The sequence below is a fragment of the Wenjunlia tyrosinilytica genome (genome assembly GCF_014646055.1).
GTDB lineage: Bacteria > Actinomycetota > Actinomycetes > Streptomycetales > Streptomycetaceae > Wenjunlia > Wenjunlia tyrosinilytica.
Map to the genome: position 1 here is coordinate 115,344 of NZ_BMMS01000011.1, position 57,160 is coordinate 172,503.

The window sequence follows — 57,160 nt, forward strand, 5'->3', positions numbered from 1 at the left end:
TAGGCCTTGGTCACCTGACGCCCTCGGGCCGCGACCGCAGTAGGTCCACCGCCACTGCCGCCGGCCCTGGGTTCGGCAACTGCCGTCGTCACTGTTGTCTCCTGGTATCTCGTCGCTCACCCGGATTCCGTCTCGGTCGATCCGGTCCAGGCAAGCATGCTGGGTGTAGGGCGGGGGCTGCGATGGGGAAAGGCCCCGTCTTGGGCGGGGGCCGGCCCCACCGCGGATGGTGGAGCCAGGCCCACCGCCTGCGGCGAACACCCCCGTTGCTCTGTCCGTTCGCCGCAGGCGGAGTCTCTCCTGACCTGCGAGCACAAGGTTATGAGCCGGTCCGCGTGATTCCGTCATGCCCCAGGACGAACCCGTGGGTCGGAGGTTGTACGCGGGTACCCCTAGGGGCTGCTACTTCGGTACCGCTCCGCCGATCGCCTCAGCCTCGAGGATGACTGTGCATCCTCACACCACGTGAGGTGCAAGCCCGCCCCACGTAAGGTGCGAGCCCGCCCCGGCCTGCGCCGACGCGGGGTGTCGCGGCGGCGCTCCGCATGGAAAGGTGTGGATGACACGTATCTGTGGCGCGTGTCCCGGGAGGAGGACCACGTGGGAGCGTCGGCGGAGTCCGCGGGGTCCCGATCCGCGGGGGCGGGGTTCGAATCCGCCGGAGCGGGGTCCGCGAAGTCCGGATCCGCGAAGTCCGGATCCGCGAAGTCGGGGTCGGTGAACGCGCAGTCGACGAACGCGCAGTCGACGAACATGAAGTCGGCGGTGGCGGCAGAGGGGGCAGAAGGGGCAGAGGTACGGCTCGAGAAGGGGAACGACGGGCGCGCGGGGAGAAGTTCCCCGGCGGAGACTTCCCCGGCCACGACTTCCCCGGCCAGGTCCCCGGCCAGGACTTCCCCGCCCCAAGCTCCCCCACCCAGGCGCGGCCTGCTCGTCCTCGCGCTCATGCTCACCATGGCGCTCGCCGCCGTGGACACCACCATCGTCTCCACCGCGGTTCCCCAGATCGTCTCCGACCTCGGCGGCTTCACCGTCTTCAGCTGGGTCTTCAGCGCCTACCTGCTGGCGCAGACCGTCACCATCCCCGTCTACGGCAAGCTCGCCGACCTCTACGGCCGCAAGCCGGTCCTCGTCGCCGGAACCCTGATCTTCCTGCTCGGCTCGGCGCTGTGCGCCGCCGCGTGGGACATGCCGAGCCTCATCGTCTTCCGTGCGGTGCAGGGGCTCGGAGCGGGCTCGATCCAGGCCACCGTGCTGACCGTCGCCGCCGACCTGTACCCGCTCAAGGAACGCGGCCGCATCCAGGCGGCGCTGTCCACGGTGTGGGGAGTGGCGGCGGTCGGCGGCCCCTCGGTGGGCGGCGCGTTCGCGGCCTACGCCACCTGGCGGTGGATCTTCCTCATCAACCTTCCCCTCGGGGCGGTCGCGCTCGCCCTCATCGCCCGCCATCTGCACGAACGGGTGGACCGCGGCAGAATCCGTATCGACTGGCTGGGCGCGGGGCTCATGCTCGGCGCGGGCGTCACCCTCATCCTCGCCCTGGTGCAGGGCGGCACCGCCTGGCCCTGGCTCTCCCTGCCCAGCATGGGACTTCTGGGAGCGGCGGTCCTGCTCACCGCCGCCACCGTGGCGGTGGAACGGCGGGCGCCCGAGCCGGTCATGCCACCGTGGATATGGACCCGCCGGGTGCTGGCAGGGGTCAACCTCTCCGGGCTGTGCATCGGCGTCATCATGATCGGCCCCAGTGTCTTCCTGCCGGTGTACGCGCAGGAGGTGCTGGGCCTGGGGCCGATCGCCGCCGGACTGGTGATGGCCACGATGACCATGTCCTGGCCGGTGGCCGCGGCCTTCTGCAACCGGGCCTATCTGCGCATCGGCTTCCGCGACACCGGGCTCGTCGGCGCCGCCGTGGCCTGCGCCGCCGTCGTCTGGGTGCTCCTGCTGCCCTACCGGCCGCCGCTGTGGCACGTGGTGGGGGCGACCCTGCTGCTCGGCGCCGGCATGGGGCTGTTCTCGCCCAGCATGGTCATCGGTGCGCAGCAGACGGTCGGCCAGTGGCAGCGCGGCACGGTCACCGCGGCCGTGGTGTTCTCCCGCTACCTCGGCCAGAGCGTCGGCGCGGCGCTGCTGGGCGCGATCTCCAACGCCGCTCTGCGCGGACGGCTCGACGACGCCCCGGCGGCGCTGCGCGGGCAGCTGCCCGACCGCATCGACGACATCGGACGCGGGCTCGGACCCGAATCGCACCTCAGCCCGGCCGCCGCCGACTACCTGCGGCACGCCCTCGACACGGCCACCCACCATGTCTACCTGGGCGTGGCCGCCGGTTGCGGCGCGGCGGTGCTGCTGCTCGCCCTGGTGCTGCCGAGGAAGTTCCCCACGCCTGCGCCAAACGAGACCGGCGCGGTGCCCGACTGACCTACGCTGACTGGTGTTCGCGGCTTCTGGGGAGAGCGCCGCGGACGACCTTTTCGGCTGGGGTTCCCCCGCTGGGGGAAAGGGGGGTGGGACGCGCATGCGCGTGGTCATCGCTGGTCAGGGTTACGTCGGATTACCGCTCGCCGTACGCGCCGCGGAGGCGGGGCACGACGTCGTCGGCTACGACGTGGACGACAGACGGATCAAACGGCTCGCCGTCGGCGAGTCCTATGTGGAGGACATCCCGGCCGAACGGCTGGCGCCGGTCCTCACCTGCGGGGCGTACCGGCCGAGCATCGAGGCGAGGGACTGCGCGGGCTTCGACATCGCGGTGATCACCGTGCCGACGCCGCTGCGCGACGGAGTGCCCGACCTGTCGTTCATCGAGTCGTCCGCCCGCCTGCTCGCGCGCTATCTGCGCCCGGGCGCCACCGTGGTGCTGGAGTCCACCACCTATCCGGGCACCACGCAGGAGCTCCTGGGGCCGCTGCTGGAGGAGGGTTCGGGCCTGGTGCCCGGCCGGGACTTCCACCTGGGTTACAGCCCCGAGCGCATCGACCCGGGCAACCCGACCTGGCGCCTGGAGAACACGCCGAAGGTCGTCTCCGGCATCGACGGCCCGTCCCTGGAGGCGGTCCGCGACTTCTACGCCTCGCTCGTGGAGACGGTCGTGCCCGTCTCCACCTGCAAGGAGGCCGAGCTGACCAAGCTGCTGGAGAACACCTTCCGGCATGTGAACATCGCGCTCGTCAATGAACTGGCCATGTTCGCCCACGACCTGGACATCGATGTGTGGGAGGCCATCGACGCGGCCTCCACCAAGCCGTTCGGGTACATGCGGTTCACGCCGGGTCCCGGGGTGGGCGGGCACTGCCTGCCCATCGACCCGTCGTACCTGTCGTGGCGGGTCGAGCGGACGCTGGGCCGCAGCTTCCGCTTCGTGGAGCTGGCCAACGACGTCAACAGCCATATGCCCGACTACGTCGTCAGGCGGCTCGCCGAGAGCTTCAACGAGAGGCGCAGGTCCGTCAACGGCTCCCGGGTGCTCCTGCTGGGCCTGGCCTACAAGGCGAACACCGGCGACGCCAGGGAGACCCCGGCCGCGCGGATCGCATCGCTTCTCGCCCGGATGGGCGCCGAGGTACGGGCCGCGGACCCTCATGTGGTGGCCGGGGTGCACTCGGGCGAAGGCGGGGCGCTCGCGGAGGTGGTCCGTGTCGAGGCGACCAAGGAGGAACTGACGGCCGCGGACGCGGTGGTGCTGCTGGCCGACCACAGCGAGTTCGACTACGAGGCGGTGGTGGCGCACTCCTCGTTCGTCCTGGACTGCCGAAGGAGGCTGAGCGGGGCCAACGTCGAGGTGCTGTAGTCGGCGCCCGGCCCCCGCGCCGGGCTCGTCGCCGCGCCGCTGGGCGCCGGGATCGGGGCCGGGCTCGCCGGCGGCTCAGCCGTCGGCGGCCTGCCCGCCGGCGGCCCGACCGTCCCGCCGGCCCTCTTCGGCGTCGTCCGGCCCGAGGCCGCCGTCGTCGTAGTCGCCGCAGTCGTAGTCGTCGTAGTCGCCGTCGTAGTCGTCGTAGTCGTCGTAGTCGTCGTAGTCGTCGATGACGGACGAACCGGTCACGGCGGCCAGGCTGCTGCGGACGTGGGCCAGATGCGCCCTGATCTGCTCGCGGCGCTCGTCCTGGTCGCGCTTGTTCCGCTGGGCGTCCTGGTGGATTCTGTCCGCCTCGGCGTTGGCCTCGGCGAGGAGCGCCCGCGCGCGGGCGCTCGCCTGCTCGGCGGACTGCCGGCTCGACCGCTCCGCGCGTTCGCGTGCCTGCTGGGCCTCCTCCAACGTGGCGTTGGCGTGGTCGAGCAGGCCGTTCACGCGGCGCCGCACCCGGCCCTCCCGCTCGGACAGCTCCTGCTCGAAGGCCTGCTCGCGCTGTTTGCGGGCCGCCTCCAGCTCGGCCAGGGTGACGGCTATGCGCTCCCGTATCGCCGCCGCGTCCCGCTCGGCCTTCCCGCGCGCCTCGGCCGCCTCCGCCATGGCCTCCTCGCGCAGCGCCCGCCCCTGCCCGTTGGCCGCGTCGAGCATCTGGCGCGCCCGCTCCTCGGCGGCCTCCCGTGCCCGCTGGGCCTCGGCCGCGGCCTCGGCGTAGAGGCGTCTGCCCTCCCGTTCGGCCCCGTCCCGCTCGGCCTCACCGGCGGCGACGGCGGCATCGCGCACCTGCCGCGCCTCCTCCTCGACCAGGCCCAGGAGGGTACGGGCGCGCTCACCGAGCTCGCCGAAGGTGGGCGGGGCATGCGACTCGGCCTTGCGGCGCAGCGCCTCCAGCTCGGCCTCCGCCTCGTCGGCCAGCGCGGTCAGCCGCGCCAACCGCTCCCGCGCCGACTCCCGTTCGCCCGCGAGCACCTCCAGCACCCGGTGCACCTGCTCTGGGCGGTAGCCGCGGCCGCGGACGGTGCCGAACTCGTCCCGCGATGAGGCCGTCGAACCCATGCTCATGTCCCCTTGTCGTCGCCCCCTTCCTCCTACCCAGGCCGGGCGGCCCGCCCACCCCGGAGCCGGGGGCGCGTTCAGGCCAAGCGGGGCGGAAGCCGCCGGTCGCCGCGCATCGCGTCGAACAGCGCCTCCGCCCGCGCCCTGTCCCACAGCACGACATCGCCGACGCCCGCCGCTGTGGCCGCCGCGTTGCCCACGGGGACCGTACGGGCACCCCCGCCGACCGCTCCGCGCAGGCCGAGCACCAGCCGGGAGACATCCATGGCGCCGCTGCCCTCGTCCACGGTGGCGGCCTCCAGGACCGAGCCGACCAGGGGGTAGAGGAGGAAAGGATTGAACACCAGCGACGGCTGCGCCGCGGTGTCGGCCAGTCCGGAGAGCAGCCGCCGCTGCCGTCCGACCCGGCCGAGATCGCCCTCGGGGTCGAAATAGCGCGCCCGTACGAACGCCAGGGCCTGCCCGCCGTCGAGCGTGCGGCAGCCCTTGGCCAGACGGGCTCCCGACCGGCTGTCGTGGATCGCCTCGCTCAGGCAGGTACGGACGCCTCCCACGGCGTCCACCACGGAGACGAACCCGGAGAAGTCGATCTCGGCGTAGTGGTGGAGCCGCAGGCCGGTCGCCTCCTCCACCGTCCGGGTGAGCAGGAGGGGGCCGCCGAGCGCGAAGGCGGCGTTGGCCTTGTTGTACTGGACGGGGTGGCGGCGCCCCGTGCGGTCGGTGAAGGCCGGGATCCGCACATAGGAGTCGCGCGGCAGGCTGACCAGCTCAGGTCCGGAGTCGCCGTCGTGGAGCAGCATGATCGTGTCGGTGCGGCCGCCGTCGGCCGCGTGGCCCACATGGAGCCGCCTGCGCTGCTCGGCGGACAGGTCGGTGCGGCTGTCGGACCCGACGATCAGCCAGTTGACGCCCGCGCCGGAGGGAGGGCGGCCCGCGTACTCGGCCAGGGCGGGGACCCTGTGCAGCCGCCCGTCCGCCCAGTCCCGGCCCATGACGCAGACCACCGAGGCGAGCAGGACCAGTCCCGACGCCCCGGCCGCGATCCGGCGCGCCCACGGCGAACGCGGCCGCCGCCGGCGGGACGGCGGCCGGACGGTGCTCAGGGGCCGCGCCCCCGCCCCCGGCTGCTCCTTCGCTTCACTCATGGACTGACCCGTGGACTGATCCATGGTCAGAAATTGAACAGAGGGCGGCGGGCCGTCATGGTCGACGACCCGCCGCCCTTCGAGGGAAACGGAAGGACTGGACGCTCCTCGGACCGCCCCCGGACTCTCCCCGGACGGTCCGGGGCTCTGCTCGGGCCCCTAGAGCAGCCCGTCCCACATCTGTTCGAGCAGGACCGCCCACCAGTTGTCCGGCGAGGACAGCGAAGGGGGATCGAGCGCGGCCAGCTGCGCCTGGAAGTCGACCGTCCAGCGGCCCGCCTGGTCCGGTGTCAGGCCCACCCTCAGCCGCCACATACGGCCGAGCAGGGCAAGGCAGCGCACGAACTCCGGCAGTCCGCTGTTGACGAACTGCGGCACGGCGGGGTGCCCGCCAGGGTCCGCCTCCAGGGGCACGGCGACTATCGCCGCCGTCCCGTACTGGACGCACAGCTGGCGGCCGAAGTCATTGCCCATGACCAGGTAGGAGGCGGCGTCCGGGCCCGGCTGGAGACCGCGCTCCACCGCCAGCTCGGCGAGCGTCGGCACCGGGCGGCCCGGCTGCGCCTGCGCCCAGAAGAACGGGCCGAAGTCGACCGGCAGCCCGGCCCACACCAGCGTGGTGGCGACCGCCTCCGGCACTCCGGCACGTGAGACCGCGCGCTGGTCGAACCGGAACACCCCTTGCGGGCCGAATGCCTGAGCGAGCTCATGCGCGATGCCGTCGGGGGCGATCGGGGGGATCTGCTGCACCTGGTGGGGGTGCGGCAGCGGGACCCGCTGCGGACGGGGACGGGCGGGACCGCCCGCCACCTGGTGCAGCTCGCCCTGGTGCTCCATCAGATGGTTGACGCCCTGCTGGCGCGAGGCGTGGTCACGGCCGTACGGCGCGGTGTGGCTGATCCGCACCGACGGCCAGGACTCATGGATCATGCGCGAGCAGTAGCCGCCGGGCAGATCGCACGACTCGAGCTCGGTGTGCAGCTCCAGCACCTGCTGCGGAGGAACGTTCAGCGCACGCAGCTCATGCAGGATCTGCCACTCCGGGTGCGGGGTGCCGGGCGCGCTGCGCCGGATGATCTGCTGTTCCGAGCCGTCGGGCGCGCGGTAGCGCAGCACGGCCATGTAACCCGGCCCCACGGTGGGCACCCCCGGCTGCACGGGATGCGGTTGAGGAGCCATCGGCCGACCGGGGACGGGCTGGCCGGGCACCGGCCGACCCGGAATGTGCTGGCCCGGTACCTGCTGGCCGGGCACCGGCTGGCCGGGAAAGTGCTGTCCCGGCACCTGCTGGCCGACCGGCGGCGCGGGCGGCTGCCCGCCGTGCGCGAACGCGCCCGGTGGAGGAGGCGGCGGAGGCGGTGCGCCCTGGCCCGCCGGTGGATGCGCGAGCACCGTCGGGGCCGCGTGGCCGCCGGAGGGGTCGCCCGGTCCCGGTCCCGGTGGCGCGGGTGCCGGTCCGGGCGGGGGCGGGACGTGGCCCCCTTCGCCCGGACCGACCGGAGGCATGAGCCGCGTCGGGACATAGCCGCCCGCACCGGCGCCGGGAGGAGCCGACGGATCCGGCACGGCAGTGCCGTGCCCGGGTGTGCGGGACGCCTTGGCCGTCTCCTCGTCGGCGACGGAGGAGGGGTTCTGCCAGCCGTGCGGGGCGGGCGGAGGCGGAGGAGGCGCGCCGTGGCCGGAGGGCGGAGGCGTCTGCCCGGACGGCGGGGCGAACATCGTCGGCGCCGCGTGAGCGTCCGCGGCGTCACCCGCGCCGGGCTGCGGGCCCGGCTGCGGGTAGGCGTAGCCGCCACCGCCCTGCGACGGCTGGGGCTGTCCCTGCGGGTACGGCTGTCCCTGCGGATACGGCCGGCCCTGCGGCTGCGGCTCCTCCTGGGCCGCCCGCTTCTTGCGCCTGCCGAGCAGACCGCGCTTGGGCGCGGGCTCCGGGGCGGGGGGCGGCGTCCGGCCCTGGCCCGGGATCGCGAACCCGTCGTCGCCCGGCGGGGCGAACAGCGTCGGCGCCGCAGCGGGGGCATCGCCGTCCGAGGGCTGCGCCGACTGCCAGGGCCGGCCGGACTGCGGCTGCGCGCCCTGCGGCTGCGCGCCCTGCGGCTGCGCGCCCTGCGGCGGACCGTCCTGCGGGTCCTCGCCACCGGTGGGCAGCGGAGAGGTGATCTTCAGGGGCGGCGGGCCGTCGGGGTCCCTGCTGCCGGCGGGCAGCAGTTCCGTGCGGGCCTCCGAGCCGGGTGGGGCGTCCTCGGGCTCCGCGGGGGTGGAGTCCCGCACGTCCTCCGGAACGATCGGCGGAGCGAACACGGTCGGCGGCGGCGCCACGGAACCGGCTCCGACGCTGTCGTTGGTGTCCGCGCCGTCCCAGGGCGTCGCGGACGAGGGCCCGGCCGACGGCTCCGGCGAGGGCGAGGGCCCGGGCGCGGGCCCGGCCTCGGGTGCCGCCGTGGGCACGGCCGCGTCGTCGACCGGCGCCGATGCGGAGGAGGACGGCGGCGTGGACGTCGGCCGCGTGGAGGCCGCCTGGGGCGTGGACGCCGGAGGAGCGGACGTGCCGAACCCGGCCCGCCCCGCGGACTCCGACTGCTCCTGCGGCTCGGAGGAGGAGGAGGAGGACTTGGTGCCGTTGGGGATCCCCGCCGCGTCCGCCGCGTCCTGGAGCCACTGCGGCGGGCTCAGCAGGAAGGACGTCGCCTCCAGGTCGGTGCGCTTGGGCCGCTCGGGGGCTGGCGCGGCGGAGGCGGCGGTGCCGTACTCCTCCTCGTACCGGCGCACGACCTCACCGATCGGCAGCCCCGGCCACAGCGTGGCCTCGCCGCTGTCGCGGGCGATCACCAGGCGCACCTGGCCGTCGTCGGACTGCGGCCCGTCCTGGCGGTCCACTGCCCAGCACACGAAGCCGAGGTCGAACTCGCGCACCCGCACCTCGCGGCGCTGGTACGACGGCACCTCACCGTTGACCCACTGCTCGGCGCGCTCCTGCGCCTGCGCGAACGTCACCAAAGCAGTACTCCTTTGTTCGCGTGTGTGTCGCTCACGGGGTTCACTCCCCCACCTGGACGGCGTACGCGAAGCCGCCGTCCACCATCAGATTGGCCACGGTCTCCAGCTCAGGGGGGTTCCCGGCCAGCCGCAGCAGGAAGGCGTCCAGGTCGTCGCCGCACGGCAGCAGCAGTTCCTCCGTCCGCTGCTGGACGGAGCGCCCGTCGTGGTCGCGTGCGTCGTCGTGGGCGCAGAACCACACCGTGCCCTTGCCCTCGCCCTTCACCTTGACGGCGAGGATCCCGCCCTGGACGTAGCCGATGGCCAGGTAGTCCTTGGTCAGATGGTCACGCAGGCACTTGTTGGCGTACACGAGGTCGTTGACGGCGGCCTCGTCGCGGACGGTGAAGAACGGCTGGTCGAGCAGGAGGCCGAGCTCCGGGTCGAGCGCCACCCCGACGGGGGCGCAGCCGCCCGCCGCCTTGAGGAAGGTCCGGTAGGCGCCGGGCAGCCGGTAGCCGAGGTCCTCCTCGACGCCGAGGACCTGCTCCTCGGTCACCGCCACCGGGTCCTTGGGCAGGGCGAAGTGGACGGGGCGCTGGTCCTGGAGCGGGCGGGTGCCGCGCTTGGCGTGGTCGGCGGTCGAGGTGGCCAGGCCGCCGTGGTGGCGCAGCAGGCTCTTGACCTCGACGGGGATGAGCTCCAGGCCGCGGGTGTTGGCGACGTGGTGCCAGGTCCAGCCGTGCGGGGTGGCGACCTCCGGGAGGTTCCGCCACAGTTCGTGGCCGGAGCGGGCGAGGGCGACATTGGCGGACACGTAGTCGGTCAGGCGCATCTCGTCGACGCCGAAGCCCTCGGGCGGCTCGGCGATCTCGGCGGCCGCCCGGGCGTAGGGCGAGAAGTCCGGGATGCCGTCCTCGTCCACCTGCACCCCTTGGGGGTGGCGGGCTGCGCGGACCGGGTCCGGGAAGTGCACGACCTGCCCGGCGTAGGCCGCGTTGGGCGGCGTCCCTTCTCCGGGCAACGGTCCTCCGGGCGTGGCCGGAGCACCGGGCCGACCTGTCGTCATTGCGGTTGCCCCCTGCTGGATGACACTGTTGGGCCACAGCCTATGGGGTCGCGCGACGGTCGGACGCCCTGCGTCCGGGTCGGTCCGGGCTCACGCCCGTCAGCTCATGTCACCGCCTGTCGGCTCGTGCCGCCGCGCCCGGTTGGCCTCGGGCGGTTCTCCACCCGCCCGGTGACGGTGTCCACTGACGAGGTCCACCGGTTCGCCGTGAACACCACCGGCTCCTCACCGGCGGACGGAGCGGGGACGCTCCGGCGCAGGGTCGAGCATTCCGCTCGCCCGGCGTGAAGCAAAGGGACTCGACAGGGACATGGCGCAGGGACGTGACGCAGTGACATGGCGGCGGCCGGACAGGCCCGGCCACGGACAGGCTCAGATCATGACCGCCTTTCCCAGCGCCTCCGCCACCCGCAGCTGCTGCGCCTCGGTGATCTGCGGGAACAACGGCAGCGTCAGCAGCTCGCCCGCGGCGCGCTCGGTGACCGGGTAGCGGCCCCGCGCGGTCGAGGGCCCTGCGAACGCGGGCTGCCGGTGCACCGGCACCGGATAGTGCACGCCCGCGCCGATCCCCGCCGCGTGGAGCGCTGTCAGCACCTCGTCACGGCGTTCCACCCGCACGGCGTACAGGTGCCAGACGTGCTCATTGCCCGGAAGAGTGCTCGGCGGGCGTATCCCCTCGGCACCGCGGAGCAGGGCGTCGTAGCGGGCGGCGGCGGCCCGGCGGGCGGCGTTCCAGGCCGGGAGGCGGCGCAGCTTGGCCCTCAGCACCACCGCCTGGAGCGCGTCCAGGCGGGAGTTGAAACCGAACCGCTCGTGCACGTACTTCTGCCGCGAACCGTGGTCGCCCATCATGCGCACGGCCCGCTCCACCGCCTCGTCGCCGGTGAGGACCGCCCCCGCGTCGCCGTAGGCGCCGAGGTTCTTGCCCGGGTAGAAGCTCGTGGCCGCCGCCCGGCCCCAGCTCCCGGCGGCGCGCCCCTCCTGACGGGCGCCCTGGGCCTGGGCCGCGTCCTCCACCACCGGCAGCCCGTGGGCCTGCGCCAGCTCCAGCAGCGGCCCCATGGGGGCGAGTTGCCCATTGAGGTGCACGGGCAGCACGGCGGCCACGCCCGGGTCCTCCTCCAGGGCCGCGCGCACGGCCTCGGGGTCCATCAGCAGACACTCGTCGTCGACGTCGACCAGCACCGGCCGCAGCCCTGCCCGCACCACGGCCTCGACCGTGGCGACGAAGGTGTTCGCCGGGCAGACGACCCCGCCGCCGGCCGGCAGGTCCAGGGCGCGCAGGGCCAACTCCAGGGCGTCCGTGCCATTGCCCGCGCCCACGCAGGCCCGCACCCCGCAGAACCGAGCGAACTCCCGCTCGAAGGCGTCGACTTCGGGGCCCTTGAGGAACCCCGTGGAGTCCACCACCCGCGCCCAGCCCTCGCGCACCTCGTCGGCGACCTCGGCGTGCGCCGCCGCCAGGTCCACCAGCGGGATCCGGTCGTCCTCAGGCATCGCCGCCCCCCGACCCCTCCACGGTGCCCGCGGTCTCGAACAGCGCCTCGACCACGCGGTCCTGCTGCTCGGCGGTGAGCGAGTGGAACAGCGGCAGCGTCAGCGAGTGCCCGGTCAGCCGCTCGGTGTGCGGCAACGGGACCCGCTCGCTCCCGGCGTAGGGCGGCTCCAGATGGGCGGCCATGATGCCGCGCCGCGCGGAGATCCCCCGCGCCGCCAGATGAGCCAGCACCCCGTTGCGCGGCATCGGGTGGCCGCGGCCCAACAGCAGCCAGCACGACTGGTAGTTGGTCGTGCCGTGCGCCGGATCCCCGACCAGTCGGGCCCCGGGGAGCCCCTTGAGGAGCTCGCGGTACCGCTCCGCCAGTTCCCTGCGCCTGGCCACCATCGCGGGCAGTTTGCGCAATTGCACCAGCCCCACCGCGGCCTGGATGTCGGTCATCCGGTAGTTGAAGCCCACCTCGCCGTAGCTCTCCGGCACCGCGCTGCCGGAGGCGTGCCGCTCGGCGGCGCCGACGCTCATCCCGTGCTCGCGCAGCCGCCGCAGCCGCGCCGCGACCGCCCCGTCGTCGCACGTGACCATGCCGCCCTCGCCGGTGGTGAGCACCTTGCGCGGGTGGAACGAGAACGCGGCCAGCCGCGCCCCCGCCCCCACCGGCCCGCCCCGGTAGGTGCTTCCGGCCCCGCAGGCGGCGTCCTCCACGACGGCGATGCCGCGCGGCTCGCACAGCGCCCGCACCCCGTCGAGGTCGACGGGCACCCCGCCCTGGTCGACGACGATCACCGCCCGGGTGCGGGCGGTCAGCAGCGGCTCGACGGAACCGGCCGTCAGATTGCCGCTCTCCTCGTCCACGTCGGCGAAGACCGGCACCGCGCCGACGTACCGCACCGCGTTGGCGGTGGCGATGAACGACAGGGAGGGCACCACGACCTCGTCGCCCTCACCGACCCCCGCCGCGACCAGGCACAGGTGCAGGGCGGCGGTGCAGGACGAGACCGCCACCGCGTGCCGCACCCCCAGCGCCTGCGCGAAGGCCCGTTCGAACCGCTCCACCCGGGGGCCCTGGGCCACCCACCCGGAGCGCACGGCCTCCGCCGCGGCCTCGGCCTCCTCCTGGCCGAGCCACGGCACCATGACGGGGATCACCGCGCCTCCCGCCACCAGGCCACGAGCCGGCGCAGCCCCTCGTCGAGGCCGATCTCGGGCTTCCAGGCCAGCTCCGCCTCGGCCCGGGAGATGTCGGCCAGGCGGCGTGTCACGCCGTTGACCGCGCGCTCCGGGCCGTGCTCGACCGGCAGATCGCAGTCCATCGCCCTCAGCAGCGCCTCGGCCAGACCCAGCAGCGACACCTCCGTACCGGTGGCGATGTTGTAGACGGTGTCCGTCACCGGGGCCCCGGCCGCCGCCAGATTGGCGCGGGCGATGTCCTCGGTGTACACGAAGTCCATCGTCTGGCTGCCGTCACCGAAGACCAGCGGCGGCTTCCCCTGCTCGATCCGCTCCATCCAGCGGATCAGCACCTCGGTGTAGAGGCCGTGCACATCCATCCTCGGCCCGTACACGTTGAAGTAGCGCAGTGCCACGTAGTCCAGGCCGTACATGGCGTGGAAGCTGCGCAGCAGGCCCTCGTTGAAGGTCTTGGCCGCGCCGTACAGCGTGTCGTTGGCCCACGGCGACTGCGTCTCGGGGGTGGGGAAGGTGTCCGCCAGCCCGTACACCGACGCGGAGGACGAGGCCACGACCTTGCCGACTCCCGCCTCCACCGCCGCCTCCAGCACGTCGAAGGTGCCGTCCACCAGCACTTCCAGCGCCAGCCTCGGCTCCTCGGCGCACTGGGTGATGCGGATGGCCGCGAGATGGAAGACCACGTCGGTGCCGTCCATCAGGCCCCGCAGCAGCCCCCGGTCGCGGATGTCGCCCTTGACCGTGCGCAGCCGTGCCCCGGCCGAGCCCTTTGCCTCCGAGCGCTTCGCCTCCGACAGATTCCGCAGGCGCCCGCGCACGAAGCTGTCGAGGACGACGACCTCGCGGGCGCCCGCGTCGAGCAGCTGGTCCACCACCGTGGAGCCGATCGTCCCGGCGCCCCCGGTGACCAGGCACCGGCTCCCCGACAGGCTCACGCTCCTCACAGCGCACCACCTCCGGCCGAAGCGGCACGGCCGGCCGCAACGGCGGGAGAGGCGGGACCAGCGGTCCCGGCAACCGCGGCCGCGCCGACCGCCGGGGCCGCCAACGGGGCCCCGCCGGGGACCCGCGGGAGCCGGCCGCCCGTGACCGGCACGGTCAGCCCGCCCTCCTCCAGGCTGCGGGTCGCCGCGTGCAGCAGCGACAGCACCCGCGCCCCGGCCCGCCCGTCGGTCAGCGGCGTCCTGCCCCGCAGGATCGAGGCCGCGAACTCCTGCGTCATCGCCAGCAGCGCCTCGTGCTCCGGCAGCGCGGGAGCCACCATGTCGCCGACGCGGTAGGCCACCAGCGCCCGGTGCCTGATGTCCTCGGTCATCCGGTCGGGCGGGGTCAGATCCACCCCGCGGTCGTAGACGGTCAGCCTCTGCTGGGGATTGAGGTCGTCCCACAGCACCGTGCGCCGCGAGCCGCCGATGATCGTGGTGCGCACCTTCGTCGGCGACAGCCAGTTGACATGGCAGTGCGCCAGCGCGCCGCTGGACAGATGCACCGTCAGATAGGCCACGCAGGAGCGGCCCGCGCCGATCGGATCGGCCGCCTGCGCGCTGACCCCGACCGGCTCCACCCCGTCCGGCAGCACGAAGTCCAGGATGGACAGGTCGTGCGGCGCCAGGTCCCACAGCACATCGACGTCCGGCTGCACCAGCCCGAGGTTGATCCGCACCGAGTCGAAGAACTGGACGTCCCCCAGGTCCCCCGACCTGATCAGCTCCCTGATCCGGCGCACCACCGGCGTGTAGCAGAACGTGTGGTCGCACATGAGCACAAGGCCGCGGTCGTCGGCCACGCGCACCAGCTCGAGCGCGTCCTCGATCCGCGTGGTGATCGGCTTCTCCACCAGGACGTGCTTACCGGCCTCCAGGGCCGCCCTGGCCAGCCGGTAATGGCTGCCCGCCGGCGTCGCGATCAGCACCGCGCGCACCGCCGGATCGTCCAGCACTTCGTCGAACGACTCCGTCGCCCTCACCGTGCTGTACGGGCCGAGCACCCGTGCGGCCCTGTCCAGGTCCAGATCGCACAGCCAGCGGACCGAGAACTCCGGCACCGCTTGGGCGTTCCTGATCAGGTTCGGACCCCAGTAGCCCGCGCCGATGACGGCGATCCCCACGGGCTCCGCGGATCCAGGTCCATGACTGTCCAATAATGGCATGGCTGACATCGCTCACTACCCCCCAGCCCTCATCCCTCCCCGGCCGGACGAGGCCGGCACGGCAGGAGGGGAACCCACGGCCGGACTCCCCTTCCGGTCCGCGGGCATGTCGAGTTCCTGAGAAAGAACGCTAGCGGGCACCGCCGACAACCGAGGGAGAATCACACAAACACGCGCTGTCACACAGAGCGGGGAAGACCTGTGACGCGCCGCTCAATCCACCCTGCGGGAGCACCCCGGTCTTCCGTTGCCCCGTCAGGTTTTGGCAGGCTGAGGCCCGCACGCCGGGGGAGCGTGCCGGAAAGGGACCATGATCGTGAACGTGCACGCAGAGCCACGACCACCCGCGGCCACCGCCGCGAACCAGGCAGACCCCAGGCTCGACTGGCAGGCCACCGCCACACCCCGAGCACCCGGCCGCGCCCCCGCCCTGCGCCACCACCGCGACGGGATACTCCCGGCGGCCGCCGCCGCCCTCTCCGTCAGGGGCTCGACCTACACCTGCGCCGGCAGCAAGCCCGAGCAGGCCCCCGCCCTGCACCCGCTCGTGCGGGACTTCCTCGACGCCCTGCCCGTCCCCCAGCGCGAACGGTTCACCGGGCGCTGTCCCGAGGCCGTGCTGCTGTCGCAGTACCTGACCACCGTGGACGACGGGCGCAGCAAACGCGCCTCCCGCAAGGCGCTCAGCCTCAGCGAGGCCAAACGCGCCCTGAAGCACGCCAAGCTCACCACCCGCCGCATACGCGAGGACGGCGACCCCGAGCACGGCAGCTTCGCCCCGCCGTGCCGCTCCTGCGCCCCGATGCTCGACCACTTCGGTGTCCGGACGGTGGATGGAGCATGATCGGCGCATGACCACCGCTCGTTTCCCCGCCATCGTCGACTCCGCCCTGCGCGAGGCGGGCTGGCAGCCGGGCCGCTGGGACATGCCACAGGCCGAGGCATGGGCGGACCGGCTGCGGGCCCACACCTCACCGGGCGGGCACCAGCACAGCCTGTCCCCCGCGGCGGTCGAGGCATGGGCGGAGTTCGGGGGGCTGAGGGTCGAGGTGAGCGGCGCGGGACGGCAGATCGCCCGCACCCCCTTCACCCTCGACCCGCTGCGCGGCCTGCACCTGGCGCGCACCTTCTCCGACCTCGGGCGGGCGCTGGAGACCGAGGTGAGCCCGCTGGGCGAGGAGGCCGGCGGGCGGGCGGCCCTGGCCATCGACACCCAGGGCCGCGTCTACAGCCTCGACCACACCGGCGACTGGTTCCTCGGCCCCGACCTCGACCAGGCCCTGACCACACTGATCTCCGGCATCCAGCCGGAGCGCCTCACCGTGGAAACGGCCCCATAGGCCGGGCATCCCCTCCCACCGGCGTCGCCGGACAGCGACGCCCCGGCCCCGGTGCCCACCCGTCCATGCCCGCCCGTGAATGCCCGCCCGTCAATGCCCGCCCGTCAATGCCCGCCGTCCGGCAGCATCGCCGAGACCCGGAAGCCTCCCCCCTGCCGGGGGCCGGCCGCGAAACCGCCGCCGAGCGCCACCACCCGCTCCCGCATGCCCACCAGCCCGTTCCCGCCGCTGGGCAGGGCCGCCGAGGGCCGCCCGTCGGAAGGACCGTTCTCCACCAGGACCGCGATCTCCGCCTCCCGGTAGGCCACCCTGACCCGCGCCTTCGCACCCGGGGCGTGCTTGTGCACATTCGTCAGCGCCTCCTGCACCACCCGGTACGCCGTGCGCTCGGCCTCCGCCGCCAGCGGGCGCCGCTCCCCCTCGACCGACAGGTCCACCGCCATCCCGGCCGCCCTCGACTCCTCCACCAGCTTGCCGACATCGCCCAGTGCCGGACCGTCCTGACCGCCCTCGGCGACCTCGGCGACCTCGGCGACCTCGGCGACCTCCCCGGGAGCGTCCGCCCCGGCCCGGGCGTCCGCCTCCAACGCCACCGCCGCCAGCGCCGCCGCCTGGGCCGCGACCACCGACGCCACCGACGCCACCACCGTCCCGGGCGCCACCTCCGTCCCCGGCGCCACCACCGTCCCCGGCGCCGCCGACGGCATCTGCGGCACCGGCCCGGACTCCCCCGGCTCGTTCGCCCGCAGCACCCCCAGCATCTGCCGCAACTCGTCCAGCGCCTGCCGGCCCATGTCACCGAGCAGCTCGGCGTTGCGCGCCGCCCGCTCCGGATCCTTCACCGCCACCGCCTGCAACGCCCCCGCGTGCACCACCATCAGACTCACCCGGTGCGCCACCACATCGTGCATCTCCCGCGCGATCCGCGTCCGCTCCTCTATCCGCGCCAGCCGCGCCCGCTCCGACGCCTTCTCCGCCAGCAGCGCCAGCTCCCGCTCCAGGCCGTCCGCCCGGTCCACCAGGCTCTCCACCAGCCGCCGCCGCGCCCCGATGTACAGGCCCAGCAGCAGCGGCGCGACCGTCACACCCACCGCCACCAGCGACGACGTCAGGATCTGCCCCGACAGCGGCATCGTGTACCCGCCCTCGCGGACATGCGCCTGATCACGGTGCACATCCAGCAGGGTCACCACGAACGTGCCCAACGTGTTCAGCGCCGAAAGCGAGAAAGTGATCCGGCGCACCACCGCGGACGCCGCCAGCGTGTACAGGCCGACCAGGCTCAGCAGGATGCCGACCTGCATAGGAGTGACCGCCACACTGACCAGCACCACCGCCACCGGCCACCGGCGGCGCAGCAGCAACGACGCCCCCGCCACCAGCCCGACCAGCACGAACGGCGGCGACGGCACCCCCACCTTGTGGGCGAACGAGGCGCCCTCCACCGCACACTCCACCGCCGAGAGCACCGCCAGGACAACATCCAGCACCACACCGCGCCGACGCGCCCACCACCACACTCCCGCGGCCACCGAGCCCCCCTCGACCAAGGAGGAAGCACGGCCCTTGCCCCCAGCCCCACCCTCGGTACCCACAGCCCCCGTCGCACTCATACCCGCCAGCCTAAGCGCCAACCCGGCGACCCTCCCGGTGGTCTTTACCAATCCACCCCTTACACGCCCCCTGTCCGCCACACGGATACCCGACGCCCCGCCCGCCGCCTGCAACTATTCTGGTCAGGTCGGACAGCGCGGTCCGCACCCCGCCGTTGCCAGTCACGCCCTGAGGAGCCGCACCCCGTGAGCAACGCCGACACCGCAAACGCAGCCCTGCGCGCGGACATCCGCCGCCTCGGCGACCTGCTCGGCGAGACCCTCGTCCGCCAAGAGGGCAAGGAACTGCTCGACCTCGTGGAGAAGGTGCGCGCCCTGACCCGCACCGACGGCGAGGCCGCAGCCGAGCTCCTCGGCGACACCGACCTGCAGACCGCCGCCAAGCTCGTACGGGCCTTCTCCACCTACTTCCACCTGGCCAACATCACCGAGCAGGTCCACCGCGGCCGCGAACTGCGCAACCGGCGCGCCGAACAGGGAAGCCTGCTCGCCCGCACCGCCGACCTCATGGCCGACTCCGGCGCCGACCCCGACCACCTGCGCGAATCGGTCAAGAACCTCGAGGTGCGGCCCGTCTTCACCGCCCACCCCACCGAGGCCGCCCGCCGCAGCGTCCTGAACAAGCTGCGCCGCATCGCCGAACTCCTCGACCTGCCCCAGAGCGGCTACGAGCGCCGCCGCGTCGACCTGCGGCTCGCCGAGAACATCGACCTCATCTGGCAGACCGACGAGCTGCGCGTCGTCCGCCCCGAACCCGCCGACGAAGCACGCAACGCCATCTACTACCTCGACGAACTGCACAAGGGCGCCGTCGGCGACGTACTCGAAGACCTCGCCGCCGAACTCGCCCGCATCGGCGTCGACCTGCCCGCCGACAGCCGCCCCCTGACCTTCGGCACCTGGATCGGCGGCGACCGCGACGGCAACCCCAATGTCACCCCCGACGTCACCCTCGACGTCCTCATCCTCCAGCACGAGCACGGCATCACCGAGGCCCTCGAAGCCATCGACTCCCTGCGCGGCGCCCTGTCGAACTCCATCCGCAACAGCGGCGCCGGCGAAGAACTCCTCGCCGGCCTCGAGCAGGACCTCGCCGTACTCCCCGAGATCAGCCCCCGCTACAAGCGGCTCAACGCCGAGGAGCCCTACCGGCTCAAGGCCACCTGCATCCGACAAAAACTCGTCAACACCCGCGAGCGCCTCGCCAAAGGCACCCCCCACGCCCCCGGCCGCGACTACCTCGGCACCCGCGAACTCATCGCCGACCTCCTGGTCATCCAGGAATCCCTGCGCACCCACCGCGGCGAACTCATCGCCGACGGCCGCCTCGCCCGCACCATCCGCGTCCTGTCCGCCTTCGGCCTCCAACTCGCCACCATGGACGTACGCGAGCACGCCGAAGCCCACCACCACGCCCTCGGCCAGCTCTTCGACCGCCTCGGCGAAGAAGCCTGGCGCTACGCCGACATGCCCCGCGAATACCGCGCCAAGCTCCTGTCCAAGGAACTGAGGTCACGGCGGCCCCTGTCCCCCACCCCGCCCCCGCTCGACCCCGCCGGAGCCAAGACCTTCGGCGTCTTCCGCACCATCGGCGAGTCCTTCGAGCGCTTCGGCGAGGACATCGTCGAGAGCTACATCATCTCCATGTGCCTCGGCGCCGACGACGTCTTCGCCGCCGCCGTCCTCGCCCGCGAAGCCGGCCTCGTCGACCTGCACGGCGCAGTCGCCAAGATCGGCATCGTGCCGCTGCTGGAGACCACCGACGAACTCAAGGAAGCCGACCGGCTCCTCGACGAAATGCTCTCCGACCCCTCCTACCGCCGCCTGGTCTCCCTGCGCGGCGACGTCCAGGAGGTCATGCTCGGATACTCCGACTCCTCCAAATTCGGCGGCATCACCACCTCCCAGTGGGAGATCCACCGCGCCCAGCGCAGACTCCGCGACGTCGCCCACCGCCACGGCGTACGCCTGCGGCTCTTCCACGGCCGCGGCGGCACCGTCGGCCGCGGCGGCGGCCCCTCCCACGACGCCATCCTCGCCCAGCCCTGGGGCACCCTCGAAGGCGCCATCAAGGTCACCGAACAGGGCGAGGTCATCTCCGACAAATACCTCATCCCCTCCCTGGCCAGGGAAAACCTCGAACTCACCGTCTCCGCCACCCTCCAGGCCAGCGCCCTGCACACCTCACCGCGCCAGTCCCCCGAAGCACTCGCCCGCTGGGACTCCTGCATGGACACCGTCTCCGACGCCGCGTACACCGCCTACCGCAAACTCGTCGACGACCCCGACCTGCCCGCCTACTTCTTCGCCTCCACCCCCGTCGACCAACTCGCCTCCCTCCACCTCGGCTCCCGCCCCTCCCGCCGCCCCGACAGCGGCGCCGGCCTCGACGGGCTGCGCGCCATCCCCTGGGTCTTCGGCTGGACACAGTCCCGCCAGATCGTCCCCGGCTGGTTCGGCGTCGGCTCCGGCCTCGCCGCCGCCCGCCAGGCAGGACTCGACAACGCACTCGCCGAAATGCACGAGAACTGGCACTTCTTCCGCAACTTCCTGTCCAACGTCGAAATGACACTGGCCAAGACCGACCTGCGGATCGCCCGCCACTACGTCGAAACCCTCGTCCCCCAAGAACTACGGCACATCTTCGCCCTCATCGAGGCCGAGCACGCCCTCACCGTCAAGGAAGTCCTCGCCATCACCGGCGAACACGACCTCCTCGACGCCACCCCGGCGCTGCGCCAGACCTTCGCCATCCGCGACGCCTACCTCGACCCGATCTCCTACCTCCAGGTATCCCTGCTGCGCCGCCAGCGCGAGGCCGCCGCCAAGGACGACGAGCCCGACCCGCTGCTCGCCCGCGCCCTGCTCCTGACCGTCAACGGAGTGGCCGCCGGCCTGCGCAACACCGGCTGACCCCACCCGGCGGCCCGAACAACCGCGCCCAACAGCCCCGGAACAGCCGAGAGGGCCACCGCGAATCCCCCTCGCGGTGGCCCTCCGGCACTCTCCCGACCCACCCGGGAGCCCGAACGGCACGTCCCCGAGCCGGCGAGCCTCACAACGTCACGAACGAAGCCCCCATCAGCGCCACCCCCGCGATGCCCGCCACCCAACCGGTGCGCCGCAGCCCCAGACCACCCACCAGGACCAGCGACGCCAGCAACAGCGCACCGCCCAGCGGCAGCCACGCGTGCAGCACCCCCGCCGGCCCCGTCCGCACCACCGAGTCCGTCCCCGGCTTCACCGCCACCCGAAGCGTCTCGCCGGTCCGCCCCACCACCGACTCGTCGATCCTCATCCGCCGCCGGACACGCCCCGTGCCGTCCTCCATGAACTCACCCGTGCACACATGCTTCGAACACGACGATACGGTCAGCACACCGCGCACCCGGTCACCGTTCATCGCGTCCTCGGAGGCACGCCACGACACCCACACACCACCCGCCAGGACCAGGAACACCAGGCAGACCACAACCACGATCTTGGCGAGCAGCGCAAGGCCCACCATCCGCTCGCCCATGCGCCGCACCGGACCGCGAGGGACGCGTTTCACCTTCGCCGACATGGGACCGGATACTTGGGCCAACGCCCGCGCCCTGTCAAACCCCGAGCGCGACATGCTCGCAAATACGATCGATTAAGAGTTATAGGTGCCCTGGGCTCTTTCGAGCCCATCTGCGATCAGCGACTCCACCGAATCCGCGGCACGGTCCACGAAGTACCCCAACTCCTTGCGCTCCGAACCGGAGAAGTCCCTCAGCACGAACGCCGCCACATCCATCCGCCCCGGCGGACGCCCCACCCCGAACCGCACCCGGTGATAGTCCGGCCCCAGCGACTTCGTGATCGACTTCAGGCCGTTGTGCCCGTTGTCACCGCCACCCCTCTTCAGACGCAGCGCCCCGTAATCGATGTCCAACTCGTCATGGACCACCACGATCCGGCCCACATCGGCCTTGTAGAAGTCCCGCAGCGCCGTCACCGGACCACCCGAGACATTCATGAACGACATCGGCTTCGCCAGCACCACCCGCTCACCCGACAGCCGCCCCTCCACCACCTGGGACCGGCTCTTGTGGCTCTTGAACCTCCCCCCGATCCGCCCGGCCAGCAGATCGGCGACCATGAACCCCACATTGTGGCGGTTGCCCGCGTACTCGGGACCGGGATTGCCCAGGCCCACGACGAGCCACGGGCCGACAGCGGTGTCCGTCACTTCACAACTCCGAAGATCGGCGCAGGGCCTGCCCCCCGGCCGGGAGACAGGCCCCACATTGACGTCGAACGCGGATCGCAAGACCCGCGGATCAGGCCTCGGAAGCCTCGGAAGCGGCCTCTTCGCCCTCACCCTCGGCAGCCTCGGCGGCCGGCTCCTCGGCCTGCGCCGACACGACCTGGATCACCACGGCGTCCCCGTCCACCGCCAGGGTCGAGCCCGCGGGCAGCTCGATGTCCTTGGCCTGGATGGCGGCACCGGACTCCAGACCCTCGACCGAGACCGTCACGGCCTCCGGCAGGTGGGTGGCCTCGGCCTCGATCGGAAGGGTGTTCAGCACATGCTCGAGCAGGTTGCCGCCCGGGGCCAGCTCGCCCTCGATGTGGATCGGGACCTCGACGGTGACCTTCTCGCCGCGCTTGACCGCGAGCAGGTCGACGTGCTCCAGGAAACCCTTGATCGGGTCGCGCTGCACGGCCTTCGGCAGGACCAGCTCGGAGCCGCCGCCCTGGATGTCCAGGCTGATCAGCACGTTCGGGGTCTTCAGGGCGAGCATCAGGTCGTGGCCCGGAAGCGACAGGTGGACCGGGTCGGCGCCGTGGCCGTACACCACAGCCGGGACCTTGCCCTCGCGGCGGGTACGGCGAGCGGCGCCCTTGCCGAACTCGGTGCGCGGTTCAGCGGCGATACGTACCTCGGACACAGCGGGCTCCTCGTACAAAGCGATGGGGATCTTGCGATGGATCGGTCAGTCGCTCGGCCCCGACGGGCGTACGAAGAGCACGTCGATAACGGAAACCCCGAGAATGGGGCGTCCCTCGCCGGGCAACCCCGTGAGTCTACCCGCACCGGACGCCAGGGACGAAACCGGGCCGCGGCCCCCGAAGGAACCACGGCCCGCCATCCATCACCACGCACATCTCAGTGGACGCCCCAGTGCACCTCGCCCCAGTGCACCTCGCCTCAGCCTCAGCTCAGTGCACGTCGTCGAACAGGCTCGTCACCGAACCGTCCTCGAACACCTCACGGATCGCACTGGCGATCACCGGAGCCATCGACAGCACCGTGACCTTGTCCAACTCCAGCTCACCCGGCGTCGGCAACGTATTCGTGAACACGAACTCACTCACCCGCGAATTCTTCAGCCGATCCTTCGCCGGACCCGACAGCACACCGTGCGTCGCCGCCACCAGCACATCCGCCGCACCGTTCTCGAACAGCGCGTCCGCCGCGGCGCAGATCGTCCCACCGGTGTCGATCATGTCGTCCACCAGCACACACACCCGGCCCTTGACCTCGCCCACCACCTCGTGGACCGTGACCTGATTCGCCACATCCTTGTCCCGGCGCTTGTGCACGATCGCCAGCGGCGCGCCCAGACGGTCGCACCACTGGTCCGCCACCCGCACCCGGCCGGCGTCCGGCGAGACCACCGTCAGCTTCGACCGGTCCACCTTCTCGCCCACGTAGTCCGCCAGCAGCGGAAGCGCGAACAAGTGATCCACCGGACCGTCGAAGAAACCCTGGATCTGCGCCGTGTGCAGATCCACGGCCAGCAGCCGGTCCGCCCCCGCCGTCTTGAACAGATCCGCCATCAGACGCGCCGAGATCGGCTCACGGCCGCGGTGCTTCTTGTCCTGGCGCGCATAGCCGTAGAACGGCATGACCACGGTGATGCGCTTGGCCGAAGCCCGCTTCAGCGCGTCCACCATGATCAACTGCTCCATGATCCACGTATTGATGGGAGCCGTGTGACTCTGGATCACGAAGGCGTCGCTGCCACGCGCCGACTCCTGGAAACGCACATAGATCTCACCGTTGGCGAAGTCGAAGGCCCTCGTGGGAACGATCCCGACGCCGAGCTGCTCGGCCACCTCCTCCGCCAGTTCGGGGTGAGCGCGACCGGAGAAGAGCATCAGCTTCTTCTCGCCGGACGTCTTGATGCCGGTCACTGCACTGTCTCCTCGGTGTTCAACGCAGCCTCGCCCCTGCAAAAACGCGAGCCGGCGGAAATTGTGTGCACGGCCCACGGTACGCGCTGCACAGCACCCCCGTGAACCTCGCGGAACGTGACAGTCCGGTCACTCCGGACCCCCCTCACCCGCACCCTCCCGAGCCCGCTGCGCCGCCTCCGCGGCAGCGCTGCCGGGGCGCTTGCGCGCCACCCAGCCCTCGATATTGCGCTGCTGGCCGCGGGCCACAGCGAGCGAACCCGGGGGCACATCCTTGGTGATGACCGACCCGGCGGCGGTGTACGCGCCGTCCCCGATGGTCACCGGAGCGACGAACATATTGTCCGAACCGGTCCGGCAGTGGCTGCCGATCGTCGTGTGGTGCTTGGTCACACCGTCGTAGTTCACGAAGACGCTGGCCGCGCCGATGTTGCTGTACTCACCGATCGTGGCGTCGCCCACATAGGACAGGTGAGGCACCTTCGTGCCCTCCCCGATCCGGGCGTTCTTCATCTCGACATACGTACCCGCCTTGGACTTCGGCCCCAGCCGGGTCCCCGGCCGCAGGTACGCGTACGGGCCCACACTCGCCTCGGGGCCGATGTGAGCGCTGTCCGACGTGGTGTTGCTCACGTTCGCGCCGGCGCCGACGAACGTGTCCTTCAACGTGGAGTTGGGACCCACCTGGGCACCCACCCCCACATGCGTGCCGCCCTGGAGCTGCGTATTGGGCAGCACCACCGCGTCGGGCTCGAAGGTCACCTGCACGTCGAGCCACGTCGTGGCCGGATCCACCACCGTGACACCCGCCCGCATCGCGGCCTCGGTCAGCCGGCCGTTGAGGATCCGGCGCGCCTCGGCGAGCTGCACCCGGTCGTTGATCCCGAGGATCTCGCGATGGTCCCCCGCGATCACCGCACCGACCCGGTGCCCGGCGGAGCGCAGGATCGCCAAGGTGTCCGTGAGGTACTCCTCGCCCTGGCTGTTGTCCGTGCGCACCTGACCCAGCGCCTGCACGAGGAGCTTGCCGTCGAAGGCGTACACCCCGGAGTTGATCTCGTCGATGCCCCGCTGCTCGTCGGTGGCGTCCTTGTGCTCCACGATCCCGGACACCGAACCGTCGGCGGAGCGCACGATCCGCCCGTAGCCGGTGGGGTCGGGCATGCGCGCGGACAGCACGGTCACGGCGTTCCCGTCGGCCTGGTGCGCGGCGACGAGGCCGCGCATCGTGTCGGCGGTCAGCAGCGGGGTGTCGCCGCAGGTGACGATGACGGTGCCGTCGAAGGTGACGCCCTCGGCGGCGAGCGCCTCGAGCCCGACCCGCACGGCGTGACCGGTCCCGTTCTGCTCCTCCTGGACGACGGAGCGCGCGGCGGGGTCGATCTCGGCGAGGTGCTCGGCGACCGTCTCGCGCATGTGCCCGACGATCACCACGAGGTGCTCGGGCGCGAGCTCGCGGGAGGCGGCGACGACATGCCCGACGAGGGAGCGCCCGCAGACGGGGTGCATGACCTTGGGGAGGGTCGCGGACTTCATGCGGGTGCCCTCACCCGCGGCGAGTACGACTACGGCAGCCGGACGGGTGGGGCTCACGAGGTGGCTCCTCGGCATCGCTGGCAGGAAGACATGTGCAGGATACCGGGGGTTCACACCGCCCAGGATTGAGCTCCGCCGCCAGGACTCGAACCTGGACAAAGGGTACCAAAAACCCTGGTGCTGCCTATTACACCACGGCGGAATTCCACTCAAGAAGGCACGTCGGAACCTGCCGTCTGAGCGCTGGCAACCACTATGCCGTACCACCACCCTTCGATGCGACGGTATAGGTCGGCGCTGTCGCTGACGTAGACAGCAAGGCACCCCCGATACGAGTCCCCGACGTTCTTACGGACAGTCTTCGGGTTGTGCTTCTTGATGACCGTCTTCCCCAGTGACTCGATTGGCACCCCGGCAAGATCCGCCCAGTACCGCTCCGCCTCTGCGACCTGCCCGCTCTCGTGGATCGACACCGTGAACCGCCGCCGCCCACCTTCCACTCCGAGAAGTTCCAGCCAGCGCAGGAACAGCTTCAACACGTCGGGATCACTATTGACGAACTGGATGTACTCCCGCCGGGCGTGCGGCTTGCTCTTCGTACCCTCCGCCCAGTACAGCCCCACCCCCACGAGGAACAGCTCGCGGTCGGTGAGCTGTCCGACCTCCTTCGCCGCCGCCAGCTTCGTCTCCTGACGGTGGATGTCCCGTTCCCTCCGGTACGGCCCCCAGCGGGCCTCCCGCATCATCGCCATGTGCTCCGCTCGCGGAGCGGGCTTCGGTAAGTCCCTCACCCACAGGGACACCGAACTCTTCGCCACCCCCAGCGCCTCGACGATCTCGTCGTACGTCCTGCCCTGCCTGCGCAGCTCCCTGGCCTGCTCGCGGGCCTCGGTCTTCGCTCTCATACCGCACACGTTCGCAAACGGTCCGTACACCTGTCCGGCGGACAGAGTTGGTTCACATTTTCGAGTGAATGTACTCAAGCCGTTACCGGAGGCTCCCACTAGTAAACGCGTCTCAAATGGGCACACTCCACCGGGATGAAAGCCGAAGGTCGGGGTACTCCCCCAGCCCGAGGCACTGCCATACTTACGGCGCCGTAGGTTACGGAACCGTAGCCCACACTCCCCCCCATCCCCGCGAGCCTGACGAGGGACGCTCATGACCACAACTCCCGACGTGATCGACGACGCCCCGAATACCGCAGCACCCGACGCCCAGCCATTGGCGACGCTCGGGGGTGAGAGCAAGGGATCCATCGAGCAGATCACGCTCGGCCTCTTCATCGGTGTTCCGTTCATCGCCCTGATCGCCGCCGTCCCCTTCGCCTGGGGCTGGGGGGTGAGCTGGCTGGACCTGTCGCTGATGGTCGTCATGTACTACATCGGCTGCCACGGCATCACCATCGGCTTCCACCGTCACTTCACCCATGGCTCCTTCAAGGCGAAGCGGCCCCTGAAGATCGCCCTGGCCATCGCCGGGTCCCTCGCCGTCGAGGGGCCGATCGTGCGGTGGGTCGCGGACCACCGCAAGCACCACAAGTTCTCCGACGCCGAGGGCGACCCCCACTCGCCCTGGCGCTACGGCGAGACCGTGCCCGCCCTGCTCAAGGGGCTGTGGTGGGCGCACATGGGGTGGATGTTCGACGAAGAGCAGACCCCCCAGGGCAAGTACGCGCCGGACCTGATCAAGGACCCGATGATCCGCCGGATCTCGCGCCAGTTCGTGCTGTGGACGATCGTGTCGCTGTCGATCCCGCCGCTGGTCGGCGGGCTGGTCACGATGTCCTGGCAGGGCGCGGCGACCGCGTTCTTCTGGGGGTCGCTCGTGCGGGTGGCCCTGCTCCACCATGTGACCTGGTCGATCAACTCCATCTGCCACGCGGTGGGCAAGCGCCCGTTCAAGTCCCGGGACAAGTCGGGGAACGTGTGGTGGCTGGCGGTCCTGTCGTGCGGCGAGTCGTGGCACAACCTCCACCACGCCGACCCGACGTCCGCCCGTCATGGCGTGCTCAGGGGCCAGATCGACTCCAGCGCCCGGATCATCCGCTGGTTCGAGCAGCTGGGCTGGGCCACGGATGTGCGCTGGCCCGATGCCGAGCGCATTGCCGCCCGCCGCAAGGGCGACATCACAGAAGCGGCATGATTGATGCTGTGAACGATCCGAGCGGCAGTCATAAGAGCAGGAACGGATCCAGCGCCCGCCGTACCCGTTCATCGGGCGGCGGGCGCGCCCGTGTTCGGATGACCGGCAAGGAGCGCCGCGAGCAATTGCTCGACATCGGGCGCACGCTGTTCGCGGAACGGGGATTCGAGGGCACGTCGGTGGAGGAGATCGCGGCGAAGGCCGGGGTTTCCAAGCCGGTGGTGTATGAGCATTTCGGGGGGAAGGAGGGCCTTTACGCGGTGGTGGTGGACCGTGAGATGCGGATGTTGCTGGAGATGGTGACGGGTGCGCTGACCGGGGGGCATCCGCGGGAGTTGCTGGAGGAGGCGGCTTTCGCGCTGCTGGATTACATCGAGCAGTCGACGGACGGTTTCCGGATCTTGGTTCGGGATTCGCCGGTGGCGCAGTCGACGGGGACTTTCGCGTCGTTGATCAGTGACATCGCCCGGCAGGTGGAGGACATTTTGGGTCTGGAGTTCAAGGCCCGGGGGTTCGATCCGAAGCTTGCGCCGATGTATGCGCAGATGCTGGTGGGCATGGTGGCGCTGACGGGGCAGTGGTGGCTGGATGTGCGTAAGCCGAAGAAGGCGGAGGTGGCGGCGCATCTGGTGAATCTGGCGTGGAACGGCTTGGAGGGCATGGAGCCCAAGCCTCGGCTGATCGGTCACCGCAAGAGCTGAGGCCGGGCTCCACGCGGTGCCGTCAGGTGGTGGGTTCGAGGAATTCGAGGCGGTTGCCGAAGGGGTCCTCGGAGTAGAAGCGCCGGTGGCCGGGGAGGTTGTCGTCCCAGGTGACGGTGGCTCCTCGGGCGGATATGCGGCGGGCGAAGTCCTCGATGCCGGTGACGGTGATTCCGGGGTGGGCTTTTCTGGCGGGGCGGAAGTCGGCTTCTATGCCGATGTGGAGTCTGAGGGCTCCGGCTTCGAACCAGCAGCCGCCGCGGGTGGCGAGCGCGGGGGGTTTGTCGGCCTCGGCCATGCCGAGGATGTCGAGGTAGTAGGCGCGCAGGCGTTCTTCGCTTCCGGGTGGTGCGGCGAGTTGGACGTGGTCGAGGGAGCTGATCATGCGTTTGCCCTGGTGGCGATGGCGAAGACGCGGCGGAAGGGGAAGAGGGTGCCGGCCGGGCCCCGGGGGTATGCGTCGCGCAGGAGTGCGCCGTATTCGGTGAGGAATTCGTCTTGTTCGCGGGGGTCTTCGAGGGCGCTGAGGACGGGGCGCAGCGCGGTGCCTTTGACCCAGTCGAGGACGGGGTCGTCGCCTTGGAGGACGTGGACGTAGGTGGTTTCCCAGGCGTCGACGGTGCAGCCGAGGGTGGTGAGTTGTTCGAGGTAGCGGCCGGGGGTGTGGATGTGGACGTATCCGCGGGTGATGTCGGCGAGGCGGTGGCGCCAGCGGGGGCGTGCGGCGACTTCGTGGAGGAGGCTGTGGCTGGGTGCGGTGAAGTTGCCGGGGACTTGGAAGGCGAGGGTGCCTGCGGGGTGGAGGCCGTTGATCCATCGGGGGAAGAGTTGGTCGTGGTGGGGGAGCCATTGGAGGGTGGCGTTGGAGACGATCAGGTCGTGGGGTTCGCTGGGGGTCCATTCGGCGACGTCGCGTAGGTCGAAGTCGAGGCTGGCGGTGCTTTCGAGGGAGGGTGGGGGTGCGGTTTCGGTGGCGGCTTTGAGCATTTCTTCGGAGTTGTCGATGCCGGTGATGCGGGCGGTGGGCCAGCGGTCGAACATGGTGATGGTGACGTTTCCGGGGCCGCAGCCGAGGTCGGTGATGCGGGGTTGGTGGTGGTGGGGGAGGCGGGGGATGCGGGCCAGGAGGTCCTGGAAGGGGCGGGAGCGGTTGTGGGCGTAGCGGAGGTATTGGTGGGGGTCCCATGTCCCGGAGGGTTTGGCGGGTCCGGTGGCTTGGGCTTTCGACATGCCGCACCTCTTCGGTCGTCAAGTTCCAAGTATCTCGACGTCAAGATTTCTTGGGGGGAGCTTGCTCCTCTTCCTATCTCGACGTCAAGAGACTTCACATCGACACAACCACTACACTGATCGCCATGGAGGACGAGGTCGACCGGTTGGTGGCTGCGTGGCGCAGAGAGCGCCCTGACCTCGACGTGGAGCCGCTCGAAGTGCTCAGCCGGGTCAGCCGCCTCGCCCGGCACCTCGACCGGGCCCGCCGCATCGCCTTCTCCGAGCACGGTCTCGAGCCGTGGGAGTTCGATGTACTCACCTCCCTGCGTCGGGCGGGTGCGCCGTACCAACTCTCCCCGGGGCAACTGCTGACGCAAACCCTGGTCACTTCGGGAACGATGACCAATCGTATCGACAGGCTCACCAAGAAGGGCCTTGTCGAGCGTCAGCCCGACCCCAGCGACCGGCGGGGGGTCCTGGTGCGGCTGACCCGGGAGGGCCAGGACCGCGCGGACCAGGCGCTGGCGGGTCTGCTGGCGCAGGAGCGGGAGATCCTCGCGCAGCTATCGGACCGGCAGCGCGATGATCTGGCGGCGCTGCTGCGGCATCTGGTGGCGCCCTTCGACAACATGGACAACGTGCCCGGCTGAACGACGGCGTGCCCGGCCGAACCGGGTGCGTTCGGCCGGGCACGGTGCACGGTCAACTTGGGTACCGCCGGGTCAGAACCCGTCCGGGTACGGTGCGGCGGCGGCCACCGGGAGTTGGACGGTCGTCAGTTCGGCGGTGGCGTAGCCGGGCAGGAGGTCGCCGAGCAGTTTGCGCACCACGGTGTCGTCGTTGTCCTCGGCGGCGTCGTAGAGCGCGGTCAGGGCTCCGGCCAGGTCCTCGGGTTCTCCTTCCGAGACGGTGGCGTAGATGCGCTGGTGGACGGTGGGCAGCCGTTCCTCGGCGGCGGAGAACAGTGCCTCGTTGAGCTTCTCGCCCGCCCGCAGGCCGGTGAAGCGGATCTCGACGTCCCCGGCGTTCACCTGGGCGGCGAAGTTGTGCACGAGGTCGACGATGCGGACCGGTTCGCCCATGTCGAGCACGAACACCTCACCGCCGCGGGACATCCGCCCGGCCTCGAGGACGAGGCCGACCGCTTCCTCGATGGTCATGAAGAACCGGGTGACGTCGGGGTGGGTGACCGTCACCGGACCGCCGCTGCCCATCTGTTCGGCGAGCACGCTCAGCAGTGAGCCGCGTGAGCCGAGGACGTTGCCGAAGCGGACGGCGCTGTAGACGCCGGTGCCCAGGTTGCGGGCGTCGCGGGCGTGCCGCTGCACGATGAGTTCGGCCAGCCGTTTGCTGGCGCCGAGCACCGAGGTGGGGTCGGCGGCCTTGTCGGTGGAGATGAGCACGAACCGCTGCACTCCGACGTCCAGCGCCGCCTCCACCAGGTGGGCGGTGCCGAGGACGTTGGACTTGACGGCCTCGCAGGGGTGGCGCTCGAGCAGCGGCAGGTGCTTGTGCGCGGCGGCGTGGAAGACGATGTCGGGGCGCAGGGTCCGGAAGACGTGGCGGACCCTGGAGCGGTCGCGGATGTCGGCGATGACGAGTGATTCGTCGGTCAGCAGTGCCTCGCCCCAGATCTCGAGCTGGAGGCGGTGCAGATTGGACTCGTCGTGGTCGAGCATGTAGAGCCTGGCGGGGCCGAACGCGTGGATCTGGCGGCACAGTTCGCTGCCGATGGACCCGCCGGCGCCGGTCACCAGGACCCGGCGGCCGCCGATGATGGAGGCGACGTCGGGGCTGGCCACATGGACCTCGTTGCGTCCGATGAGCCTGCCGACGTCGAGGGCCCTCATGTCCGTGCCGACGACCTCTCGGCGCAGCGCGGCGAGGAACGAGGGCAGGTAGCGCACGGATGCCCCGGCGGCGCCGGCTGCCTTGGCGAGTCTTCGTACCTCGTGGGAGGGAAGTCCCGGGATGGCCAGGGCCACCACCTGCGCCCGGTGGCGCAGGGCTATCGGGGTCAGGTCGGCCAGTGGCCCGAGGACGGGAAGTCCCAGGTGCTCGGTGCCGACCTTGGCGGGGTCGTCGTCGACGAGTCCCACCGGGACGAGGCCGAAGTCGGGGGTCCGCAGGAGGTCGCGCACGAGGGCGCTGCCCGCGGATCCCGCTCCGACGACGAGTGTTCTCAGGCCTGGTGTTAAAGAGTCCCCCACCTCGCGCGCATGCCGAAGCACCATTCGCCCCTCCGATTCCCCAGCCGAAGTTGAATGGGCGTCCCGGACCCCTACCCGGGGCTCCCCCCTTGGTTCCGCCCGCTCCCCCGCGGGTGGGCGGCTGCCGTTGGCCGTCGTCTCACGGCGCTGCGGGTCAGCCGCTGTTCCTGTTGCTCCCCGCCGTTCCCAGGTCCACCGGTCCCACTCCGGCGCGGCGGGCGAGTGCCACCGCTGCCAAAGTCGAGTGGACGCCGAGCTTGCCGAGGACGTTCTGCATATGGGTGCGGACGGTGTGCGGTGACAGGTAGAGCCGTTCGGCGACGGCCTTGCGACCGAGCCCCGCGACCATGCAGCGCAGCACTTCTTGTTCGCGCGGGGTGAGCGACTCGACGAGCCGTTCGCTCTCCGTGCGGTGGCGGCGGGCGGCGGTGAGCTCGCGCAGGACACCGGTCAGGAGGGCGGGCGGCAGGTGGGTCTCGTCGCGCAGTACTCCGCGGACGACGGCGAGCAGGCGGCTGAGCGAGCAGTCCTTGGCCACCCAGCCGGATGCCCCGGCCTGGAGGGCTCTGGCGGCCCGGCGGGGGTCGTCCCGTTCGGCGAGCACGACGGTCCTGGTGCCGGGGTGGTCGTTGCGCACCCGTTCGACCAGGGCGATGCCGTCACCGGCGGGGTGGGCGCTCTCGCGGCCGCCGCCGATGTGCTGGACGGCCGGGGCCGGCTGTTCCGCGGTCCGCTGCTCGGGCACCCGTTGGAGCGCCGGTACGGCCGGTGGCCGTACGGCGCCGGTGCCGAGGTCGGCGTCGACCAGCAGGACGTTGTAGCGCCGTCCGTCGGCGGCCGCCCGTTCCAGGCATCGTTGCGCCGCGGCGTCGCTGCCGGCGGCGGAGACGTCGACGTCGGGCTCGGCCGCCAGTGCGGCGGCGAGCGACTCGGCGAATATTCGGTGGTCGTCGACCACGAGGACGCGGATCCGTCCCATGGAAACACCCCCCAGTGTCCAGGAGCGGGCCTGCACGGTCTCGACGGCATCCGTGGAACAGCCGCCGCTGTCCGCCACCGACGTGGCGCACCCCGGATGCCGCACCGCTCGTCTCGCCCCCTGATACCGGCCCCCACCGATACCAGGGTTCAGCCTACGGCCGCCCACCGGCGAGCGCGGCCGATTCGAGGAACTGCCTGTGTTCGCCTGTGATACAGCTGTTCTCCATGGTTCGGATCGTGACCGAAGTGGATCAGTCCCGCAGGGATCTGATCGAGGAACGGTTGGTGGACTTCAACAGCCGCCGCTCGCCCGTCCTACGAGCTCTGCACGGCCTTCCGGCGGACGAGGAGGAGCCGCTTCAGGTGTACGCGCTCGACGACACGGGCGAGGTGGCCGGCGGGCTGACCGGCTACACCTGGGGCCACTGGCTCCACATCGACCTGCTGTGGGTGAGCGGCGCCGAGCGCGGCACGGGCCTGGGCTCACGGCTGCTGGAGCGGGCCGAGGCGGCGGCGGTGGAGCGCGGCTGCGTCCACTCCCGGGTGGAGAGCTGGGGCTTCCAGGCGCCCGGGTTCTACGAGAAGCGCGGCTACCGCGTCCTCGCCGCCATCGAGGACTACCCGCCCGGCGAGACCGACCACCTGCTCGTCAAGGCTCTCGGCCGGGTGTACGGCTAGAGCCTCCGGGCGCCCCGCGAGGGGATCGCCGGGAAGATGCGGGGGGCACGGAATCCCGCGGTGTCGAAGGCGGACCGGACGGCCTTCGACACCGCTTCCGCCTCCCCCTCCTCCACCAGGACGATCGCCGACCCTCCGAAGCCTCCCCCGGTCATGCGGGCACCGAGCGCTCCCGACGCCACCGCGGTGTCGACGACGAGGTCCAGTTCCTCGCAGCTGATCCGGAAGTCGTCGCGCAGGGAGGCATGGCCCTCGCACAGCAGGGGGCCGATGCCGCGGACCTCGCCCGCGTCGAGGAGGGCGACGACCCGGGTCACCCGCTCGTTCTCGGTGACGATGTGCCGCACCAGCTCACGGGAGCGCTCACCCGGCAGGCAGGCCAGGGCCGCCTCCAGGTCGCCTGGGGCCAGGTCGCGCAGCGCGGGCAGGCCCAGGTGGGCCGCCGCCGCCTCGCAGCCCGAGCGCAGCCGGGCGTAGGCGCCGTCGCCGAGGTCGTGCTTGACGCGGGTGTCCACGACGAGCAGCCGCAGCCCGTCGGCTGCCAGGTCGAAGGGGACCTGCCGCTGCCCGAGGTCGCGGGTGTCGAGGAAGAGCGCGTGGCCGCCCGAGCAGCAGGCCGAGGCCGTCTGGTCCATGACGCCGCAGGGCACGCCCACGAACTCGTTCTCCGCGCGCTGGGCGACCCTGGCCAGTTGGGGCGCGGACAGGCCCAGTGCGAACAGGTCGTTGAGGGCGAACGCCACCGCGCACTCCAGCGCCGCCGACGACGACAGGCCGGCCCCCGTCGGCACGGTGCTGCTGAGGTGGATGTCCGCGCCGCCGATGGCGTGCCCGGCGTCCCGCAGCGCCCACACCACCCCGGCCGGGTAGGCGACCCACTCGCGGGTGCGGCGCGGCACCAGGTCGTCGGCGCCCAGGTCGTGGACGCCGGTGGACACCTCTCCGGAGTGCAGCCTCAGCCGGCCGTCGTCGCGGGGCGAGACGGCGGCCTCGGTGGTGTGCGGCAGGGCCAGCGGCAGCACGAAGCCGTCGTTGTAGTCGGTGTGCTCGCCGATGAGGTTGACCCGGCCGGGGGCCGCCCACACACCGGCGGGCGGCGCTGCGTAGACCTGGGCGAAACCCGCCGCGGTGTTCATCGGCGGCCCTGCGCGAAGGCCCAGGCGTCGGCGACGATCCCGGCGAGGTCGGCGCGGGCGGGCTTCCAGCCGAGCACGGTGCGGGCACGTTCGGCGGAGGCGACCAGGACGGCCGGGTCCCCGCCCCGGCGCGGCGCCACGATCTCGGGGATCGGGTGGCCGGTGACCTTGCGGACGGTGTCGACGACCTCGCGCACGGAGAACCCGTTGCCGTTGCCGAGGTTGCAGATGAGGTGCTCTGCCTCCGTGGCGCCGTCCAGGGCCAGCAGGTGCGCCTCGGCGAGGTCGGCGACGTGGATGTAGTCGCGCACGCAGGTGCCGTCCGGGGTCGGGTAGTCGTCGCCGAAGACGGAGACGGCCTCGCGCTCGCCGAGGGCGACCTGGAGGATCAGCGGGATCAGATGCGACTCCGGGGCGTGCCGCTCGCCGTAGGAGCCGTAGGCGCCCGCGACGTTGAAGTAGCGCAGGGAGACCGCCGCGAGGCCGTGGGCCGCGCACTCGCCGGTGATCATGTGGTCGACGGCGAGCTTGGAGGCACCGTACGGGTTGGTGGGGGCGGTCGGGGCGTCCTCGGTGATCGGCACGGTCGCCGGCTCGCCGTAGGTGGCGGCGGTGGAGGAGAACACCAGCTTGCGCACCCCGGCCTCGCGCATGGCGGCCAGCAGTTCGACGGTGCCGCCGACGTTGTTGCGCCAGTACTTGTCCGGGTTGGCCACCGACTCGCCGACCTGGGAGAACGCGGCGAAGTGCAGCACCGCGCCGTAGGAGCCGTCGAGGACGCGCCCGGCGTCCTGCACACGGCCCTCGACGAACTCCGCGCCGTCCGGCACACCCTCGCGGAAGCCCGTGGACAGGTCGTCGAGCACCGTCACCCGGTGCCCCGCCTCGAGCAGGTGCGCGGTGACGACGCTGCCGACGTACCCGGCTCCGCCGGTGACCAGGAAACGTCCGGGGGCTTGTGCAGTCACGGGGTGGCAACCTCTCGGAGTCGGTTCGCCGCGGCTTCCGGCGGCACGTCGTTGATGAACACACTCATGCCGGATTCCGAACCCGCGAGGAACTTCAGCTTGCCGGAAGTGCGGCGGATGGTGAAAAGCTCGAGGTGGAGGGCGAATTCCTCACGGATGTCCGGGACATTCGGCGACTGGTGCCATCCTGCGATGTAGGGCGTCGGATCCGCGTCAGTGCCGAAGAGCCGGTCGAAGCGGCGCAGCAGGTCGAGGTAGACCAGCGGGAACTGCGCGCACGCGGCCTCGTCCAGCGCCAGCAGGTCCGGCACCCGCCGCTTGGGGTAGAGGTGGACCTCGTAGGGCCAGTGGGCGGCGTGGGGGACGAAGGCGATCCAGTGCTCCGCGTCCACGACCACCCGCCCGCCGTCGCGCGCCTCGAGGGCGAGGACGTCGTCGAAGAGGTTGCGGCCGGTACGGGCCCGGTGGGCGGCGGCGGCGGCCGTCATCCGCTGGGTGCGCGGGGTGGTGAAGGGATACGCGTAGATCTGGCCGTGCGGGTGGCCGAGGGTCACCCCGATCTCCTTGCCCCGGTTCTCGAAGCAGAAGACCTGCTCGACGCCGGGCAGTTGGGACAGCTCGGCGGTGCGGTCGATCCACACGTCGAGGACGAGCCGGGCGTGCTCCGGGGTGAGGTCGGCGAACGAGGCGTCGTGGTCGGAGGTGAAGCACACCACCTCGCAGCGACCGGCGCCGGGCCGGGTGGGGAAGTCGGGCACCTCGCCGCCGAAGGCGGGGCCGGGGCCGCCGGTGAGCGAGGGGAAGCGGTTCTCGAAGACGGCCACGTCGTAGTCGGCGGCCGGGATCTCACTGTGCCGCCCCTCCCTGGAGGGGCACAGGGGGCACTCGTCGGCGGGCGGGTGGTAGGTGCGGGCCTGGCGGTGGGAGGCGATGACGACCCATTCGTCGCGCAGCCAGTCGTAGCGGATCTCGGAGCTGGTGGCAGTGGACTCCAGCGGCCGTGGGTCCACCTCCTCGCGGACGACGTCGTCCCGGAGGTCGTAGTAGACCAGCTCACGTCCGTCGGCGAGACGGGTGGTCGTCTTCTTCACCTGGGCTCCTAGGCCTCACCAAACACAATCCAACATAATGAAGCATGACTGAACAGAACAGTCAACAGCGGCGGAGGGAACTCACGGAGGTTCCTGCTCGGGAATGTTCGACTACGTTCGGGGCGTGGGACCTTGAGGCCTCAAGACCCGGTGGACCGCGGGCCTCACCCTCGCCAACGGTCCCGGCGGGCACGGCGTCACGCGCCGGCGGCACATCGCAGGAGCAAGGGCCGATGTGGACGGGGGGAAGGGGAGAAACGGCCAAAACACACAGATCGGCCGAAGACAGGGAGCGATACCGAGACAGGGAGCGGCCCCGGGCAGGGAGCGACCGGGACAGGGAGCGCCCCTGGGGCGGGAGCGGCCATGGGCAGGGAGCGGCCATGAGCAGGGAGCGGTCGAGGACACGGAGCGGTCGAGGACAGCGAGTGGAGAACGAGGGGTGGCCCGGGTGGCGGGCCTCAGATCCGGCCCTCGCCAGACGCCCGGTCCAGCAGCCCGGTCCGGGCGGCGAGCGCCGCCGCCTCCAGGCGCGACCCGACGCCCAGTTTCATCAGGACCCGCTGCACATGGGTGCGGGCCGTGCTCGGCGCGATCCCCATCCCGGCGGCGATCAGCCGGGTGTCCTCGCCCTCGGCGACCCGCACCAGCACCTCCACCTCGCGGGGGGTGAGCATCTGCAGCAGCCTCGCCCCCTCGTCGTCGGGCTCGGAGGCGGGGTTGAGCAGTTCGGCGAACGCCTGCTGGAGCAGTTGCGGGGCGACGGCGACCTCGCCCGCGCGGGCCTTGATCATGGCCCGCTCCACCCCCTCGATCCGCTCGTCGTGGCGCACATAGCCGCAGGCACCGGCCGCGAAGGCCGCGGCGATCCCCCGCGGGTTGGGCACGGGGCCCAGCACGATGACGGCGACCCCGGGTCTCTCCCGGCGGATACGGGCCACCGGGTCGAAGACGCCCGGTTCCGCCGGGGCCGAGGTGCCGACCAAGCACACCTCGGGCGAGCGGCTGAGCACGAGCTCCGCGGCCGCCGCGCTGGGTGCGGCGGCCGCGAGCACACGGTGGCCGCGCAGTTTCAACGCCGAAGCGAGTGCTTCGGCGAGCAGCCGGTGGTCGTCCACGACGACGAGCCGAACGCCCATATCGGTGTTCCCCTCCCCGTGGACCCCCGAAATGCAGCTGATCCACTGAACCCTAGCGCCGGAAGGTACACGCTTGTTCGACGCAACGTGCGGTTCCGCGCCAGAAAGCCCCGGCCTGAGGACGGACCAGGGCTTTCTGACTCGAATTTGACGTCTCGTGACAGGGCGTTCGCCGCTCGCGCTCGTTACTTGTACGCCGTGATCAGTTTGTCCGCGGTGTCGTCCAGGGTCTCGTGGACGAGGTACAGGCGGCCGTCGTGGAGGTGTTTGCGCGCCGTGGCGCCCTGCGACTCCTGGGTGCCGCCCTTGTCCGGATTCTGCTGGTACAGCGCCTTCTTGCCGGACTTGGGGTCCAGCCGCAGCAGCTTGCCGCCCTGTTTGCCGGTCGCCCCGAGATAGACGACGGGATCGCCGTCGGCGGTGCCGACCGGCAGCGCGGTGCGCTCGGGGTCGGCCTGCTCGCGCCACCGCTCGGCGCCCGTGGACAGGTCGACGGCGACGATCTCATTGGTCCGGTCGGCCGTGCCGCCCGGCACCTTCTTGTCGTTCGTCGGCAGGTAGACGGTGTCCTTGGTGGTCAGGATGTTGACGCAGCTCTCCAGGCCGAGGGAGCAGCCGGTCTTGTAGGCCGTCTTGTTGGGATCGGCGGTGTCCTCGTTCTTGCCCAGGTCGATCTCGACGCCCGGTTCGCCCTTGTCGTCCAGGGTCAGCAGGCCGGTCGGCCCGACGGAGTTCCCCGTGCTGGTGCCGAGCACGACGGGAGAGGTGGACAGGACCGCCTCGACCTCCACGCCCTTGGGCGCCCTCCACTTCCAGCGGGCGTTGCCGGTGGCGGGGTTGCGCTCGCGGACGTAGTACTGGACGGCGTTGTCCTTGGGCGCCTTCTTCTCCTTCTTCTTGTCCTTCTTCTTGTCCTTGGGATCGGGCTCGTCGTCCGCGCCCTGCCGGCACCAGCCGACGGCCAGCAGGCGGTCGCCGCCCACGAAGCCCTCGGCGGTGCAGTTGCGGCTGGAGGAGCGGCCCCAGCGCGGCTCGCCGTCGCTGAGCCGGTAGCCCTTGGTGCCCTCGCCCCAGGCGACGGCCACATTGTTGGCCGCGACCGCCACCGAGGCGCTCTCGATGGGCTTCCCGTCGCGGTACTCGGACTTGGGCAGCAGCCTCGTCCACAGCATCTTGCCCGCGTTGAGGTCGATGCCCATCAGATGAGTGCAGGACCTGCCGGTGCGGTAGAGCACCGCGGTGCGGCGGCCGTTGGCGGTGGACGCGGCGGCGCACACGGGACCGGGCACCGGCACGCTCCACGCCTTGGAGCCGCTGTCGAGCCGGTAGCCGGTGACCGACGCGGTCGTGGTCTTGGCGACGACCTTGTCGGTGAACCAGGTTCCCGGCACCACCGCCTTGTCGCCGGAGAACTCCGGAACGGGCGCCTGCCAGGCCACCTGGCCCTTGGTGTCGTGCGGCTTCCTGGCGGCCTTCTTCTCGCCGTCGCGCGAGGAGTTGACGAAGAACACCCCGCCCGCGGCCACCAGCGCGACGACCACCCCGCCGACGGCCATGAGGATCCTGCGCCGCCCGGACTTCAGCGGGGGCGACGGGTTGGGCGGCGGAACGGGTCGCGGCGGCGGGTAACCGTACAAGTGGGGCTGCGGCCGGGCCTGCCCGGGCAGGCCGGCGGAGGGCTGCTGCGGTGGCTGCGTGTACGGGTTGGGGCCACCCCAGGGCTGCTGCGGCGGGTAGCCGTACTGGGGCGGTTCAGACATGCGGGCTTCCTCCGGCGACGTAGGGAGAACCCTTTTGTATCACCAGGTATTCGGACCGCAACCCCGGCCCGGCCTCAGACCTGGTCGGCGAGCTCCAGCCAGAGCATCTCCAGTTCCTCCCGCTCGTCCTTCAGCTTCCGCAGCTCCCCGCCGAGTTCGGCGATGACCTCGAAGTCCGTGGCGTTGTCGGCCATGCGCGTGTGCACCGTGGCCTCCTTCTGCGCCAGCTTGTCGAGCTGCCGCTCGATGCGCTGCAGCTCCTTCTTGGCGGCCCTGGTGTCACCGGTCTTCTTCGGCGGGGCGGCGGGCGTCATCGCCTCCTCGGCCGCGCGGCGCCGCTCGAGGTACTCGTCGATACCGCCCGGCAGCATCCGCAGCGTGCGGTCGCCGAGCAGGGCGTGCACCCGGTCGGTGGTGCGCTCGATGAAGTACCGGTCGTGGCTGATGACCATGAGCGAGCCCGGCCAGCCGTCGAGGAGGTCCTCGAGCTGGGTCAGGGTGTCGATGTCGAGGTCGTTGGTCGGCTCGTCGAGCAGCAGGACGTTCGGCTCGTCCATCAGCAGGCGCAGGAGCTGGAGCCTGCGGCGCTCACCACCGGACAGATCGCCGACGGGGGTCCACTGCTTCTCCTTGGTGAAGCCGAACCGCTCGCAGAGCTGGCCGGCGGTCATCTCCCGGCCCTTGCCGAGGTCGACACGCTGCTTGACCTGCTCGACGGCTTCGAGGACCCGCAGGGCCGGGTCGAGCTCGGCGACCTCCTGGGAGAGGTGGGCGAGCCTGACGGTCCTGCCCACGACGACCTTGCCGGAGGCGGGCTGCTTGTCGCCGTCGGAGAAGGCGGCGTCGGCGAGGGTGCGCAGCAGCGAGGTCTTCCCGGCTCCGTTGACCCCGACCAGGCCGATCCGGTCGCCGGGGCCGAGCTGCCACGTCAGATGCTCGAGCAGGGTCTTCGGCCCTGCCTGGACGGTGGCGTCCTCCAGCTCGAACACGGTCTTGCCGAGGCGGGAGTTGGCGAACCTCATCAGCTCGACGGTGTCGCGCGGCGGCGGCACGTCGGCGATCAGCTCATTGGCCGCTTCCACCCGGAAGCGCGGCTTGGAGGTGCGCGCGGGGGCGCCCCGGCGCAGCCAGGCGAGCTCCTTGCGCACGAGGTTCTGCCGCTTGGCCTCCTCGGTGGCCGCGATGCGGGAGCGCTCGGCGCGGGCGAAGACGTAGTCGGAGTAGCCGCCCTCGTACTCGTGGACCTTGCCCGTCTGCACATCCCACATCCGGGTGCAGACCTGGTCGAGGAACCACCGGTCGTGGGTGACGACGACGAGCGCGGAGCGGCGGGCCTTCAGATGCTGGGCGAGCCAGGCGATGCCCTCGACGTCGAGGTGGTTGGTGGGCTCGTCGAGGATGATCAGGTCGTGCTCGGCGATGAGGAGCTTGGCCAGCGCGATGCGGCGTCGCTCACCGCCGGACAGCGGGCCGATCACGGTGTCGAGGCCCTGCGGGAAGCCGGGCAGGTCCAATCCGCCGAACAGGCCGGTCAGCACATCGCGGATCTTGGCGTCCCCGGCCCACTCGTGGTCGGCCATGTCCCGGACGATCTCGTGGCGGACGGTGGCGCGGGGGTCGAGCGAGTCGCTCTGGGAGAGCATGCCGAGCCGCAGCCCTCCGGCTTGGGTGACCCTGCCGGAGTCGGCGCCCTCGTCCTGGGCCAGGATGCGGATCAGGGTGGTCTTGCCGTCGCCGTTGCGCCCGACGACGCCGATGCGGTCGCCTTCGGAGACGCCCAGGGAGACCGCGTCCAGGAGGGTGCGGGTGCCGTAGACCTTGCCCACTGACTCAAGGTTTACGAGGTTGACGGCCACGTGTTCTCCTGCTTGCTCCGGATTGGTCGACTCCCCAGAGTAGTGCCACCGAATGGGGGAGTTCCCGGGCCGCGGGCGGGGCGGCTACTCCTTGGTGAGCGAGGGGGGCGGCGCGGGCGCGGCGTCCGGCTGCGGTGCCTGGGCGGGCGCGGTGGGCCGGCGGGGCGGGGTCGGCTCCGCGGCGGGCCCCGGCGGGGCGGGCTGCGGTCGGGCGGGCTGGGGCGGGGCGGGCTGCGGCGGCGCGGGTGGTGGGGAGGGCCGCGGGGGCGCGGCGCCCGGCGGGTACGCCGGGGGCTGGTGCCCCGGGGGCGGATACGGCGACGGCGGATACGGCGACGGCTGAAACGGCGGGGGGCCCGGGGGCTGCGGAATGTACGGGGAAGGGGCGTAGGCCCGGCGCGGAGCGGCCACCCCCAGGCGCACATCCTGGGTCTCGCTGATCCGGCGGACGACGAGCGCGGCCAGCACGGCGGCGGCCACATTGGCCATGCTGCCGAGGATGAGGAACAGGAGCCCGGTCTGGAATCCGTTGACATCGGCGTCGTCGTCCGCGGCGCCGATGGTGATGTATCCGACGACGCCGAGCGCCCAGCCGCCCACCAGTGCCGTCCACCAGCCGTTGAGCATCCCGGCACCGGGCCGCCGGAACGGCGAGGGCGGCGACGGGTCACTGGCGGCGTGGATGTCGTCGGCGATCTGCTTGGGGAACCACAGGTTGGCCACCGGCACGAACCAGGCGCCGACCGCCCAGCCCCGGCTGAAGCGGTGGCCGGTGGGCGCCCAGGCCTCGGCGTTGACGCGGACACGGTGGAACCAGGTGAGGAAGACCGCCGCCGAGGCCAGGAAGCCGAGACCGTACAGCGTCGACGCGGTCCGGTAGAAGCCCTTGAGCGACCCGTCGAGGTAGTACTGGGCGAGGAAGGGGTTGCCCAGAGCTTCGTCGACGGCGTTGTACACCTTGATGTCGGCGATCACCACGAGTCCGCCGAGCCCCGCCATCACCCACATCATGACCGAGGCGGCCGTCCCCAGGCCGAGCACGGGAGCGGCGTACGCGGGCGCCACGGGCACATGGGCGGGCGGTGGCGGAAGAGTCGACGGCGCAGGTCCGGGCGGCGCAGGCACGGGCTGCGCGGGTCCGGGCCGCGGAGGCACCGGCGGCGCAGGTACGGGCTGCGCCGCCGGGGTGCCGTACGGGAGCGTTGCGTCGCAGTGCGGGCAGCGCCCGTCCGGTCCGAGGTGGGCGCTCCGGCAGCGCTGGCACAGCATGAGGATCCGCCCCCGGGTAGACAGCCTGTCGGCTGATCACCTTAGAGGCGCGCTCACACGGCGTCCACCGCCGGTGACCGCGTCCGTCAGCCGCCCACGACGGCTGCCCCGCCGACCGGGCCGTGGGTGACCCGGACGGAGCGGCAGGTGTTGGAGGCGAGCAGTGCCTCGGCGACGTCATTGGCCGACTCGGGGTCCTTGGCGAGGAAGGCGCAGGTCGGCCCCGAGCCGGAGACCAGCGCGGCCAGCGCCCCCGCCTCGGTGCCCGTACGCAGTGTCTCGGCGAGCGCCGGGCGCAGCGACAGCGCCGCCTCCTGGAGGTCGTTGGAGGCGGCGATGCGCGCGCCGAGGGCGGCGGGGTCGCCGAGGCGCAGCGCCTCCAGCAGTTCCGGGGACGGCTGGGGGGCGGGGATGTCGGCGGTGCTGGAGCCGAGGCCGCGCTCCTCGCGCAGCCGGTCGCACTCGCGGTAGACGGCGGGCGTGGACAGGCCGCCCTGCGCCATGGCGAAGACCCAGTGGAAGGTGCCGCCGGTCTCCAGGGGCTCGAGCAGCTCGCCCCTCCCCCGTCCGAGCGCGGCGCCGCCGAGCAGGGGGAACGGGACGTCGCTGCCGAGTTCGGCGGCGAGCGTGTGCAGGTCCTCGCGGGTGGCGCCGGTGCCCCACAGCGCTTCGCAGGCGACCAGGGCCGCCGCGCAGTCGGCGCTGCCGCCCGCCATACCGCCGGCCACGGGGATGTCCTTGGCGATGTGCAGATGCACCCGCGGGTCGGTCCCGAAGCGTTCGGCGAGCAGGCGGGCGGCCTTGGCGACGAGGTTGGAGCCGTCGACGGGCACCTGGTGGGCGTTGGGGCCCGAGACGGTGATCCGCAGGGAGTCGGAGGGGGTGACCGTGACCTCGTCGTGGATGGCGACGGCGAGGAAGACGTTCGCGAGGTCGTGGAAGCCGTCCGGGCGAAGGCCGCCGACCGCCAGTTGCACATTGACCTTCGCGGGCACGCGGACGGTGACGGACACGGGTGGCTTCTCCAGGGGTGAGGTGCGGTGTCGGCTTACGTTAGCGGGGCGGGCGCCCTGGCCTGTTCTCGGCGATCGCGGCGAACTGCTCGACGCGCAGTGCCTCTCCCCTGGCCTGGGGGGAGACCGCGGCGGCCACGAGGGCGGCCTCGGCGGCGGCGGCCGATCCCGCCCATCCGGCGAGTGCGGCGCGCAGGGTCTTGCGGCGCTGGGAGAAGGCCGCGTCGACCACGGCGAAGACCTCGGCACGGCTGGCCGTCGTGCGCGGCGGGTCGCGGCGCACGAGGGAGACCAGGCCGGAGTCGACGTTGGGCGCGGGCCAGAAGACATTGCGGCCGATGGCGCCCGCGCGCTTGACGTCGGCGTACCAGTTGGCCTTGACCGAGGGCACTCCGTAGACCTTGTTGCCGGGCACGGCGGCGAGCCGGTCGGCGACCTCGGCCTGCACCATCACCAGGGTGCGCTCGATGCTCGGGAAGGTGGCGAGCATGTGCAGCAGGACCGGCACGGCCACGTTGTAGGGGAGGTTGGCGACCAGGGCGGTGGGCGGGGGGCCGGGCAGTTCGGTGACCTCCATGGCGTCGGAGTGCACCAGGGAGAACCTGCCGAAACGGTCCGGCAGCCGGGCCTCGACGGTGGTGGGCAGGGCCAGGGCGAGCGCCGGGTCGATCTCGACGGCGACGACCCGGTCGGCGGTCTCCAGCAGGCCCAGGGTGAGCGAGCCCAGGCCGGGCCCCACCTCGACCACCACGTCCTCGGGTGTCACCTCGGCGGTGCGCACGATGCGGCGCACGGTGTTGGCGTCGATGACGAAGTTCTGCCCGAGCTGCTTGGTGGGGCGTATGCCCAGGGCGGCGGCCAGTTCACGGATGTCGGCGGGACCGAGGAGGGCGCCCGTGCTGGAGGAGGGGGTGTTGCTCACGAGAAGAGCCTACGGCCGCACACCGGCCACGGGCTCGCCCCCCGCCTGACGTAGAGCTTCTTCGCCCGGTAGGTCTGCTCCTGCGGGGAGGCGGCCTCGGGCCGCCCGGTGCCGCCGAGGGCGTGCCAGGTCTGGGCGTCGAACTGGTACAGGCCCCCGTAGGTCCCCGACGGGTCGACCGCGTCGGGGCGGCCTCCGGCCTCGCACCGGGCCAGCCCCTTCCAGTTCAGGCCGTCGGCGCCGTCCACCGACGAGGGCAGCGATCTCGTTCCGGCGTTGACGACCTGGGTGACGGGGCGGCGCAGGACCTTCTCGCCGATGCGCCGGGGCCGCTGCCTGACGCCGTTGACGGTGCGGTGGACGTATGTGACACGCTTCACGCCCTCCTCGCCGCGGGTGACCACGACCTCGGTGCCGGTGAACAGGGTCGGGTCGGGGCGGCGCACGGCCTCGAACGGGATGGGCTCATCGCGGGTCACGGTCGTTCCCGTGATCCGCAGGACGGAGATGGTCTGGCCGTCGCGCGGGAAGCCGCGGCGGGGAGCGGAGGTGGTGTCCTCGCCGTTGAGCACGATCCCGGCCTGGTCCAGCACGTCGGCGACCGTGGCGGCGTTGGTCCGCATCCGCATGCGGCGGCCGTCGACGAGGAAGGTGACGGTTCGCTCCGTGCGCACGTCCAGACGGAGGCCGCGCCGACCGATCGGCATGCTCCGCGAGGCCGACAGGTGGGCGCCCTCCGCGCGCACCCCCAGTTCCCGAAGGGCCTCCTGGACGGTGGTGGCCGTCGTCCACACGTCGCGGGGCTCGCCGTCGACGGTGAGGGTCACCCGGCGGCCGTAACGGACGATGACCTCGTCCCCGTCGTGCAGGGCGGTGCCGGGCCCGGGGGCCACGATGTCGTGGTCGCCGACGTGCAGGCCCTGCTGGTCGAGGACGTCGGAGACGTCGGTGCCGAAGGTGTTCAGGGTGCGGGGGATCCCGTCCACGCTGAGCCGGATCGACTTGTCGCAGCTGACGAACGCGGTCATGCCGCCGGCGAGTACGGCGACGACGAGGGCCTGGGGAAGGAGCCTGGCCAGCCCCGAGCAGGGCTCCTTGGCGGCGGCTCGGCCGTCGCGGGGTCTGCTGCTGCGGGGGCCGCCTTCACGGGGGCCGCCCCCGCTCCCGTTCCTGCCCCCGCTCCCGTTCCTGTTCCTGTTCCCCTTCCCGTCCCCGCTCCGCCAGGCCGTGAGCGCTTTGATCCTCCCGGCCATGGCTCCGGTGTCCCTGGCCCTGGCGTCCTTGGCTCTGGCGTCCTTGGCTCTGGCGTCCTTCGCTCTGGCGTCCTTCGCTCGGCGCTCGGCGGCGCGGCCGGACGGGAGCGGTTCCGGGGCCGGCGCCTGTCTCGGCACGCTCGGGGAGGCCGGTGCCGCGGCGCGTCCACGCGCGGCCCTGTGGCTGCCGTGCGACGTACTCATGGCGCCTCTCCGTCCGTCTCCCGGGCATGGGGGCTGTCGCGAACGGGACTGTAGCGGAGCCACGGCTACGCTCCAAAGCCAATCGGCCACGCAACGTGACACCGACCGACGTGGGGTGACAGTCGTTCAGAAACCGATCAGAACGGGCCGCAGAGGGGCAGCAGGCGTCGGAGGAGGTCAGTATCCGAAGGCACGGGCGGTGTTGGCGGCCACGGCAGCGGCCAGATCGTCCTCGTCGACGCCCTTGAACCGCGCCATCGCCCGCAAAGTGACCGGAATCAGGTAGGGAGCGTTGGGCCGTCCGCGGTACGGCGCCGGGGTCAGGAACGGCGCGTCCGTCTCCACCAGGACGAGGTCCAGCGGCGCCACCACGAGGGCGTCCCTGAGCTCCGTGGCGGACTTGAAGGTGACGTTGCCCGCGAACGACATGAAGTACCCCCGCTCGGCGCACACCTTCGCCATCGCGCCGTCGCCGGAGTAGCAGTGGAGGACCACCCGCTCGGGTGCGCCCTCCTCCTCCAGGATCCGCAGCACGTCCTCGTGGGCCTCGCGGTCGTGGATGACCAGGGCCTTGCCGTGCCGCTTGGCGATGTCGATGTGGCGGCGGAACGACTCGTGCTGGACCGCCGTGCCCTCGGGCCCGGTCCGGAAGTAGTCGAGCCCGGTCTCGCCGACACCGAGCACCTGCGGAAGCGCGGCCAGGGCGTCGATCTCGGCAAGCGCCTCCTCCAGCGCGGCCTGCCCACCGGGGGCCCTGCGCTGCCCGCTCCAGCCGTCGGGGTCACCGAGGACGATGCGCGGGGCCTCGTTGGGGTGCAGGGCCACGGTCGCCCAGACACCCTCGTGCTCCGCGGCCAGCCCGGCCGCCCAGCGTGAGCCGGGGATGTCGCAGCCCACCTGGACGACGGTGGCCACCCCGACCGAGGCGGCCTTGGCCAGCCCTTCGGCGGGGGTGCCCTCCTGCATGTCCAGATGGGTGTGCGAGTCCGCCACCGCCACCCGAAGCGGTTCGGGCAGCGGCGGCGCACTCGCCTTCTCGTTCTTGCTCAGCTCTTCGGCTCCTCGAGGCGCGGGAAGAGGATCTCTCCCTTGGTGACCGTGGCACCGGCGGGGAGCCTGCCCCACGTACCGGCCTCCTGGACCCGCTGGTCGGCCAGCGCGCCCAGCGCGGCCTCGGCGCCGAGGGAGTCCCACAGCTTCTGGGAGGTCGCGGGCATCACCGGGTTGAGCAGGACCGCGACCGCGCGCAGCGCCTCGGCGGCCGTGTAGAGGATCGTGGCCAGACGCGCCTGGGCCTGCGGCGACTCGTCCTTGGCCACCTTCCACGGCGCCTGCTCGGTCAGGTAGCCGTTGACGAGCTTGACGAAGTCGAAGACCTCGGCGATGCCTCCGGCGAAGTCGAGCTGTTCGCCGATCCTGCGGTCCGCGTCGGTGACGGCCTTGGCCAGGGCGTCGGCGAGCGCCCGCTCGGCCTCGCCGGCGTCCGCGGCCTCGGGCAGCGTGCCGCCGAAGTACTTGTTGACCATGGCCGCCACACGGGAGGCGAGGTTGCCGAAGTCGTTGGCGAGCTCGCTGGTGTAGCGGGCGGTGAAGTCCTCCCAGGAGAACGACCCGTCCTGGCCGAACGCGATGGCCCGAAGGAAGTACCAGCGGTAGGCGTCGACACCGAAGTGGCCGGTGAGCTGCTGCGGCGAGATGCCGGTCAGGTTCGACTTGCTCATCTTCTCGCCGCCGACCATCAGCCAGCCGTTGGCGAAGACCTTGCCCGGCAGCGGCAGGTCGTTGGCCATGAGCATCGCGGGCCAGATCACCGCGTGGAAGCGGAGGATGTCCTTGCCCACCAGGTGCACGTCCGCGGGCCAGGTCGACTCGAACTTCGCCTGGTCGGCGCCGTAGCCGACGGCCGTCACGTAGTTCAGCAGGGCGTCCACCCACACGTAGATGACGTGCTTGGGGTCCCAGGGGATCGGGATGCCCCAGTCGAAGGTGGACCGGGAGATCGACAGGTCCTGCAGTCCCTGCTTGACGAACTGCAGCACCTCGTTGCGCGCCGAGGCGGGCTGGATGAAGTCGGGGTTGGCCTCGTAGAACTCGAGCAGCTTGGGGCCGTAGGCGGAGAGCTTGAAGAAGTAGTTCTCCTCCTTCAGCCACTCCACGGGCTTCTTGTGGATGGGGCACAGCTGCACCAGGGTGCCGTCGGAGGGGTCGCCCCCGCCGTCGAGGAGCTCGCCGGGTGCCTTGTACTCCTCGCACCCCACGCAGTACGGGCCCTCGTAGCCGCCCTTGTAGATCTCGCCCTTGTCGTGCAGGTCCTGCACGAACTCCTGCACCCGCTGGGTGTGCCGGGGCTCGGTGGTGCGGATGAAGTCGTCGTTGGCGATCTCCAGGTGCTCCCAGAGCGGCTTCCACGACTCCTCGACGAGCTTGTCGCACCACTCCTGCGGGGAGACCCCGTTCCCCTCCGCGGTGCGCATGATCTTCTGACCGTGCTCGTCCGTGCCGGTGAGGTACCACACCTTCTCGCCGCGCTGACGGTGCCAGCGCGTGAGCACGTCGCCTGCGACGGTCGTATAGGCGTGGCCCAGGTGAGGAGCGTCGTTGACGTAGTAAATGGGGGTCGAGACGTAGAACGCCTTCGCTCCCTGCGCTTCGGATCCAGTGGCCGCCATGGTCCGAAATCCTATCGGCCATCCGGAGGTGCACCCCAACCGCTAACGGCGCCCCCGAGAGAGCCCGTCGCCGGCGGGCCGCGACCAGCGGCTTGGACCCTCTGCCCGGCCCAGTGCCCCCTCGGTCAGGCGGCGGGATCGGACTTGCGGTGGAAGTGCAGGAAGGAGGGCAGATGCCAGTGGTGGCCGCCTTCCCTGGCCCGGCCGGGCTGTGTGCGGGGCTGTGCGCCGTGCCGCGAGCCCCGGCCCTCCCCGGCGTCGTCCCGGACCGCGTCCCCGGCCCCGGTCCGCGGCCCGCCCGCGGATCCGGCGCCGCTCGCGGATCGGGCTCTGCTCGCGGAGGCGGAGATGTTCGGCCAGTGCAGGAGGGGGTTGTTGACCGCGCCGGCCTGCATGATCCGCACCAGGTGCCCGCCGCAGTTGGCGCAGGTGGGCCTGGTCAGCGGAGAGGGGACATGCCTGCCGTCGCAGCGGTAGGCGACCACGGTCTGCCCCCGCGCGTCGACGTGGTGCTCTATCTCGAACGACTGCTCCCACAGATGGCCGCAGCGCATGCAGGCGAACGAGTACGCCTCGTGCACGATCTCCAGGCCGGGGGACGCGGGCAGGTCGCCCGCGAAATGTCCGATGGTCTCGCTCATGGCAGCTCCCGATGCCCTCCGGACAGGCGCCCGGTTCGGGTCTTTCCTCTACCAGCGAACGCCCGGGAAATCGGCACGTCTCCCGGGGTTCCCATCTCTTGGCCCACTGTTGGACCTCTTGTGGGCTCCCGGCGACCTGCGGGCGCCCCGCCTTTACCGTCCACGGTAGACCCTTTACCCGAGCCCCGGCGCCCGCGCGGGGGCGCTAATCCAGGCCGTCCGCGCCACCGGATTTCTTGGCCGCGACCACGGCGTCGAAGACCTCGCGCTTGGGCACTCCGGCGTCGGCGGCGACCGCGGCGATGGCCTCCTTGCGCCGCTCCCCCGCCTCCTCGCGGAAGGCGACCCTGCGGGCGAGCTCCCCCGGGGACAGTTCCTCGGGTGCGGCCGGCGGCGCTCCGGCGACCACCACGGTGATCTCTCCGCGCACGCCGTCGCGCGCCCACGCCGCCAGCTCGGCGAGCGGGCCGCGCCTGACCTCCTCGTACGTCTTGGTCAGCTCCCGGCACACCGCCGCCGGACGGTCGTCGCCGAACGCCTGCGCCATCGCCTCCAGGCACTCGGCGAGCCGGTGCGGGGCCTCGAAGTAGACAAGGGTGCGCGGCTCGGCCGCCACCTGCTTGAGCCGCCCGGCCCGCTCCCCCGCCTTGCGCGGCAGGAACCCCTCGAAACAGAAGCGGTCCACCGGCAGCCCCGACAGGGCGAGCGCGGTCAGCACCGCGGACGGCCCCGGCACGGCCGTCACCTTGATCCCCGCCTCGACGGCCGCGGCCACCAGCCGGTAGCCGGGGTCGGAGACGGACGGCATTCCGGCGTCCGTGACGAGCAGCACCCTGGCCCCGCCTACCAGCGCCTCCACCAGCTCGGGGGTGCGCGCGGACTCGTTGCCCTCGAAGTAGGACACCACCCGCCCGGTCGGGACCACACCCAGCGCCCCGGTCAGCCGCCGCAGCCTGCGGGTGTCCTCGGCCGCCACCACGTCCGCCTCGGCCAGCTCCTCCGTCAGCCGGGGCGGGGCGTCCGCGACGTCGCCGATGGGGGTCCCTGCGAGTACCAGCACACCTGTCACGGAGCCATCCTCGCAGCAAGCCGCAGAGCCCTGTGTTTTCGTCCACTCGGCGGGGCACTCACCGCGCGTTCGGCCGGGGGCACGGGCCGGGCACAGGTTCCTTCCCTACGATGGGCCGGTGACCAGTGACACCGCGACGCCAGCACGCGCTGCCTCGGAGGACGGGGCCGTCCCCGTCCACCCGACCCCGTGGCAGCGGCGGCTGCTGCGCTTCGGCTACTCGGCCGCACCGCGCAAATCCGTGCGCGAGCGGCTGGTCCCGCCGATGCCGAAACCGAGCGCCCGGCTGTCGGCCCGCCTGGGTCTGGCCCCCGATCCCACGGGTCGCCTCCTCATCGGCTGGGGCGTCCCCCTGCTGGTCACCGTCTTCGCCGGGCTGCTGAGGTTCTGGCACCTGGGCAGCCCGCACGCGGTGATATTCGACGAGACGTACTACGCCAAGGACTCGTGGTCGCTGCTGCACCTCGGCTACGAGGGCACCTGGCCGGACGCCAAGGCCGCCAACGCCGAGATCCTCGGCGATCCCCAGCGGATCCCCCTGGAGAGCACCGCCTCGTACATCGTCCATCCGCCCGTGGGCAAGTGGATGATCGCGATGGGCGAGTGGATGTTCGGTCTCACGCCGTTCGGCTGGCGGTTCGTCCCGGCCCTGCTCGGCACGCTGTCGGTGCTGATGGTGTGCCGGATCGGGCGGCGGCTGTTCCGCTCCACCGCGCTCGGCTGCCTGGCCGGGGCCCTGATGGCCGTCGACGGGCTGCACTTCGTGATGAGCCGGACCGCGCTGCTGGACATCGTGGTCATGTTCTGGGTCGTGGCGGCGTTCGGCTGCCTGCTGGTCGACCGGGACAAGGCACGGGCGCGGCTCGCCCGCGCCCTGCCGAACGGGCTGCCCGACGACGAGACGGCCTCACGGCTGCGCCTGGGGGTGCGGCCGTGGCGGATCGCGGCCGGAGTCTGCCTGGGACTCGCGGCGGGCACCAAGTGGAACGGGCTCTACGTCCTGATGGCGTTCGCCGTCATGACCGTGCTGTGGGACATGGGCGCGCGGCGCACGGCCGGGGCGCGGCAGCCGTTCCGGGCGGCGCTCCTGCGGGACGCCCCGCTCGCGTTCTCGTCCCTCGTGCCCGTCGCGATCGGGGTGTACATCGCGTCGTGGGTCGGCTGGTTCGCCACGGGCAAGGGGTACTTCAGGGACTGGGCGAACACGCACCCCAGCTCACTGCCGGGTTTCCTCGATCCGCTGCGCAGCCTGTGGCACTACCACGCGCAGATGTACGACTTCCACACCGGCCTGCACACCCCGCACACCTACCAGTCCAACCCGTGGAGTTGGCTGCTGGTCGGCAGGCCCGTCTCCTATTTCTACGAGTCGGCGAAGCCGGGCAAGGACGGCTGCGCAGGTCCGGGCGAGTGCGCCCGCGAGGTCCTCGCCATCGGCACCCCGCTGCTGTGGTGGACCTCGATCCTGGCGCTCGCGTACATGCTCTTCCGCTGGGCGCTGCGCCGTGACTGGCGGGCCGGCGCGATCCTGTGCGGTGTGGCGGCGGGCTATCTGCCGTGGTTCATGTACCAGAGCCGCACCATCTTCTACTTCTACGCGGTGGTCTTCGTCCCGTTCCTGTGCCTGGCGGTGGCGATGGCGATCGGCGCCTTGGTGGGCTCCCTGCGCGCGAGCGAACGCCGCCGCATGTGGGGCTCGGTCGCGGCCGGCGTCCTGGTGCTGCTGATCGTGTGGAACTTCATCTACTTCTTCCCGCTGTTCACGGGCGACGCCATCCCCATGGACGCCTGGCGCAACCGGATGTGGCTGGAGACCTGGATCTAGGCCTTCGGCCCGTCCGCGGGTGGGCTCCGACCCGGGCGGGCCCGGGTCGGGGTTTGGGGTTGGCGTTGGGGCGTGGCGTTCCGTCAGGTGGCGGAGCCGGCGGCGGCGCCGGTCTTGAGGTCGGAGCCCCACTGCTTCAAGGCGGCGTCGAGGTCCAGCGGGAGGATGCCGGGGCCGTGGTCGGTCGGCCAGTCCTCGCGCGGTACTCGCCACATGACCTCGAACTCGATCCCGTCGGGGTCCTTGCCGTACAGCGACTTGGAGACGGAGTGGTCGCTGGCGCCGACGAGCGCCCCGCGCTCGCGCAGTTCCACGGCGAGCGAGGCGAGCTCGCCGAGGGTGCCGACCTCCCAGGCAAGGTGGTACAGGCCGGTGCTGCCGGGCTGGGGTGAAGGGGCGTCGGCGCCGACCCCGAACAGGCCGAGGTCGTGGTCGTTGTCCGTGCCCGCGGCGCGTAGGAAAGCGGCGCGGTCGCCCATGCGGTCGGCGACCTCGAAGCCGAAGACGCGTGTGTAGAAGTCCACGGAACGGTCGACGTCGCGGACGTAGAGGACGGCGTGGTTCAGACGGCGAACAGTCATCTTATTCTCACTTTCAATCTCTTCCTAGAAAGGTACACCCGTGATAAGCGTTCGGCAAGAGCCTGCCCACTTGGGTAGCGTCTGCCCATGTCGACGCCGAACGCCCGCTTCAGCGCAGCACTGGAAGAGCTGAAGCTCACCTTGGAAATCCAGTCGTTTCCGGAGTCCACCCGGACCGCGGGCGAGGCGGCGGCCGCGATCGGCTGCGAGCTCGCCCAGATCGCCAAGTCCCTCGTCTTCGAGGCGGACGGGCAGCCCGTTCTCGTGCTGATGGACGGCGCGTCTCGGGTCGATGTCGACCTCGTCGCCAAGGAGCTCCGCGCGGCGAAGGTCCGCCGGGCCGGCGCGGACGTGGTGCGGGAGGCGACCGGCTACGCCATCGGCGGGGTGGCCCCGTTCGGCCACCGCACCCGCATGACCGTCCTCGCCGACCGGGGCCTGCTGCGCCACGACGTGGTGTGGGCCGCCGCCGGGACCCCGTACGCGGTCTTCGCCATCGACCCCGCCCGCATGATCGAGGCGGCCGGGGGGCGGCCGGTGGACGTGCGGGAGCTCCCCGCGGACGTCCGCGAGCGCCTCGCGGACGGCGGGGAGTGAGCGGGTCCGAAGAACTCAGCCCCGCGGTCACCCTGGCGGTACTCGCCGCCGCGGTCACCCATGCCGGCTGGAACGCCATCGCGCACGCCATCGAGGACAAGCTGGTCGCTTTCACGCTGGTCGGCGGCGCGGGAGCGGTGTGCGGCGGGCTCATCGCGCCGTTCGTCGCCGTGCCGCACGCCGGTGCCTGGCCGTATCTGATCGCCTCGGTCGGTGTGCACGTCGTCTACCAGCTGCTGTTGATGGAGTCGTTCCGGCTCGGCGACTTCTCCCAGATGTATCCCATCGCCCGGGGCTCGGCCCCGCTCGTCGTCACGGTGCTCGCCGCCGTCTTCGTCGGGGAGCGGCCGGATGTGTGGCAGGCGCTCGGGGTCCTGGTCGCCTGCTGCGGACTCGCCTTCGTGGCCCTGCTCGGGCCGGGTGAGCGGCCGAAGGGCGAGGGGCCGCCGTGGCCGGCGATCTGCGCCGCCCTGGCCACGGGGCTGTCCATCGCCGCCTACACGGTCGTCGACGGCGTCGGCGTGCGTGCCGCCGGCGGCGCCCCCGGGTACACCGCCTGGCTGCTGTTGCTCCAGGGCACCGTGATCCCGTGCATCGCCGCGGTCCGGCTGCGCGGTGAACTGCCGCGCCGGGCCCGCCCCGTGGCCGGGCGCGGGATCACCGGCGGGGTGATGAGCGTGAGCGCCTACGGCCTGGTGCTGTGGGCGCAGACCAGGGGCGCGCTGGCGCCCATCGCCGCGCTGCGGGAATGTTCGATCATGGTTGGTGCGGCGATGGGCACCGTGTTCTTCAATGAACGGTTCGGGCGCCCGAGGATCGTGGCGACCGTCCTCGTCCTGGCGGGCATCGTGCTCCTCACCACAGGTGGGCGGCCGGCCTGAGCCGCGCCGGTCGGGCCCGAAGACGGGGCTGACGGCAGCGGACCACCGTGAATCGGCGGCTACGGGACCACGGTGACGGGCCAGCGACCGGCGCGCACCAGGCGCACGGCGACGGAACCGGCGATCCGGTGCCCCGCCTGCGTCGAGGCGCCGACCAGCACTCCGTCGGCGCGGACCTCGTCGGCCGTGCGCGCCAGCTCGGTGAAGACATCGCCCCGCACGGTCCTGAACTCCCAGTCGTGCTTGCCGAGCTCACCCATGTACTCACGGATGTTCCGCGCGAACTGCTGGGCCAGTTCGTCATGCGTGCCCGCGATCATCGCGGCCGAGGCGGCGCTGACGCCGACCGTACCGCCGAAGGACTTGACGTAGAGGAAGACCAGGCGGGAGTTCTGGCGGCGAGCCAGTCCTACGGCGTAGGCGGCGGCGCGCACGGAGGTGTCCGAGCCGTCGATGCCGACGACCAGCACCTTGGGGCCGTCGGTCCCCAGTTCGAACCCCTGGGGCCGGACCTGCTCTTCCCGGCCGCCCCGCTCTTCCCGTTCCTCCGCTGCCATGCGACAAGCATGGCATGTACAACAACGGGCTCGGCGACGGCCGTCGTCAGTCGCCCGTCGCCCGTCGCCCGTCGCCCGTCGCCCGTCGCCCGTCGTCAGTCGTCAGTCGCCCGTCGCCCGTCGCCCGTCGCCCGTCGTCAGTCGTCAGTCGTCAGTCGCCCGTCGCCCGTCGTCAGTCGTCAGTCGTCAGTCGTCAGTCTTCGAAGGGGCCCAGCATCCCGAGGTTGGCCACGAGCAGGCCGCCGTCGACGGGCAGGGTGACCCCGGTGATCCACGAGGCATCGCAGGATGCCAGGAAGGCGCAGGCGGCGGCGATGTCCGAGGGCTCGCCCACTCTGCCGAGCGGGTAGTGGCGGACCACCCGTTCCAGGAACTCCGCCCCGCCCTCGCCATCCCAGTTGGGGGTCCTGGTGGTGCCGGGTGCGACAAGGTTCACGCGCACCCCGTGCCTGGCGTACTCGACGGCGAGCGTGCGGGTCAGCGAGGAGAGCCCGGCCTTGGCCGCGCTGTAGGCATGGTCGCCGAAGTACATCTGCCCGTTGACCGAGCCGATGTTGACCACCGCGCCCCGGCCGGAGGCGATCAGATGCGGCATGGCCGCCTTGGCGCAGCGGAACGCCCCGGTGAGGGTGATGTCCATGTCCCGGGCCCACCCCTCCTCGGTGAGGTGTCTCAGGTCGCTGCCTGCGCCGACCGAGGCCGCGTTGTTCACGAGCACGTCGAGCCGGCCGAACCGTTCCACCGCCGCCACGACAGCGGCGTTCACCGACTCCGGGTCGGCGACGTCGCACAGGTGGGGGAACGCCGAGTCCGCCGATCCCGTGGCCTCCCCGATACGGCGCGCCGCCGCCTCGGCCTTGGCGCTGTCCCGGTCGGTGACCGCGACCCGGGCGCCCTCGCGGGCGAACCGCAGCGCGATCGCCTCGCCCATGCCCTGGCCCGCGCCGGTCACGAACACCGCGTGCCCCTCGAACCGTGCCATCGCGCCTCCCCTGGGATCCCGGCGTCCGAACGGCCGGGTCTGCGGAGATCAACTCCAGCACCCGCCCGCCGCATTGATCAAGACCCGTGCACGGGATCCGCGACCCGCGCCCGCGCAGACGGAAGGCCCCCGACGCGTGCTGCGGTCGGGGGCCGGTCCGAAGGTGCCGGGGTTCAACGCCGGGGGGCGGCGCTGAACCGACGCCGAGCGACGGGGCTCAGGCGGCGACGGTGAGCGCCACGTCGATGTTGCCGCGGGTGGCGTTGGAGTACGGGCAGACCTGGTGCGCCTGCTCGACCAACTGGCGGGCGGTGGCCTCGTCCACGGACGGGATGGTGACGAGTAGTTCGACGGCGAGGCCGTAGCCCTGCTGTGCGTTCGGGCCGATGCCGACCTTCGCCGAGACGGTGGAACCGGTGATGTCGGCCTTGAGGCGGCGGGCGACGACACCGAGGGCGCTCTGGAAGCACGCGCTGTAGCCCGCGGCGAAGAGCTGCTCGGGGTTGGTGCCCTCGCCGTTGCCGCCGAGCTCCTTCGGAGGGGCCACGGCCAGGTCGATGTGCCCGTCGGAGCTGGTGATCCGGCCGTCCCGGCCGCCGTGGGCGGTGGCCTCGGCGGTGTAGGCGATCTTGGTCGGCTTGGTGGACATGGTGGGGTCCTTCCGTTTCGTTCGAGACTGCCGGACGAGAAAAACTGTACACGTTTTAATCGCGCACAATGCTTCTCGGCCGCGAAGAGTGACGCACCGCACACCCATGGAGTGCGAAAAGACCCGGGACGGCAGGGGCAGGCCCAAAGGGCGGCGTCAGGACATACGGTCGGCGATCTCGCGCAGCTTCTCCCGCAGCGCGATCGCCTCCTCCACCGTCACCCCGAACGCCCTGCCCATCGACTGGGGCACGCATTCGGCGTCCTGGCGCAGTGCCTCGCCCTTGTCCGTGAGCACCACCAGCACCGAGCGCTCGTCGTCCGGACGCCGCTCACGCCGCACCAGCCCGGAGGTCTCCAGCCGCTTCAGCAGCGGCGACATCGTCCCGTAGTCCAGGTGCAGCGCTCGAGCGAGCTCCTTGACCGGCACGCTCCCGCGCTCCCACAGCACCAGCATCACCAGGTACTGCGGGTAGGTGATGCCCAGCTCGTCCAGCAGCGGGCGGTAGGCCGAGGTCACCGCACGCGAGGCCGCGTACAGCGCGAAGCACAGCTGGTCGTCCAGGGAGAGGGACGGCTTGGTGGTCTGCTCG

General features: G+C 71.7%; 52 protein-coding genes and 1 tRNA gene (2 of these 53 only partly in view). 13 read left to right on the top strand and 40 right to left on the bottom strand.

Annotated features, from left to right (window positions below):
* Positions 1–92, bottom strand: partial view of an ABC transporter ATP-binding protein gene (locus IEY86_RS14350; protein ID WP_189132046.1) — the start only. The gene continues 700 nt to the left of window position 1, outside the view; only the first 92 of its 792 coding nucleotides appear in the window; the start codon lies at positions 90–92; its stop codon lies off the left edge, out of view.
* Positions 93–945: 853 nt separating this feature from the next.
* On the opposite strand from IEY86_RS14350, the gene IEY86_RS14355 reads away from it, so the two are divergent.
* The gene (locus IEY86_RS14355; RefSeq protein ID WP_229698417.1) at positions 946–2,418 is read left to right on the top strand and encodes an MDR family MFS transporter; all 1,473 of its coding nucleotides are present in this window, start codon (positions 946–948) and stop codon (positions 2,416–2,418) included.
* A 97-nt stretch (positions 2,419–2,515) separates the two neighbouring features.
* Entirely contained in the window at positions 2,516–3,787 is a 1,272-nt protein-coding gene (locus tag IEY86_RS14360) for a nucleotide sugar dehydrogenase (RefSeq protein WP_189132047.1), read from the top strand.
* Between the two features lie 75 nt (positions 3,788–3,862).
* Here IEY86_RS14360 and IEY86_RS14365 read toward each other — a convergent pair whose 3' ends face one another.
* The 8 genes from IEY86_RS14365 to IEY86_RS14400 all read right to left on the bottom strand — a co-directional run bounded on the left by IEY86_RS14365 (position 3,863) and on the right by IEY86_RS14400 (position 14,880).
* Positions 3,863–4,900: a coiled-coil domain-containing protein gene (locus tag IEY86_RS14365; RefSeq protein ID WP_189132048.1), complete on the bottom strand. Its 1,038-nt coding sequence runs from the start codon at positions 4,898–4,900 to the stop codon at positions 3,863–3,865.
* Positions 4,901–4,977: 77 nt separating this feature from the next.
* Positions 4,978–6,045, bottom strand: coding sequence for an LCP family protein (locus IEY86_RS14370; protein ID WP_189132049.1), 1,068 nt, complete (start codon positions 6,043–6,045; stop codon positions 4,978–4,980).
* A 159-nt stretch (positions 6,046–6,204) separates the two neighbouring features.
* Positions 6,205–9,042, bottom strand: a complete 2,838-nt coding sequence (locus tag IEY86_RS14375) for an SUKH-4 family immunity protein (protein WP_189132050.1) — start codon at positions 9,040–9,042, stop codon at positions 6,205–6,207.
* A gap of 40 nt (positions 9,043–9,082) precedes the next feature.
* Positions 9,083–10,090 carry an SMI1/KNR4 family protein gene (locus IEY86_RS14380; RefSeq protein ID WP_189132051.1) on the bottom strand — a complete coding sequence of 336 codons (1,008 nt, stop codon included), beginning with the start codon at positions 10,088–10,090 and terminating at the stop codon, positions 9,083–9,085.
* Positions 10,091–10,462: 372 nt separating this feature from the next.
* Entirely contained in the window at positions 10,463–11,587 is a 1,125-nt protein-coding gene (locus IEY86_RS14385) for a DegT/DnrJ/EryC1/StrS family aminotransferase (protein WP_189132052.1), read from the bottom strand.
* The gene (locus IEY86_RS14390; RefSeq protein WP_229698418.1) at positions 11,580–12,734 is read right to left on the bottom strand and encodes a DegT/DnrJ/EryC1/StrS family aminotransferase; all 1,155 of its coding nucleotides are present in this window, start codon (positions 12,732–12,734) and stop codon (positions 11,580–11,582) included. Before IEY86_RS14390 ends, IEY86_RS14385 begins: the two co-directional genes overlap by 8 nt.
* Positions 12,731–13,717 (bottom strand): NAD-dependent epimerase/dehydratase family protein, encoded by a 987-nt coding sequence (locus tag IEY86_RS14395; RefSeq protein ID WP_189132053.1) that lies wholly within the window; start codon positions 13,715–13,717, stop codon positions 12,731–12,733. The genes IEY86_RS14390 and IEY86_RS14395 overlap by 4 nt, the downstream gene beginning before the upstream one ends.
* The gene (locus tag IEY86_RS14400; RefSeq protein ID WP_229698419.1) at positions 13,714–14,880 is read right to left on the bottom strand and encodes a Gfo/Idh/MocA family protein; all 1,167 of its coding nucleotides are present in this window, start codon (positions 14,878–14,880) and stop codon (positions 13,714–13,716) included. Before IEY86_RS14400 ends, IEY86_RS14395 begins: the two co-directional genes overlap by 4 nt.
* Before the next feature lie 352 nt (positions 14,881–15,232).
* On the opposite strand from IEY86_RS14400, the gene IEY86_RS14405 reads away from it, so the two are divergent.
* Together IEY86_RS14405 and IEY86_RS14410 are read left to right on the top strand one after the other, a co-directional pair.
* Entirely contained in the window at positions 15,233–15,766 is a 534-nt protein-coding gene (locus tag IEY86_RS14405) for a YwqJ-related putative deaminase (RefSeq protein ID WP_189132054.1), read from the top strand.
* 7 nt (positions 15,767–15,773) lie between these two features.
* Positions 15,774–16,262, top strand: a complete 489-nt coding sequence (locus IEY86_RS14410; protein WP_189132055.1) for an SUKH-3 domain-containing protein — start codon at positions 15,774–15,776, stop codon at positions 16,260–16,262.
* Positions 16,263–16,366: 104 nt separating this feature from the next.
* Here the strand turns inward: IEY86_RS14410 and IEY86_RS14415 are convergent, their stop codons facing one another.
* On the bottom strand, positions 16,367–17,875 hold the full coding sequence (locus IEY86_RS14415) for a sensor histidine kinase (protein WP_189132056.1): 1,509 nt from the start codon (positions 17,873–17,875) through the stop codon (positions 16,367–16,369).
* A 186-nt stretch (positions 17,876–18,061) separates the two neighbouring features.
* Here IEY86_RS14415 and ppc point away from each other — a divergent pair, with 186 nt between their 5' ends.
* Positions 18,062–20,788 carry a phosphoenolpyruvate carboxylase gene (gene ppc, locus IEY86_RS14420; protein WP_189132057.1) on the top strand — a complete coding sequence of 909 codons (2,727 nt, stop codon included), beginning with the start codon at positions 18,062–18,064 and terminating at the stop codon, positions 20,786–20,788.
* Between the two features lie 142 nt (positions 20,789–20,930).
* Here the strand turns inward: ppc and IEY86_RS14425 are convergent, their stop codons facing one another.
* From IEY86_RS14425 to IEY86_RS14455, 7 genes are all read right to left on the bottom strand, one after another.
* Complete coding sequence (locus IEY86_RS14425) at positions 20,931–21,440, bottom strand: hypothetical protein (RefSeq protein WP_229698420.1); 510 nt, start codon at positions 21,438–21,440, stop codon at positions 20,931–20,933.
* Between the two features lie 72 nt (positions 21,441–21,512).
* Entirely contained in the window at positions 21,513–22,091 is a 579-nt protein-coding gene (gene pth / locus IEY86_RS14430) for an aminoacyl-tRNA hydrolase (RefSeq protein WP_189132058.1), read from the bottom strand.
* 91 nt (positions 22,092–22,182) lie between these two features.
* Positions 22,183–22,794, bottom strand: coding sequence for a 50S ribosomal protein L25/general stress protein Ctc (locus tag IEY86_RS14435; protein ID WP_189132059.1), 612 nt, complete (start codon positions 22,792–22,794; stop codon positions 22,183–22,185).
* Positions 22,795–23,065: 271 nt separating this feature from the next.
* Positions 23,066–24,043, bottom strand: coding sequence for a ribose-phosphate diphosphokinase (locus tag IEY86_RS14440; protein WP_189132060.1), 978 nt, complete (start codon positions 24,041–24,043; stop codon positions 23,066–23,068).
* Between the two features lie 129 nt (positions 24,044–24,172).
* Positions 24,173–25,636, bottom strand: a complete 1,464-nt coding sequence (gene glmU / locus IEY86_RS14445; protein WP_189132061.1) for a bifunctional UDP-N-acetylglucosamine diphosphorylase/glucosamine-1-phosphate N-acetyltransferase GlmU — start codon at positions 25,634–25,636, stop codon at positions 24,173–24,175.
* A 73-nt stretch (positions 25,637–25,709) separates the two neighbouring features.
* A tRNA-Gln gene (locus IEY86_RS14450) sits at positions 25,710–25,781 on the bottom strand.
* Positions 25,782–25,788: 7 nt separating this feature from the next.
* A complete protein-coding gene (locus tag IEY86_RS14455) occupies positions 25,789–26,484 on the bottom strand; it encodes a hypothetical protein (protein ID WP_229698421.1) in 696 nt (231 codons plus the stop codon).
* 256 nt (positions 26,485–26,740) lie between these two features.
* Here IEY86_RS14455 and IEY86_RS14460 point away from each other — a divergent pair, with 256 nt between their 5' ends.
* A complete protein-coding gene (locus IEY86_RS14460; protein WP_189132063.1) occupies positions 26,741–27,724 on the top strand; it encodes an acyl-CoA desaturase in 984 nt (327 codons plus the stop codon).
* Positions 27,721–28,425: a TetR/AcrR family transcriptional regulator gene (locus tag IEY86_RS14465; protein ID WP_189132064.1), complete on the top strand. Its 705-nt coding sequence runs from the start codon at positions 27,721–27,723 to the stop codon at positions 28,423–28,425. The genes IEY86_RS14460 and IEY86_RS14465 overlap by 4 nt, the downstream gene beginning before the upstream one ends.
* A 22-nt stretch (positions 28,426–28,447) precedes the next feature.
* On the opposite strand, the gene IEY86_RS14470 is transcribed toward IEY86_RS14465, so the two are convergent.
* On the bottom strand, positions 28,448–28,810 hold the full coding sequence (locus tag IEY86_RS14470) for a VOC family protein (RefSeq protein ID WP_189132065.1): 363 nt from the start codon (positions 28,808–28,810) through the stop codon (positions 28,448–28,450).
* On the bottom strand, positions 28,807–29,655 hold the full coding sequence (locus tag IEY86_RS14475; protein WP_189132066.1) for a trans-aconitate 2-methyltransferase: 849 nt from the start codon (positions 29,653–29,655) through the stop codon (positions 28,807–28,809). The genes IEY86_RS14470 and IEY86_RS14475 overlap by 4 nt, the downstream gene beginning before the upstream one ends.
* A 125-nt stretch (positions 29,656–29,780) precedes the next feature.
* On the opposite strand from IEY86_RS14475, the gene IEY86_RS14480 reads away from it, so the two are divergent.
* Complete coding sequence (locus IEY86_RS14480) at positions 29,781–30,287, top strand: MarR family winged helix-turn-helix transcriptional regulator (RefSeq protein WP_189132067.1); 507 nt, start codon at positions 29,781–29,783, stop codon at positions 30,285–30,287.
* 72 nt (positions 30,288–30,359) lie between these two features.
* On the opposite strand, the gene IEY86_RS14485 is transcribed toward IEY86_RS14480, so the two are convergent.
* Positions 30,360–31,871: a polysaccharide biosynthesis protein gene (locus tag IEY86_RS14485; RefSeq protein ID WP_189132068.1), complete on the bottom strand. Its 1,512-nt coding sequence runs from the start codon at positions 31,869–31,871 to the stop codon at positions 30,360–30,362.
* A gap of 130 nt (positions 31,872–32,001) precedes the next feature.
* Positions 32,002–32,826: a response regulator transcription factor gene (locus tag IEY86_RS14490; protein WP_189132069.1), complete on the bottom strand. Its 825-nt coding sequence runs from the start codon at positions 32,824–32,826 to the stop codon at positions 32,002–32,004.
* Between IEY86_RS14490 and IEY86_RS37545 the strand changes: the two genes are divergently transcribed.
* On the top strand, positions 32,825–32,950 hold the full coding sequence (locus tag IEY86_RS37545; protein WP_265804502.1) for a hypothetical protein: 126 nt from the start codon (positions 32,825–32,827) through the stop codon (positions 32,948–32,950). The genes IEY86_RS14490 and IEY86_RS37545 overlap by 2 nt on opposite strands.
* A 115-nt stretch (positions 32,951–33,065) precedes the next feature.
* On the top strand, positions 33,066–33,506 hold the full coding sequence (locus IEY86_RS14495) for a GNAT family N-acetyltransferase (protein WP_373287024.1): 441 nt from the start codon (positions 33,066–33,068) through the stop codon (positions 33,504–33,506).
* Here the strand turns inward: IEY86_RS14495 and galK are convergent.
* The 14 genes from galK to rsmI form a co-directional block, all read right to left on the bottom strand.
* Entirely contained in the window at positions 33,503–34,642 is a 1,140-nt protein-coding gene (gene galK, locus IEY86_RS14500; protein WP_189132071.1) for a galactokinase, read from the bottom strand. The two genes, IEY86_RS14495 and galK, sit on opposite strands and share 4 nt — an antisense overlap.
* Positions 34,639–35,610: a UDP-glucose 4-epimerase GalE gene (gene galE / locus IEY86_RS14505; protein WP_189132072.1), complete on the bottom strand. Its 972-nt coding sequence runs from the start codon at positions 35,608–35,610 to the stop codon at positions 34,639–34,641. The genes galK and galE overlap by 4 nt, the downstream gene beginning before the upstream one ends.
* Positions 35,607–36,701: a galactose-1-phosphate uridylyltransferase gene (gene galT, locus IEY86_RS14510; protein ID WP_189132073.1), complete on the bottom strand. Its 1,095-nt coding sequence runs from the start codon at positions 36,699–36,701 to the stop codon at positions 35,607–35,609. The genes galE and galT overlap by 4 nt, the downstream gene beginning before the upstream one ends.
* 461 nt (positions 36,702–37,162) lie before the next feature.
* The gene (locus IEY86_RS14515; protein ID WP_189132074.1) at positions 37,163–37,840 is read right to left on the bottom strand and encodes a helix-turn-helix transcriptional regulator; all 678 of its coding nucleotides are present in this window, start codon (positions 37,838–37,840) and stop codon (positions 37,163–37,165) included.
* Positions 37,841–38,025: 185 nt separating this feature from the next.
* Positions 38,026–39,600, bottom strand: a complete 1,575-nt coding sequence (locus tag IEY86_RS14520) for an outer membrane protein assembly factor BamB family protein (protein WP_189132075.1) — start codon at positions 39,598–39,600, stop codon at positions 38,026–38,028.
* Positions 39,601–39,674: 74 nt separating this feature from the next.
* Positions 39,675–41,456, bottom strand: coding sequence for an ABC-F family ATP-binding cassette domain-containing protein (locus tag IEY86_RS14525; RefSeq protein ID WP_189132076.1), 1,782 nt, complete (start codon positions 41,454–41,456; stop codon positions 39,675–39,677).
* An 84-nt stretch (positions 41,457–41,540) separates the two neighbouring features.
* Entirely contained in the window at positions 41,541–42,521 is a 981-nt protein-coding gene (locus tag IEY86_RS14530) for a DUF4328 domain-containing protein (RefSeq protein ID WP_189132077.1), read from the bottom strand.
* A gap of 290 nt (positions 42,522–42,811) precedes the next feature.
* A complete protein-coding gene (locus IEY86_RS14535) occupies positions 42,812–43,738 on the bottom strand; it encodes a 4-(cytidine 5'-diphospho)-2-C-methyl-D-erythritol kinase (protein WP_229698422.1) in 927 nt (308 codons plus the stop codon).
* Between the two features lie 40 nt (positions 43,739–43,778).
* Positions 43,779–44,660, bottom strand: coding sequence for a 16S rRNA (adenine(1518)-N(6)/adenine(1519)-N(6))-dimethyltransferase RsmA (gene rsmA / locus IEY86_RS14540; protein WP_189132078.1), 882 nt, complete (start codon positions 44,658–44,660; stop codon positions 43,779–43,781).
* Positions 44,657–46,117 (bottom strand): resuscitation-promoting factor, encoded by a 1,461-nt coding sequence (locus IEY86_RS14545; RefSeq protein WP_229698423.1) that lies wholly within the window; start codon positions 46,115–46,117, stop codon positions 44,657–44,659. Before IEY86_RS14545 ends, rsmA begins: the two co-directional genes overlap by 4 nt.
* A 177-nt stretch (positions 46,118–46,294) precedes the next feature.
* The gene (locus tag IEY86_RS14550) at positions 46,295–47,167 is read right to left on the bottom strand and encodes a TatD family hydrolase (protein ID WP_189132155.1); all 873 of its coding nucleotides are present in this window, start codon (positions 47,165–47,167) and stop codon (positions 46,295–46,297) included.
* The gene (metG, locus tag IEY86_RS14555; RefSeq protein ID WP_189132079.1) at positions 47,164–48,786 is read right to left on the bottom strand and encodes a methionine--tRNA ligase; all 1,623 of its coding nucleotides are present in this window, start codon (positions 48,784–48,786) and stop codon (positions 47,164–47,166) included. Before metG ends, IEY86_RS14550 begins: the two co-directional genes overlap by 4 nt.
* 125 nt (positions 48,787–48,911) lie before the next feature.
* Positions 48,912–49,427 (bottom strand): hypothetical protein, encoded by a 516-nt coding sequence (locus IEY86_RS14560; protein ID WP_189132080.1) that lies wholly within the window; start codon positions 49,425–49,427, stop codon positions 48,912–48,914.
* Between the two features lie 205 nt (positions 49,428–49,632).
* Positions 49,633–50,496: a 16S rRNA (cytidine(1402)-2'-O)-methyltransferase gene (gene rsmI, locus IEY86_RS14565; RefSeq protein ID WP_189132081.1), complete on the bottom strand. Its 864-nt coding sequence runs from the start codon at positions 50,494–50,496 to the stop codon at positions 49,633–49,635.
* A gap of 118 nt (positions 50,497–50,614) precedes the next feature.
* Between rsmI and IEY86_RS14570 the strand changes: the two genes are divergently transcribed.
* A complete protein-coding gene (locus IEY86_RS14570) occupies positions 50,615–52,321 on the top strand; it encodes a dolichyl-phosphate-mannose--protein mannosyltransferase (RefSeq protein ID WP_229698425.1) in 1,707 nt (568 codons plus the stop codon).
* A gap of 83 nt (positions 52,322–52,404) precedes the next feature.
* Here IEY86_RS14570 and IEY86_RS14575 read toward each other — a convergent pair whose 3' ends face one another.
* On the bottom strand, positions 52,405–52,902 hold the full coding sequence (locus tag IEY86_RS14575) for a VOC family protein (protein ID WP_189132083.1): 498 nt from the start codon (positions 52,900–52,902) through the stop codon (positions 52,405–52,407).
* An 87-nt stretch (positions 52,903–52,989) separates the two neighbouring features.
* On the opposite strand from IEY86_RS14575, the gene IEY86_RS14580 reads away from it, so the two are divergent.
* Together IEY86_RS14580 and IEY86_RS14585 are read left to right on the top strand one after the other, a co-directional pair.
* Positions 52,990–53,499: a YbaK/EbsC family protein gene (locus IEY86_RS14580; protein ID WP_189132084.1), complete on the top strand. Its 510-nt coding sequence runs from the start codon at positions 52,990–52,992 to the stop codon at positions 53,497–53,499.
* Complete coding sequence (locus IEY86_RS14585) at positions 53,496–54,380, top strand: EamA family transporter (protein WP_189132085.1); 885 nt, start codon at positions 53,496–53,498, stop codon at positions 54,378–54,380. Before IEY86_RS14580 ends, IEY86_RS14585 begins: the two co-directional genes overlap by 4 nt.
* A gap of 59 nt (positions 54,381–54,439) precedes the next feature.
* Here IEY86_RS14585 and IEY86_RS14590 read toward each other — a convergent pair whose 3' ends face one another.
* From IEY86_RS14590 to IEY86_RS14605, 4 genes are all read right to left on the bottom strand, one after another.
* Positions 54,440–54,937, bottom strand: coding sequence for a universal stress protein (locus IEY86_RS14590; protein ID WP_189132086.1), 498 nt, complete (start codon positions 54,935–54,937; stop codon positions 54,440–54,442).
* A gap of 193 nt (positions 54,938–55,130) precedes the next feature.
* Positions 55,131–55,919, bottom strand: a complete 789-nt coding sequence (locus IEY86_RS14595; RefSeq protein WP_189132087.1) for an SDR family NAD(P)-dependent oxidoreductase — start codon at positions 55,917–55,919, stop codon at positions 55,131–55,133.
* A 217-nt stretch (positions 55,920–56,136) separates the two neighbouring features.
* Positions 56,137–56,568, bottom strand: coding sequence for an organic hydroperoxide resistance protein (locus IEY86_RS14600; protein ID WP_189132088.1), 432 nt, complete (start codon positions 56,566–56,568; stop codon positions 56,137–56,139).
* A 156-nt stretch (positions 56,569–56,724) separates the two neighbouring features.
* Positions 56,725–57,160, bottom strand: partial view of a MarR family winged helix-turn-helix transcriptional regulator gene (locus IEY86_RS14605; RefSeq protein ID WP_373287025.1) — the 3' portion only. Its footprint extends 5 nt past the window's final position; 436 of the gene's 441 nt are visible here — the last part of the coding sequence; the start codon falls outside the window, past its right edge; it ends in the stop codon at positions 56,725–56,727.

Coding starts and splice junctions, on each gene's coding strand:
- IEY86_RS14520 (WP_189132075.1), bottom strand. CDS start 39,600: ATGTCTGAACCGCCCCAGTACGGCTACCCGCCGCAGCAGCCCTGGGGT.
- IEY86_RS14470 (WP_189132065.1), bottom strand. CDS start 28,810: ATGATCAGCTCCCTCGACCACGTCCAACTCGCCGCACCACCCGGAAGC.
- IEY86_RS14370 (WP_189132049.1), bottom strand. CDS start 6,045: ATGAGTGAAGCGAAGGAGCAGCCGGGGGCGGGGGCGCGGCCCCTGAGC.
- IEY86_RS14475 (WP_189132066.1), bottom strand. CDS start 29,655: ATGTCGAAAGCCCAAGCCACCGGACCCGCCAAACCCTCCGGGACATGG.
- IEY86_RS14515 (WP_189132074.1), bottom strand. CDS start 37,840: ATGGGCGTTCGGCTCGTCGTCGTGGACGACCACCGGCTGCTCGCCGAA.
- IEY86_RS14360 (WP_189132047.1), top strand. CDS start 2,516: ATGCGCGTGGTCATCGCTGGTCAGGGTTACGTCGGATTACCGCTCGCC.
- IEY86_RS14590 (WP_189132086.1), bottom strand. CDS start 54,937: ATGGCAGCGGAGGAACGGGAAGAGCGGGGCGGCCGGGAAGAGCAGGTC.
- IEY86_RS14595 (WP_189132087.1), bottom strand. CDS start 55,919: ATGGCACGGTTCGAGGGGCACGCGGTGTTCGTGACCGGCGCGGGCCAG.
- IEY86_RS14405 (WP_189132054.1), top strand. CDS start 15,233: ATGATCGTGAACGTGCACGCAGAGCCACGACCACCCGCGGCCACCGCC.
- IEY86_RS14455 (WP_229698421.1), bottom strand. CDS start 26,484: ATGAGAGCGAAGACCGAGGCCCGCGAGCAGGCCAGGGAGCTGCGCAGG.
- IEY86_RS14465 (WP_189132064.1), top strand. CDS start 27,721: ATGATTGATGCTGTGAACGATCCGAGCGGCAGTCATAAGAGCAGGAAC.
- IEY86_RS14560 (WP_189132080.1), bottom strand. CDS start 49,427: ATGAGCGAGACCATCGGACATTTCGCGGGCGACCTGCCCGCGTCCCCC.
- IEY86_RS14410 (WP_189132055.1), top strand. CDS start 15,774: ATGACCACCGCTCGTTTCCCCGCCATCGTCGACTCCGCCCTGCGCGAG.
- IEY86_RS14600 (WP_189132088.1), bottom strand. CDS start 56,568: ATGTCCACCAAGCCGACCAAGATCGCCTACACCGCCGAGGCCACCGCC.
- IEY86_RS14460 (WP_189132063.1), top strand. CDS start 26,741: ATGACCACAACTCCCGACGTGATCGACGACGCCCCGAATACCGCAGCA.
- IEY86_RS14425 (WP_229698420.1), bottom strand. CDS start 21,440: ATGTCGGCGAAGGTGAAACGCGTCCCTCGCGGTCCGGTGCGGCGCATG.
- IEY86_RS14485 (WP_189132068.1), bottom strand. CDS start 31,871: ATGGTGCTTCGGCATGCGCGCGAGGTGGGGGACTCTTTAACACCAGGC.
- IEY86_RS14415 (WP_189132056.1), bottom strand. CDS start 17,875: ATGAGTGCGACGGGGGCTGTGGGTACCGAGGGTGGGGCTGGGGGCAAG.
- IEY86_RS14480 (WP_189132067.1), top strand. CDS start 29,781: ATGGAGGACGAGGTCGACCGGTTGGTGGCTGCGTGGCGCAGAGAGCGC.
- IEY86_RS14490 (WP_189132069.1), bottom strand. CDS start 32,826: ATGGGACGGATCCGCGTCCTCGTGGTCGACGACCACCGAATATTCGCC.
- galK (WP_189132071.1), bottom strand. CDS start 34,642: ATGAACACCGCGGCGGGTTTCGCCCAGGTCTACGCAGCGCCGCCCGCC.
- IEY86_RS14580 (WP_189132084.1), top strand. CDS start 52,990: ATGTCGACGCCGAACGCCCGCTTCAGCGCAGCACTGGAAGAGCTGAAG.
- IEY86_RS14575 (WP_189132083.1), bottom strand. CDS start 52,902: ATGACTGTTCGCCGTCTGAACCACGCCGTCCTCTACGTCCGCGACGTC.
- IEY86_RS37545 (WP_265804502.1), top strand. CDS start 32,825: ATGGAAACACCCCCCAGTGTCCAGGAGCGGGCCTGCACGGTCTCGACG.
- IEY86_RS14355 (WP_229698417.1), top strand. CDS start 946: ATGCTCACCATGGCGCTCGCCGCCGTGGACACCACCATCGTCTCCACC.
- IEY86_RS14380 (WP_189132051.1), bottom strand. CDS start 10,090: ATGACGACAGGTCGGCCCGGTGCTCCGGCCACGCCCGGAGGACCGTTG.
- IEY86_RS14385 (WP_189132052.1), bottom strand. CDS start 11,587: ATGCCTGAGGACGACCGGATCCCGCTGGTGGACCTGGCGGCGGCGCAC.
- IEY86_RS14365 (WP_189132048.1), bottom strand. CDS start 4,900: ATGGGTTCGACGGCCTCATCGCGGGACGAGTTCGGCACCGTCCGCGGC.
- IEY86_RS14545 (WP_229698423.1), bottom strand. CDS start 46,117: ATGAGTACGTCGCACGGCAGCCACAGGGCCGCGCGTGGACGCGCCGCG.
- metG (WP_189132079.1), bottom strand. CDS start 48,786: ATGGCGGCCACTGGATCCGAAGCGCAGGGAGCGAAGGCGTTCTACGTC.